The sequence below is a fragment of the Streptomyces sp. NPDC058664 genome (genome assembly GCF_042716635.1).
Classification (GTDB): Bacteria; Actinomycetota; Actinomycetes; order Streptomycetales; family Streptomycetaceae; genus Streptomyces.
This window is the reverse complement of record NZ_JBHXRW010000008.1, coordinates 132,084-185,433: the sequence shown is the minus strand read 5'-3', so window position 1 is coordinate 185,433 and position 53,350 is coordinate 132,084. Positions and strand designations below refer to the sequence as shown.

Annotated in this window: 50 protein-coding genes; 26 read left to right on the top strand and 24 right to left on the bottom strand. The window is 72.6% G+C overall.

Going from position 1 to position 53,350, the window contains the following annotated elements; genetic code table 11:
• Positions 1-316: 316 nt before the first annotated feature.
• Positions 317-508: a hypothetical protein gene (locus ACFWUY_RS09725; RefSeq protein ID WP_384104463.1), complete on the bottom strand. Its 192-nt coding sequence runs from the start codon at positions 506-508 to the stop codon at positions 317-319.
• A 248-nt stretch (positions 509-756) separates the two neighbouring features.
• On the opposite strand from ACFWUY_RS09725, the gene ACFWUY_RS09720 reads away from it, so the two are divergent.
• Complete coding sequence (locus ACFWUY_RS09720) at positions 757-1,188, top strand: VOC family protein (protein ID WP_384104460.1); 432 nt, start codon at positions 757-759, stop codon at positions 1,186-1,188.
• On the opposite strand, the gene ACFWUY_RS09715 is transcribed toward ACFWUY_RS09720, so the two are convergent.
• Together ACFWUY_RS09715 and ACFWUY_RS09710 are read right to left on the bottom strand one after the other, a co-directional pair.
• On the bottom strand, positions 1,107-1,874 hold the full coding sequence (locus ACFWUY_RS09715) for a helix-turn-helix domain-containing protein (protein ID WP_384104457.1): 768 nt from the start codon (positions 1,872-1,874) through the stop codon (positions 1,107-1,109). The genes ACFWUY_RS09720 and ACFWUY_RS09715 overlap by 82 nt on opposite strands.
• Positions 1,875-1,901: 27 nt before the next feature.
• Positions 1,902-3,026, bottom strand: coding sequence for a YihY/virulence factor BrkB family protein (locus tag ACFWUY_RS09710; RefSeq protein ID WP_384104454.1), 1,125 nt, complete (start codon positions 3,024-3,026; stop codon positions 1,902-1,904).
• Positions 3,027-3,043: 17 nt separating this feature from the next.
• Here ACFWUY_RS09710 and ACFWUY_RS09705 point away from each other — a divergent pair, with 17 nt between their 5' ends.
• From ACFWUY_RS09705 to ACFWUY_RS09640, 14 genes are all read left to right on the top strand, one after another.
• Positions 3,044-4,702 carry an acyl-CoA dehydrogenase family protein gene (locus tag ACFWUY_RS09705; protein ID WP_384104450.1) on the top strand — a complete coding sequence of 553 codons (1,659 nt, stop codon included), beginning with the start codon at positions 3,044-3,046 and terminating at the stop codon, positions 4,700-4,702.
• 430 nt (positions 4,703-5,132) lie between these two features.
• Positions 5,133-6,425: a GAF domain-containing protein gene (locus ACFWUY_RS09700; protein ID WP_384104447.1), complete on the top strand. Its 1,293-nt coding sequence runs from the start codon at positions 5,133-5,135 to the stop codon at positions 6,423-6,425.
• 90 nt (positions 6,426-6,515) lie between these two features.
• Positions 6,516-7,085: a GNAT family N-acetyltransferase gene (locus ACFWUY_RS09695; protein ID WP_384104444.1), complete on the top strand. Its 570-nt coding sequence runs from the start codon at positions 6,516-6,518 to the stop codon at positions 7,083-7,085.
• Between the two features lie 152 nt (positions 7,086-7,237).
• A complete protein-coding gene (locus ACFWUY_RS09690; RefSeq protein WP_317453974.1) occupies positions 7,238-7,321 on the top strand; it encodes a putative leader peptide in 84 nt (27 codons plus the stop codon).
• A 136-nt stretch (positions 7,322-7,457) separates the two neighbouring features.
• Positions 7,458-9,155 carry a nitrite/sulfite reductase gene (locus ACFWUY_RS09685; RefSeq protein WP_384104442.1) on the top strand — a complete coding sequence of 566 codons (1,698 nt, stop codon included), beginning with the start codon at positions 7,458-7,460 and terminating at the stop codon, positions 9,153-9,155.
• On the top strand, positions 9,152-9,331 hold the full coding sequence (locus ACFWUY_RS09680) for a hypothetical protein (RefSeq protein WP_384104439.1): 180 nt from the start codon (positions 9,152-9,154) through the stop codon (positions 9,329-9,331). Before ACFWUY_RS09685 ends, ACFWUY_RS09680 begins: the two co-directional genes overlap by 4 nt.
• Positions 9,328-10,035 (top strand): phosphoadenylyl-sulfate reductase, encoded by a 708-nt coding sequence (locus tag ACFWUY_RS09675; protein WP_384104436.1) that lies wholly within the window; start codon positions 9,328-9,330, stop codon positions 10,033-10,035. The genes ACFWUY_RS09680 and ACFWUY_RS09675 overlap by 4 nt, the downstream gene beginning before the upstream one ends.
• Complete coding sequence (gene cysC, locus ACFWUY_RS09670) at positions 10,032-10,598, top strand: adenylyl-sulfate kinase (protein WP_384104433.1); 567 nt, start codon at positions 10,032-10,034, stop codon at positions 10,596-10,598. The genes ACFWUY_RS09675 and cysC overlap by 4 nt, the downstream gene beginning before the upstream one ends.
• The gene (gene cysD, locus ACFWUY_RS09665; RefSeq protein ID WP_351220209.1) at positions 10,595-11,530 is read left to right on the top strand and encodes a sulfate adenylyltransferase subunit CysD; all 936 of its coding nucleotides are present in this window, start codon (positions 10,595-10,597) and stop codon (positions 11,528-11,530) included. The genes cysC and cysD overlap by 4 nt, the downstream gene beginning before the upstream one ends.
• Positions 11,530-12,873, top strand: coding sequence for a sulfate adenylyltransferase subunit 1 (locus ACFWUY_RS09660; protein WP_384104430.1), 1,344 nt, complete (start codon positions 11,530-11,532; stop codon positions 12,871-12,873). Before cysD ends, ACFWUY_RS09660 begins: the two co-directional genes overlap by 1 nt.
• Positions 12,874-13,076: 203 nt before the next feature.
• Positions 13,077-14,186: an aliphatic sulfonate ABC transporter substrate-binding protein gene (locus ACFWUY_RS09655; protein WP_384104427.1), complete on the top strand. Its 1,110-nt coding sequence runs from the start codon at positions 13,077-13,079 to the stop codon at positions 14,184-14,186.
• Between the two features lie 33 nt (positions 14,187-14,219).
• Positions 14,220-15,014 carry an ABC transporter ATP-binding protein gene (locus ACFWUY_RS09650; RefSeq protein ID WP_384104424.1) on the top strand — a complete coding sequence of 265 codons (795 nt, stop codon included), beginning with the start codon at positions 14,220-14,222 and terminating at the stop codon, positions 15,012-15,014.
• Entirely contained in the window at positions 15,001-15,903 is a 903-nt protein-coding gene (locus ACFWUY_RS09645; protein WP_384104421.1) for an ABC transporter permease, read from the top strand. The genes ACFWUY_RS09650 and ACFWUY_RS09645 overlap by 14 nt, the downstream gene beginning before the upstream one ends.
• 8 nt (positions 15,904-15,911) lie before the next feature.
• Entirely contained in the window at positions 15,912-16,655 is a 744-nt protein-coding gene (locus ACFWUY_RS09640; protein WP_384104417.1) for a sirohydrochlorin chelatase, read from the top strand.
• Here the strand turns inward: ACFWUY_RS09640 and ACFWUY_RS09635 are convergent.
• From ACFWUY_RS09635 to ACFWUY_RS09615, 5 genes are all read right to left on the bottom strand, one after another.
• Positions 16,604-17,278 carry a DsbA family protein gene (locus ACFWUY_RS09635; RefSeq protein ID WP_384104414.1) on the bottom strand — a complete coding sequence of 225 codons (675 nt, stop codon included), beginning with the start codon at positions 17,276-17,278 and terminating at the stop codon, positions 16,604-16,606. The genes ACFWUY_RS09640 and ACFWUY_RS09635 overlap by 52 nt on opposite strands.
• A gap of 74 nt (positions 17,279-17,352) precedes the next feature.
• A complete protein-coding gene (locus ACFWUY_RS09630; protein ID WP_384104411.1) occupies positions 17,353-17,907 on the bottom strand; it encodes a DUF1697 domain-containing protein in 555 nt (184 codons plus the stop codon).
• Positions 17,908-18,057: 150 nt separating this feature from the next.
• The gene (locus ACFWUY_RS09625; RefSeq protein WP_384104408.1) at positions 18,058-19,350 is read right to left on the bottom strand and encodes an ABC transporter substrate-binding protein; all 1,293 of its coding nucleotides are present in this window, start codon (positions 19,348-19,350) and stop codon (positions 18,058-18,060) included.
• Positions 19,347-20,189, bottom strand: coding sequence for a carbohydrate ABC transporter permease (locus ACFWUY_RS09620; protein WP_384104405.1), 843 nt, complete (start codon positions 20,187-20,189; stop codon positions 19,347-19,349). Before ACFWUY_RS09620 ends, ACFWUY_RS09625 begins: the two co-directional genes overlap by 4 nt.
• Positions 20,186-21,130, bottom strand: coding sequence for a carbohydrate ABC transporter permease (locus tag ACFWUY_RS09615; protein ID WP_384104400.1), 945 nt, complete (start codon positions 21,128-21,130; stop codon positions 20,186-20,188). The genes ACFWUY_RS09620 and ACFWUY_RS09615 overlap by 4 nt, the downstream gene beginning before the upstream one ends.
• Positions 21,131-21,274: 144 nt before the next feature.
• Here ACFWUY_RS09615 and ACFWUY_RS09610 point away from each other — a divergent pair, with 144 nt between their 5' ends.
• Positions 21,275-22,132: a phosphotransferase gene (locus tag ACFWUY_RS09610; RefSeq protein WP_384104397.1), complete on the top strand. Its 858-nt coding sequence runs from the start codon at positions 21,275-21,277 to the stop codon at positions 22,130-22,132.
• 54 nt (positions 22,133-22,186) lie between these two features.
• On the top strand, positions 22,187-23,011 hold the full coding sequence (locus ACFWUY_RS09605; RefSeq protein ID WP_384104394.1) for an alpha/beta fold hydrolase: 825 nt from the start codon (positions 22,187-22,189) through the stop codon (positions 23,009-23,011).
• Here the strand turns inward: ACFWUY_RS09605 and ACFWUY_RS09600 are convergent.
• From ACFWUY_RS09600 to ACFWUY_RS09585, 4 genes are all read right to left on the bottom strand, one after another.
• On the bottom strand, positions 23,008-23,745 hold the full coding sequence (locus tag ACFWUY_RS09600) for a 3'-5' exonuclease (RefSeq protein WP_384104391.1): 738 nt from the start codon (positions 23,743-23,745) through the stop codon (positions 23,008-23,010). The two genes, ACFWUY_RS09605 and ACFWUY_RS09600, sit on opposite strands and share 4 nt — an antisense overlap.
• A gap of 99 nt (positions 23,746-23,844) precedes the next feature.
• The gene (locus ACFWUY_RS09595; RefSeq protein WP_384104387.1) at positions 23,845-25,128 is read right to left on the bottom strand and encodes an SAV2148 family HEPN domain-containing protein; all 1,284 of its coding nucleotides are present in this window, start codon (positions 25,126-25,128) and stop codon (positions 23,845-23,847) included.
• A 110-nt stretch (positions 25,129-25,238) separates the two neighbouring features.
• The gene (locus tag ACFWUY_RS09590; protein WP_384104384.1) at positions 25,239-26,582 is read right to left on the bottom strand and encodes a copper amine oxidase; all 1,344 of its coding nucleotides are present in this window, start codon (positions 26,580-26,582) and stop codon (positions 25,239-25,241) included.
• A 56-nt stretch (positions 26,583-26,638) separates the two neighbouring features.
• Complete coding sequence (locus ACFWUY_RS09585; protein ID WP_384104381.1) at positions 26,639-27,523, bottom strand: Tat pathway signal sequence domain protein; 885 nt, start codon at positions 27,521-27,523, stop codon at positions 26,639-26,641.
• 139 nt (positions 27,524-27,662) lie between these two features.
• Here ACFWUY_RS09585 and glgX point away from each other — a divergent pair, with 139 nt between their 5' ends.
• Positions 27,663-29,783, top strand: coding sequence for a glycogen debranching protein GlgX (gene glgX / locus ACFWUY_RS09580; protein ID WP_384104378.1), 2,121 nt, complete (start codon positions 27,663-27,665; stop codon positions 29,781-29,783).
• Here glgX and ACFWUY_RS09575 read toward each other — a convergent pair.
• On the bottom strand, positions 29,752-30,978 hold the full coding sequence (locus ACFWUY_RS09575; protein WP_384104490.1) for an MFS transporter: 1,227 nt from the start codon (positions 30,976-30,978) through the stop codon (positions 29,752-29,754). The two genes, glgX and ACFWUY_RS09575, sit on opposite strands and share 32 nt — an antisense overlap.
• 90 nt (positions 30,979-31,068) lie before the next feature.
• Between ACFWUY_RS09575 and treY the strand changes: the two genes are divergently transcribed.
• Positions 31,069-33,408: a malto-oligosyltrehalose synthase gene (treY, locus tag ACFWUY_RS09570; RefSeq protein ID WP_384104376.1), complete on the top strand. Its 2,340-nt coding sequence runs from the start codon at positions 31,069-31,071 to the stop codon at positions 33,406-33,408.
• Between the two features lie 82 nt (positions 33,409-33,490).
• Here the strand turns inward: treY and ACFWUY_RS09565 are convergent, their stop codons facing one another.
• From ACFWUY_RS09565 to ACFWUY_RS09555, 3 genes are all read right to left on the bottom strand, one after another.
• Entirely contained in the window at positions 33,491-33,979 is a 489-nt protein-coding gene (locus ACFWUY_RS09565) for a hypothetical protein (RefSeq protein ID WP_384104373.1), read from the bottom strand.
• Between the two features lie 105 nt (positions 33,980-34,084).
• Entirely contained in the window at positions 34,085-35,275 is a 1,191-nt protein-coding gene (locus ACFWUY_RS09560) for a cytochrome P450 (RefSeq protein ID WP_384104371.1), read from the bottom strand.
• 335 nt (positions 35,276-35,610) lie between these two features.
• Positions 35,611-36,159, bottom strand: coding sequence for an FHA domain-containing protein (locus ACFWUY_RS09555; protein ID WP_384104368.1), 549 nt, complete (start codon positions 36,157-36,159; stop codon positions 35,611-35,613).
• A 161-nt stretch (positions 36,160-36,320) separates the two neighbouring features.
• Between ACFWUY_RS09555 and ACFWUY_RS09550 the strand changes: the two genes are divergently transcribed.
• Both ACFWUY_RS09550 and treZ read left to right on the top strand, forming a co-directional pair.
• Positions 36,321-37,337: a GNAT family N-acetyltransferase gene (locus ACFWUY_RS09550; RefSeq protein ID WP_384104365.1), complete on the top strand. Its 1,017-nt coding sequence runs from the start codon at positions 36,321-36,323 to the stop codon at positions 37,335-37,337.
• A 77-nt stretch (positions 37,338-37,414) separates the two neighbouring features.
• Positions 37,415-39,166: a malto-oligosyltrehalose trehalohydrolase gene (treZ, locus tag ACFWUY_RS09545; protein ID WP_384104362.1), complete on the top strand. Its 1,752-nt coding sequence runs from the start codon at positions 37,415-37,417 to the stop codon at positions 39,164-39,166.
• A 126-nt stretch (positions 39,167-39,292) separates the two neighbouring features.
• On the opposite strand, the gene ACFWUY_RS09540 is transcribed toward treZ, so the two are convergent.
• The 3 genes from ACFWUY_RS09540 to ACFWUY_RS09530 are packed head-to-tail and all read right to left on the bottom strand — an operon-like array spanning position 39,293 to position 41,721.
• Positions 39,293-40,252 carry a hypothetical protein gene (locus tag ACFWUY_RS09540; protein ID WP_384104359.1) on the bottom strand — a complete coding sequence of 320 codons (960 nt, stop codon included), beginning with the start codon at positions 40,250-40,252 and terminating at the stop codon, positions 39,293-39,295.
• 49 nt (positions 40,253-40,301) lie between these two features.
• Positions 40,302-41,183, bottom strand: a complete 882-nt coding sequence (locus ACFWUY_RS09535; RefSeq protein ID WP_384104357.1) for a LysR family transcriptional regulator — start codon at positions 41,181-41,183, stop codon at positions 40,302-40,304.
• 13 nt (positions 41,184-41,196) lie between these two features.
• Positions 41,197-41,721 carry a tetratricopeptide repeat protein gene (locus ACFWUY_RS09530; RefSeq protein ID WP_384104354.1) on the bottom strand — a complete coding sequence of 175 codons (525 nt, stop codon included), beginning with the start codon at positions 41,719-41,721 and terminating at the stop codon, positions 41,197-41,199.
• Positions 41,722-41,826: 105 nt separating this feature from the next.
• Between ACFWUY_RS09530 and ACFWUY_RS09525 the strand changes: the two genes are divergently transcribed.
• Positions 41,827-42,567, top strand: coding sequence for a hypothetical protein (locus ACFWUY_RS09525; RefSeq protein ID WP_384104351.1), 741 nt, complete (start codon positions 41,827-41,829; stop codon positions 42,565-42,567).
• 7 nt (positions 42,568-42,574) lie between these two features.
• Here the strand turns inward: ACFWUY_RS09525 and ACFWUY_RS09520 are convergent, their stop codons facing one another.
• Positions 42,575-43,099: a YcxB family protein gene (locus ACFWUY_RS09520; protein ID WP_384104347.1), complete on the bottom strand. Its 525-nt coding sequence runs from the start codon at positions 43,097-43,099 to the stop codon at positions 42,575-42,577.
• Positions 43,100-43,191: 92 nt separating this feature from the next.
• On the opposite strand from ACFWUY_RS09520, the gene ACFWUY_RS09515 reads away from it, so the two are divergent.
• The gene (locus ACFWUY_RS09515) at positions 43,192-44,187 is read left to right on the top strand and encodes an endonuclease/exonuclease/phosphatase family protein (RefSeq protein ID WP_384104344.1); all 996 of its coding nucleotides are present in this window, start codon (positions 43,192-43,194) and stop codon (positions 44,185-44,187) included.
• Positions 44,188-44,247: 60 nt separating this feature from the next.
• On the opposite strand, the gene ACFWUY_RS09510 is transcribed toward ACFWUY_RS09515, so the two are convergent.
• On the bottom strand, positions 44,248-46,554 hold the full coding sequence (locus ACFWUY_RS09510; protein ID WP_384104341.1) for a phospholipase D-like domain-containing protein: 2,307 nt from the start codon (positions 46,552-46,554) through the stop codon (positions 44,248-44,250).
• A gap of 72 nt (positions 46,555-46,626) precedes the next feature.
• Positions 46,627-47,262 carry a nucleoside/nucleotide kinase family protein gene (locus ACFWUY_RS09505; protein ID WP_384104487.1) on the bottom strand — a complete coding sequence of 212 codons (636 nt, stop codon included), beginning with the start codon at positions 47,260-47,262 and terminating at the stop codon, positions 46,627-46,629.
• Positions 47,263-47,428: 166 nt separating this feature from the next.
• On the opposite strand from ACFWUY_RS09505, the gene ACFWUY_RS09500 reads away from it, so the two are divergent.
• Positions 47,429-47,851: a VOC family protein gene (locus tag ACFWUY_RS09500; protein WP_384104339.1), complete on the top strand. Its 423-nt coding sequence runs from the start codon at positions 47,429-47,431 to the stop codon at positions 47,849-47,851.
• Between the two features lie 21 nt (positions 47,852-47,872).
• Here the strand turns inward: ACFWUY_RS09500 and ACFWUY_RS09495 are convergent, their stop codons facing one another.
• Together ACFWUY_RS09495 and eno are read right to left on the bottom strand one after the other, a co-directional pair.
• Positions 47,873-48,715, bottom strand: a complete 843-nt coding sequence (locus ACFWUY_RS09495) for an aldo/keto reductase (RefSeq protein ID WP_384104336.1) — start codon at positions 48,713-48,715, stop codon at positions 47,873-47,875.
• Positions 48,716-48,811: 96 nt separating this feature from the next.
• A complete protein-coding gene (gene eno / locus ACFWUY_RS09490) occupies positions 48,812-50,128 on the bottom strand; it encodes a phosphopyruvate hydratase (RefSeq protein WP_384104333.1) in 1,317 nt (438 codons plus the stop codon).
• A gap of 176 nt (positions 50,129-50,304) precedes the next feature.
• On the opposite strand from eno, the gene ACFWUY_RS09485 reads away from it, so the two are divergent.
• Together ACFWUY_RS09485 and fusA are read left to right on the top strand one after the other, a co-directional pair.
• On the top strand, positions 50,305-50,727 hold the full coding sequence (locus tag ACFWUY_RS09485) for a MarR family winged helix-turn-helix transcriptional regulator (RefSeq protein WP_384104331.1): 423 nt from the start codon (positions 50,305-50,307) through the stop codon (positions 50,725-50,727).
• A 322-nt stretch (positions 50,728-51,049) separates the two neighbouring features.
• The gene (gene fusA / locus ACFWUY_RS09480; RefSeq protein ID WP_384104328.1) at positions 51,050-53,059 is read left to right on the top strand and encodes an elongation factor G; all 2,010 of its coding nucleotides are present in this window, start codon (positions 51,050-51,052) and stop codon (positions 53,057-53,059) included.
• The last annotated feature ends 291 nt before the right edge of the window (positions 53,060-53,350 follow it).

The following is a 53,350-nucleotide window of genomic DNA, read 5'->3' as shown; positions in this document are numbered from 1 at the left end:
ACGAGCCGCGCCGGTGACGACGGCGGCCCGGCCCTCCAGTACATGCTCGCGCATGGCGTCTCCCTTCAGTGGTCCGCTGCCTCTCGCCCCCCGACACCGTGGACCGATTCCGTGTGTGACGGGTCCCCGTACGCGGTCACCGGACCGGCCTGCATCCAGATCGCCGGAGGTGCTCGGAACCCTCGTGCCCGGCGCCGGAAGCGGTCCCCCGGCGGAGGGGCCGTCAGCGCGAAATCGCGCCGGACACGCCGGGCCGAGGCACAGACGGCGCGTCACCATGCCGTTCCGACGGAGTCCCTGCTTCATTCGGCGGTCATCAGGCGGAGGAGGCCATGCCGGACAGGCTCGCGGCGCACAGGGCGGCCCAGACGAACGCGAAGCCGGCCACCTTCCAGCGCTTGTCACGGTCCTTGAGGAGTGTGCCGAACAACAGAGCGTCCGACGTGTCCGCCGCGATGCGGCAGCCGGTGACCGCCTTCCGCTCGCGGGCACCGCCGGCGAGGAGCATGACGGTGCCGATCGCGGCGTCGCGTGCCCCGATGGCCCGGATCAGCGGTCGCGTCGGTGGTGGGACGCGCGCCAGAGGCGTCAGTCGGGCCGCACGGCCGTGTCGGCGCCGCCGGGTAACCGCGCGAGATCCTGGATGGTCTCACCGGTCCCTTGCCGTCGCCGTCGAAGACGGTCCGGCGCGGCGGGGCGGGACTCGCGTCCGATTCGTACAAGACCGGCCGGCGGCGGCGCGCCTACCGTGCCGTCATGGACACAGCACCCGACATGACACCCCGGATCGACCTCATCGGCGTCGTCGTCTCCGACATGGCCGCCTCGCTCGCCTTCTACCGACGTCTCGGCCTGGACATCCCCGAGGGCGCCGAGACGGCCCCGCACGTGGAGGTGGCGCTGCCCGGCGGGCTGCGGATCGCCTGGGACACCGAGGACGTCGTGCGTTCCTTCGACCCCGGCTGGAAGCGGCCCGAGGGCGGCAACCGGATCGAGCTCGCCTTCCGGTGCGCCACGCCCGGGGCGGTGGACGCCGCGTACGAGGAGCTGACGGCCGTCGGCCATCAGGGGCATCTGAAGCCCTGGGACGCCTTCTGGGGCCAGCGTTACGCGGTGGTCCTGGACCCGGACGGTTCCGGCGTGTCGCTGTTCGCCGACGCCGCCGCGGACGCCACGGACGCCACGTAGGCCCCCAGGGTCGTGCCGGCCAGAGCCCGGGTCTCGCGGGCGAGGTGGGCCTGGTCGGCGCAGCCCGCGCGCAGGGCGGCCTCGGCGTACGGCACGCCGGCCAGGACCAGGGCGAGGGCGCGCTGGAGCCGGAGGACGCGGGCGAGGGTCTTGGGGCCGTAGCCGAAGGCGTCGAGGGACCGCCGGTGCAGCTGCCGGGCGCCGAGCCCGACGGCCTCGGCCGTCTCGGCGACCGCCCGGCCCGCGGCGAGCCGCGCGGCGACGGCCCTGAGCAGCGGATCGGGCGGGGGCGCGTCGGCGGCCCTGCGGCGTACGAGCGCGTCGAGGGCGGCGGCCGGGTCGGGGGTCTCGGTGATCCGCTCGGCGAGGCGGCGCGCCCCGGCCTCGCCCCACAGCGCGCCGAGGGGCACGCGCCGGTCGCGGAGTTCGTGGGCCGGTACGCCGAAGAAGGCGGGGGCGTCACCGGGCGCGAAGCGGATTCCGGCGTACCGCGCGGCGGTCTCCCCCGGTACGTACGCGCGTGTGTCGGGTCCGGCGACGAGGAGGAGTCCGTCGGCCCAGATCAGGTCCATGCAGCCGTCGGGCAGGACCGGGCGCGGATCCTCCGTGACGTGGCCGGCGGCGGGGCCGGCGGTCCTGGTCCACAGGACGGCTCCGTCGAGCAGGGCGGGGCGCTCCTCGTACACAGCTCGAACATAGTCCCGTCGTACGGCTCAGTCCTTCTCCCAGCCCGAGTGGAGGCGGGCCTTGACGTCGTCCGGGGGCAGGAACCTGGACCAGCGTTCGGGGAACTCGGAGGGCATGTCGGGGTCGTCCTCGTCGACGTCCTCCGCCTCCGCGCGCACGCGGGCGACGAGTTCCGCCGCCTGGACGGCGCGGGCCCGCTCGTTGGCCTCACGGGCGGCGGCCGTGGCGACGGAGGGCCAGACCCGGTCGATGGCGGCGTTCACGGCGGCGCCGACGAGGACGGCGAAGGCCGAGATGCCGATCCAGAGGAGGACGGCGATGGGGGCGGCGAGGGAGCCGTAGATCGTCGGGCCCTCGACCTGGCTGGTGAGGTAGATGCGCAGCAGGAAGCTGCCGAGGACCCACATGCCGAGCGCGACGAGGGCACCGGGGATGTCCTCGATCCACGGCGATCTGACGGGCACGGACACGTGGTAGAGGGTGGTGAGGAAGGCGATGGAGAGCAGGATGACGGCCGGCCAGTAGAGGACGGCGACGACCTCCGTGCCGAAGGGGACGAGTTCGACGACCCGGTCGGGGCCGACGACCGCGAGCGGCAGCACGACGGCTCCGATGACCAGGGCCACGAGGTAGAGCAGGAAGGCGAGGAGCCGGGTCTTCACGATGCCGCGGTGGCCGTCGAGCCCGTACATGACGGTGATGGTGTCGATGAAGACGTTCACCGCGCGCGAGCCGGACCAGAGGGCGATGGCGAAGCCGAGGGAGATCAGGTCGGCCCGTTTGCCCTGGGTCACGTCGTCCAGGATCGGTTTGGCGATGTCGTCGACGCCCCGGTCGGAGAGGACCGTCCCGGCGGCGCGGAGGATGTTCTCCTGGATGCTCGCCACGGTGTCCGTGTTGGTCCAGTCGTCGGCGTAGCCGAGGAGGGCGATCAGGCCGAGGAGCAGCGGCGGCAGGGACAGCAGGGTGAAGAACGCGGCCTCGGCGGCGAGGCCGAGGATCCGGTACTCGATGCACGAGTTGACGGTGTCCTTGAGGAGCAGCCAGACCATCTTCCGCTTCGAGACGTTGCGGTAGAGGACGCGCGCGCGGTGGAGCCTGCTCCAGGGCCGCCGCTCGGGCCGTTCGGGTGTTTCGCTTGCTGCCTGCACCTGCTTACCGTATCGGCATGACAGCGACCACCCACACCGTGACCAACCAGGCTCCGCCCCTGGTCGGGCATGACGTCTTCGACAGCGATCGGGTGCTGGCCGAGGCGGTCGAGCGGCACCTCGCGCCGGAGCTCCTCGACGAGGCCCGCGGTGACCTCGGCGTCCTCGGCAAGGCGGCCGGTTCGGGGCAGATGGCGAAGTGGGGCGAGCGGGCGAACGCGAACCCGCCGCGCCTGCTCACCCACGACCGGTACGGCCACCGGATCGACGAGGTCGAGTTCGATCCGGCCTGGCACCGGCTCCTCGGCAAGTCGGTGGGGGCGGGGCTCACCGACGCGTGGGGCCGTCCGGGTGGACATGTGCGGCGGGCCGCCGGGTTCCTGGTGGTGTCCCAGGTGGAGGCGGGGCACGGCTGTCCGCTGTCGATGACGCACGCCGCGGTGCCCGCGCTGCGCGCCGAGCCGGAGATCGCGGAGGTCTGGGAGCCCGCGGCCACCTCCCATGTGTACGAGTGGGGGCTCCGCCCGGTCGCGGAGAAGGCCGGGGTGCTGCTCGGGATGGGCATGACGGAGAAGCAGGGCGGCAGCGACGTCCGGACGAACACGACGGAGGCGCGCCCGCTGGCGGCCGACGGGGAGTACGTCCTGACGGGGCACAAGTGGTTCTGCTCGGCGCCGATGTCGGACGCCTTCCTGGTCCTGGCGCAGGCCCCGGCGGGGCTGACCTGTTTCCTGGTGCCGCGGGTGCTCGCGGACGGCTCGCGGAACGCCTTCGCGCTCCAGCGCCTCAAGGACAAGCTGGGCAACCGTTCGAACGCCTCCGCCGAGGTGGAGTTCGACGGGACCACCTGGGCGCGCCGGGTCGGCGAGGAGGGGCGCGGGCTTCGCACGATCATGGGCATGGTGGCGGCGACCCGGCTCGACTGCGTGCTCGGCTCGGCGGCGCTGATGCGGCAGGCGGTGGCGCAGGCCGTGCACCACTGCGCGCACCGCAGGGCCTTCGGCGGACCGCTGATCGACAAGCCGCTGATGCGGAACGTGCTGGCCGATCTCGCCCTGGAGTCGGAGGCGGCGACGGTGCTGGGCATGCGGCTCGCGGCGGCCTACGACGCCGGCGATGCCGACGGCGGCAGCGATGCCGAGCGGGAGCGGGCCCTGCTCCGTATCGCCGTGCCGGCGGCGAAGTACTGGGTGACGAAGCGGTGTACGCCGATGGTGGCGGAGGCGCTGGAGTGCCTGGGCGGCAACGGGTACGTGGAGGAGTCGGGGATGCCCCGGCTGCTGCGGGAGTCGCCGCTCAACTCGGTCTGGGAGGGTTCGGGGAACGTCCAGGCCCTGGACGTGGTCCGGGTGCTGCGGACCGAGCCCGCCGCCCTCGACGCGCTGCTGCGGGAGGTCGGGGCGGCGCGGGGCGCGGACCACCGGCTCGACCGGGCGATCCGGGGGCTCCTGGTGGAGCTGGCGGACATGGACGGGATCGAGGCGCGGGCGCGGCGGCTCACGGAGCGGCTCGCGCTGGTCCTCCAGGGGGCGCTGCTGGTGCGGTGGGCCCCGCCGGAGGTCGCGGACGCGTTCTGCGCGGCACGCCTCGGCGGGGACGGCGGCTCGGCCTTCGGGACGCTGCCGCACACCCTGGACCTGCGGGCGGTGGTGGAACGGGCGCGGGTGGAGGTCTGAGGGGCGCCGGGGCCCGACGGGCCGTGTGCCGGTACGGCGGGGGGCTGTGCCGGTGCCGGCGAGGGGCTGTGCCGTACGGCGGGAGGCTGTGCCGGTACGGCGGGAGGCTGTGCCGGTACGGCAGGACGCGGTGCCGTACGGCAGGACGCGGTGCCGGTTCGGCGGGACGTCGTGTCGCGCTTACCAGGGGTGGACCTCGGGGGTCGGCACGCGTGGAGAAGCGGGGGTGGTGCTGCGCCGACACGGCACCACCCACCGCTCGCACCACCTTCGCCCAGGAGCCCTGCCGCCGACCAGAGTTGCAAAGAGTTGCAGGATTACCCGAACCGGGCCTCGCCGGACGGTCACGAACGGCACGATGGGTACCGACACTCCGGACATCTGCCCCGTGCAGAACCGATACAGCACCCCGGGTGTCTGGGAGAGACCGATGAACAACACGCAGCTCGACATGAAGCGCCTCGCCGCCATGGACGCCGTCCAGGCCACCCGGCTGCTCCATCGGGTGCGCGAGGCGACCCTGGCGGGCCGTACGCCGCCGATCGCGCCCCGCCCGGTGATCGACGCCTCCTGGCAGCGGATGGCCCGGCTCGGGCTCGACCCCGACCAGGGCACGAGCAGCGTGCTGCTCCAGCGGGACGAACTGGAGGAGCGGCGCAGGTCCACGCTGCTCTCCGAGGTCATGCAGACGCTGAGCGGCGGACTCGCCGGGATCGCCGACACCTCGCTCCAGATCATGGTGGTCACCGACGAGCACGGCCGGGTGCTGTGGCGGCAGGGGAACCCGGCGGTGATGCGGCAGGCGAACGGCATCTGCCTGGAGGAGGGCGCGGCCTGGACCGAGCACACCACCGGCACCAACGCGGTCGGCACGGCCCTCGCCATGGGCCGGGCGGTGCAGGTGCACTCCGCCGAGCACTACGTGCACACCCTCCACAACTGGACCTGCGCCGCCGCGCCCGTGCACGACCCGCGCGACCGCCGGCTGCTCGGCATCCTGGACGTGAGCGGCCCGGCGTCCACCTTCCATCCGGCGATGCTGGCCCTGGTCGACTCGGTGGCCCAGCTCGCCGAGGCCGAGATGCGGGAGCGGCACCGGAGGTCGGTCGAGCGGCTGCGGGCGGTGGCCGCGCCGATCCTGTGCCGGGTGGGCGGCCGGGCCGTCGCGGTGGACGCCCACGGCTGGACGGCGGCGGTGACCGGGCTCGCGCCGGTGGACCGGATCCCGCTGCCGAAGTCGTTCCGGTCCGGCCGGCTGTGGCTGCCCTCGCTCGGCGTGTGCGCGGTGGAGCCGCTGCCGGGGGGCTGGCTGCTGCGGGTGGAGGAGGAGACGCGCGAGGCGGGCCCGGGCGCGGAGGCGGCGAGCCGGGTGGTCCTCGACCTGAGCAGGCCGCGCCGCTGGACGGTGTCCGTCTCGGGGGCGGCGGGCAGCTGGCAGCAGGAGCTGAGCCCCCGGCACGCGGAGCTCCTCTACGTCCTCGCGGTGCGCCGGGACGGGCGGACGGCGGCGGAGCTGGCGGACGACGTGTTCGGGGACCGCACGCGCACGGTGACCGTACGGGCGGAGATGTCCCGGATACGCAGGAACCTGGCCGGGGTCCTGGCGCACCGCCCGTACCGCTTCCGGGAGGAGGTCGCGGTGGAGGTCCTGCGGCCGGAGCGCGCGGCGGACCTGCTGCCGCATTCCCTGGCCCCGGCGGTCCGGGCGGCGGCACGTACGTGAGCGGGCCTCCGCGTGACCGCATGCCGGACTGCTTGTCCGCCAGGACCGAACAAGGTGGGAATCAGCCGCTCCGCATGATGCGATGACCTTATGAGCATCACTCTCACCACCTGGTCCCTCGAGCAGACCTCGCCGTCCGATCTGCGTCCCGCCACCCCGCCGGAGGGCGACGACGTGGCCGTCCGGCGCGCCGAGGTGCCCTCGGCGGAGTTCAGCCGCTTCCTCTACACCGCGGTCGGCGGCGACATCCGCTGGAACGACCGGCTGTCGCTGACGTACAAGCAGTGGCAGGAAATCGTCGAGAAGCCGGGCGCCGAGATCTGGGTGGCGTACGACAGGGGGACGCCGGCCGGGTACGTGGAGCTGGACCCGCAGGAGGACGGCGTGGTGGAGATCGTCTACTTCGGCCTGATCCCGGCCTTCCGGGGGCGCCGGATAGGCGGCCACCTCCTCTCGTACGGGGTGGCCCGGGCCTGGGACCTGGCGGAGCGCTGGCCGGAGCGGGAGACGACGAGGCGCGTCTGGCTGCACACCTGCTCCCTCGACGGCCCGCACGCGATGGCCAACTACGAGCGGCGCGGCTTCCGGCTGTTCGACACGAAGGTGGAGGAGATCGAGGAGAGCGAGACCCCCGGTCCGTGGCCCGGTGCCCACGCCTGAGCCGGTCCGCTCCCGGCATTGACGACGAAAGGGGCCCTGGTCAGGGCCCCTTTCGCGTGACCCGCACCACACCGTCTCGCAAAGCGAGACGACTACGTCCGCATTCTGGACGATGCTGGACTGGGTCCAAAGTCCCGTGACACGCTTCCGTCATGTCTGGAACTGGAATTGCCTTGGTGAGTCGGCGGCACGTCGACCTAGGCCGCATGTCCAGCGCCATGTGTCCGGCGCGCTGAGAGAACCAGCACCGCCGCGATCACTTTTCAGCCCGACTCTGCCCCGCCCTGCTGCGCACTGACGCGCCACCCTCTGACCTGAGCGTGAGTGTGCAGGTCAGAGCCGCCCTCTCGCAGTCCCGAAGGACAAGACGCCATGGCCGCCACCCCGGAAAACCCCACTCCCGCCGCCGCCCGCCGCAAGGCCGGGCGCCACCGTGGCGAGGGTCAGTGGGCCGTGGGGCACTTCACCCCCCTGAACGGCAATGAGCAGTTCAAGAAGGACGACGACGGTCTCAATGTACGGACACGTATTGAGACGGTCTACTCGAAGCGCGGATTCGACTCCATCGACCCCAACGACCTGCGCGGACGCATGCGCTGGTGGGGCCTCTACACCCAGCGCAAGCAGGGACTCGACGGCACGAAGACGGGCGTCCTGGAGCCGGAGGAGCTGGACGACGAGTACTTCATGCTCCGCGTCCGCATCGACGGCGGCCGGCTGACCACCGAACAGCTGCGGGTCATCGGCGAGATCTCCGAGGAGTTCGCCCGGGGCACGGCCGACATCACCGACCGGCAGAACGTCCAGTACCACTGGATCCGCATCGAGGACGTCCCCGAGATCTGGAACCGCCTGGAGGCGGTCGGCCTGTCCACCACGGAGGCCTGCGGCGACACTCCGCGTGTCATCCTCGGCTCCCCCGTGGCCGGCATCGCCGCCGACGAGATCATCGACGGCACGCCCGCCATCGACGAGATCTACCGGCGGATCGTCGGCAACAAGGACTTCTCCAACCTGCCCCGCAAGTTCAAGTCCGCGGTCTCCGGTTCGCCGCAGCTCGACGTGGCGCACGAGATCAACGACATCGCCTTCGTCGGCGTGCGCCACCCGGAGCACGGCCCCGGCTTCGACGTCTGGGTCGGCGGCGGTCTCTCCACCAACCCCAAGCTCGGCGTCCGCCTCGGCACCTGGGTCTCCCTCGACGAGGTCCCGGACGTCTACGAGGGCGTCATCTCGATCTTCCGCGACTACGGCTACCGCCGGCTGCGCAACCGCGCCCGGCTGAAGTTCCTCGTCGCCGACTGGGGCCCGGAGAAGTTCCGCCAGGTCCTGGAGGACGAGTACCTGAAGCGGAAGCTCACCGACGGCCCCGCCCCCGAGCAGCCCGCCGGCCAGTGGCGCGACCACATGGGCGTGCACCGGCAGAAGGACGGCCTCTTCTACATCGGCTTCGCCCCGCGCGTGGGCCGGGTCGACGGCGCCACCCTGACCAAGATCGCGGGCCTGGCCGAGCAGCACGGTTCCGGCCGGCTGCGGACCACCGCGGACCAGAAGATGATCCTGCTCGACGTCGAGGAGTCGCAGGTCGACTCGGCGGTCGCCGCCCTGGAGGCGCTCGACCTGCGGGTGAACCCGACCCCGTTCCGGCGCGGCACGATGGCCTGCACCGGCATCGAGTTCTGCAAGCTCGCGATCGTCGAGACCAAGGCACGGGGCGCCTCGCTCATCGACGAACTGGAGCGCCGCATCCCGGAGTTCGACGAACCGCTGACGATCAACATCAACGGCTGCCCGAACGCCTGCGCCCGTATCCAGGTCGCGGACATCGGTCTCAAGGGGCAGCTGGTCCTGGACGACGACGGCAACCGCGTCGAGGGCTACCAGGTGCACCTGGGCGGCGCCCTCGGTCTCGAGGCCGGCTTCGGCCGCAAGGTCCGCGGCCTCAAGGTCACCGCGGCCGAGCTCCCCGACTACGTCGAGCGGGTCCTCAAGCGCTTCCAGGCGGAGCGCGAGACCGGTGAGCGCTTCGCCACCTGGGCGTCGCGCGCGTCGGAGGAGGCGCTGTCATGAGCGAGCGCGCCGCACCGTTCCACTGCCCCTACTGCGGTGACGAGGACCTGCGTCCGAACGAGCAGGGTCACGGCGCCTGGGAATGCGCAGCGTGCAGCCGAGCCTTCCAGTTGAAGTTCCTGGGGCTGCTCGCCCCGGGCACTTCGAGCAAGTCCTCTGGAGGGGAAGACATATGACGGTCACTCAGGACACCACCGCGGCCGACCTCAAGGCACTCGCCGAGCAGGCCGGCCGCGATCTGGAGGACGCCTCCCCGCTGGAGATCCTCCGGTGGGCGGTCGACACCTTCGGTGACGCCTTCTGCGTCACCTCCTCCATGGAGGACGCGGTCGTCGCCCACCTCGCCTCCCGGGTCCGGCCCGGCGTGGACGTCGTCTTCCTCGACACGGGCTACCACTTCGAGGAGACCATCGGCACCCGCGACGCCGTGGACGCCGTCATGGACGTCAACGTCATCACGCTGACCCCGCGGCGGACCGTGGCCGAGCAGGACGCCGAGCACGGGCCGAAGCTGCACGACCGCGACCCCGACCTGTGCTGCGCGCTGCGGAAGGTCAAGCCCCTCGAAGAGGGCCTGACCCGGTACAGCGCGTGGGCGACGGGCCTGCGCCGCGACGAGTCCCCGACCCGGGCGAACACCCCGGTCGTCGGCTGGGACGAGAAGCGGCGGAAGGTCAAGGTCTCCCCCATCGCCCGCTGGACGCAGGACGACGTCGACGCGTACGTCACGGAGCACGGTGTCCTCACCAACCCGCTCCTCATGGACGGGTACGCCTCCGTCGGTTGCGCCCCCTGCACCCGCCGCGTCCTGGAGGGCGAGGACGCCCGCGCCGGACGCTGGGCGGGCCGCGCCAAGACCGAATGCGGGCTGCACGGATGACGGACACTCAGAACATTCAGGAGAAGCACGTGACGGGCGCCACCATCTGGCTCACCGGCCTGCCGAGCGCCGGCAAGACCACCATCGCGTACGAGCTGGCCGGCCGGCTCCGCGCCGAGGGCCACCGCGTCGAGGTCCTCGACGGCGACGAGATCCGCGAGTTCCTCTCGGCGGGCCTCGGCTTCAGCCGCGAGGACCGGCACACGAACGTGCAGCGGATCGGCTTCGTCTCGGAGCTGCTCGCCTCCAACGGCGTGACGGTCCTCGTCCCCGTCATCGCCCCGTACGAGGACAGCCGCGAGGCGGTGCGCAAGCGCCACGCCTCGGAGGGCACCCCGTACGTCGAGGTGCATGTCGCCACTCCGGTGGACGTGTGCTCCGTACGCGACGTGAAGGGTCTCTACGCCAAGCAGGCCGCGGGCGAGATCAGCGGACTCACCGGCGTCGACGATCCGTACGACGAGCCGCGCAACCCCGATCTGCGGATCGAGTCCCACACCCAGACCGTGCAGGAGTCGGCAGCGACGCTCCACGCGCTGCTCACCGAGAGGGGTCTCGCATGACCACCGTGGCTCATGTTCACGACAGTACGGACAGCCCGTTCGCGCTGTCGCACCTCGACTCCCTGGAGTCCGAGGCCGTCCACATCTTCCGTGAGGTGGCGGGTGAGTTCGAGCGGCCGGTGATCCTCTTCTCCGGCGGCAAGGACTCCATCGTCATGCTGCACCTGGCGCTGAAGGCCTTCGCCCCCGCGCCGGTCCCCTTCACGCTGCTGCACGTCGACACCGGGCACAACTTCCCCGAGGTCCTGGAGTACCGCGACCGCGTCGTCGCCCAGCACGGGCTGCGGCTGCACGTCGCCTCCGTACAGGAGTACATCGACGCCGGCAAGCTCCGCGAGCGCCCCGACGGCACCCGCAACCCGCTGCAGACCGTCCCGCTGACGGAGGCGATCCAGCAGCACCGCTTCGACGCCGTCTTCGGCGGCGGCCGCCGCGACGAGGAGAAGGCCCGCGCCAAGGAGCGGGTGTTCTCGCTGCGCGACGAGTTCTCGCAGTGGGACCCGCGCCGTCAGCGCCCCGAGCTGTGGCAGCTCTACAACGGCCGGCACGCGCCCGGCGAGCACGTCCGTGTCTTCCCGCTGTCCAACTGGACCGAGCTGGACGTCTGGCAGTACATCCAGCGCGAGAAGATCGAGCTTCCCGACATCTACTTCGCCCATGAGCGCGAGGTGTTCGCCCGCAGCGGCATGTGGCTGACGGCGGGCGAGTGGGGCGGCCCGAAGGAGTCCGAGACGGTCGAGACGCGGCTGATCCGCTACCGCACCGTCGGCGACATGTCCTGCACCGGCGCCGTCGACTCCGACGCGACCACGCTGGACGCCGTCATCGCCGAGATCGCCGCCTCCCGGCTCACCGAGCGGGGCGCGACCCGCGCCGACGACAAGATGTCCGAGGCCGCGATGGAAGACCGCAAGCGCGAAGGGTACTTCTAATGAGCACGTCCACCGAGCAGCTGACCGAGCAGCTGGCGGCCACCACCCTGCTGCGCTTCGCCACCGCCGGCTCCGTCGACGACGGCAAGTCCACCCTGGTGGGCCGGCTCCTCCACGACTCCAAGTCGGTCCTCGCCGACCAGCTGGAGGCCGTGGAGCACGCCTCGCGCTCCCGCGGCCAGGAGGCGCCCGACCTGGCGCTCCTCACCGACGGTCTGCGGGCCGAGCGCGAGCAGGGCATCACCATCGACGTGGCCTACCGCTACTTCGCGACGCCCCGCCGCCGGTTCATCCTCGCCGACACCCCCGGGCACGTGCAGTACACCCGGAACATGGTGACCGGCGCCTCCACCGCCGAGCTGGCCGTGGTCCTGGTCGACGCCCGCAACGGCGTGGTCGAGCAGACCCGCCGGCACGCCGCCGTCGCCGCGCTGCTCCGCGTCCCGCACGTGGTCCTGGCCGTGAACAAGATGGACCTGGTCGACTACAAGGAGCCCGTCTTCGCCGCGATCGCCGCGGAGTTCACGACGTACGCCTCCGAGCTCGGCGTCCCGGAGATCACCGCGATCCCGATCTCGGCGCTCGCCGGGGACAACGTCGTGGAGCCGTCCGCGAACATGGACTGGTACGGCGGCCCGACGGTCCTGGAGCACCTGGAGACCGTCCCGGTCAGCCACGACCTGACGGCCTGCCACGCGCGCTTCCCCGTGCAGTACGTGATCCGCCCGCAGACCGCCGAGCACCCCGACTACCGGGGCTACGCCGGTCAGATCGCGGCCGGCGCGTTCCGGGTCGGCGAGGAGATCACCGTCCTGCCGTCGGGGAGGACCTCCACGATCACCGGGATCGACGCCCTTGGCGAGTCCGTGGACATCGCCTGGGCGCCGCAGTCGGTCACGATCCGGCTCGCCGACGACATCGACATCTCGCGCGGCGACCTGCTCGCCCCGAGCGGTGACGCCCCGGCGACCACGCAGGACATCGAGGCGACGGTCTGCCACGTGGCGGACCAGCCGCTCGCCGTCGGCCAGCGGGTGCTGCTGAAGCACACGACCCGCACGGTCAAGGCGATCGTCAAGGAGATCCCCTCGCGGCTGACCCTGGACGACCTCTCGCAGCACCCGGACCCGGGCCAGTTGGTCGCCAACGACATCGGCCGGGTCGTGGTGCGCACGGCCGAGCCGCTCGCGCTCGACGCGTACGCGGACTCGCGCCGTACCGGTTCGTTCCTGCTGATCGACCCGGCGGACGGCACCACGCTCGCGGCGGGCATGGCGGGCGAGTCGTTCGCCACCACGAAGGCCGTCGCGGTCGTCGAGGACGAGGAAGGGTGGGACTTCTGATGGTCCAGAACGTGTACGCCACCTTCGCGAAAGAGGGCGGCCGGGTGGGCTCCGGTGCCCTCGGCGCGGGCCGCGGAGGTGTCGCGCGATGTGCGTGCTGACCTCGACGCGCCGCATGCGCGGCGCGACCCCGCTCCACCCGCTCCACCCCGAACGACATAGACGCAGACTTCGAAAACGCTGAATCGAGGGGAAAACCTCCCGTGCCTGCCACCACCCGTACCACCCTGCGCCGCGGCCTCGCCGCCGCCGCCGCTCTGCCGCTGCTGATCGGCGCACTCGCCTCCTGCGGCTACGGCTCCGAGAGCAAGAACGACGAGAAGAAGGTGGCCGCCGAGGGCGAGAAGCTCTCCGCCGACACCGTACGGCTCGGGTACTTCCCCAACCTCACCCACGCCACCGCGCTCGTGGGTGACCAGGAGGGAATCCTCCAGAAGGAGCTGGGCGGCACCACGCTGGTGCCCACCACCTTCAACGCCGGCCCTTCGGAGATCGAGGCGCTCAACGCGGGCTCGATCGACATCGGCTTCATCGGCCCCTCGCCGTCCATCAACGGCTACGTCAAGACCAAGGGCACGAACCTGCGGATCGTCGGCGGCGCCGCGTCCGGCGGTGTGAAGCTCGTCGTGAACCCGGCGAAGATCAAGACCCTGGACGACCTCAAGGGCAAGAAGATCGCCACCCCGCAGCACGGCAACACGCAGGACGTGGCCTTCCTCCACTGGATCTCCGAGAAGGGCTGGAAGGTCGACGCCGAGAGCGGCAAGGGCGACGTCTCGGTGGTCCGCACGGACAACAAGGTCACCCCGAACGCCTACGCCTCCGGCGCCATCGACGGTGCCTGGGTGCCCGAGCCGACCGCGTCGAAGCTGGTCAGCGACGGGGCGAAGGTGCTGCTCGACGAGTCCGACCTGTGGCCGGACAAGAAGTTCGTGATCACGAACATCATCGTGTCGCAGAAGTTCCTCAAGGAGCACCCGGACGTCGTCGAGGCCTTCCTGCGCGGCACGGTGAAGACCAACGAGTGGATCAACGCCAACCCGGACAAGGCGAAGGCCTCGGCCAACGCCAAGCTGAAGAAGCTCTCGGGCAAGGCGTTGGGCGCGAAGGTGATCGACGCCGCGTGGCCGTCCATCCAGTTCACCGACGACCCGCTGGCCGCCACGCTCCAGGCGCAGGCCGACCACGCGGTGAACGCCGGTCTCCTGGAGAAGCCCGAGCTGTCCGGCATCTACGACCTGAAGCCGCTCAACAAGGTCCTGAAGGCCGCGGGCAAGCCCGAGGTCTCCGACGCCGGCCTCGGCGCGAAGTAACAGTCCGCAGCTGATTCCCAGGAGGTGACGACCATGGCCACGACCGCGACGCTCGCCAAGGCCGAGGACCGTGCGGCGGTGACCCATGCCGCCCGTATCCAGCATGTCTCCAAGTCCTTCGGCGGACCCGCCGGCGGGCAGCTCGTCCTCGACGACATCACGCTCGATGTCGCCCCGGGCGAGTTCGTCACCCTCCTGGGCGCCTCGGGCTGCGGCAAGTCCACGCTGCTCAACCTGGTCGCCGGGCTCGACCGGCCGTCCGCGGGGTCCATCGAGACCCCCGGCGGCCGGCCGTCCCTGATGTTCCAGGAGCACGCCCTCTTCCCGTGGCTCACCGCGGGCAAGAACATCGAACTCGCCCTGCGGCTGCGCGGGGTGCCCAAGGCCGACCGGCGGACCGAGGCCGAACGGCTGCTCGACCTGGTCCGGCTCGGCGGCTCGTACGGCAAGCGGGTCCACGAGCTGTCCGGCGGGATGCGCCAGCGGGTCGCGCTGGCCCGCGCGCTCGCCCAGGACAGCGACCTCCTCCTGATGGACGAGCCGTTCGCGGCGCTCGACGCCATCACCCGGGACGTGCTGCACGACGAGCTGACCCGGATCTGGCGGGAGACGAAGCTGTCGGTGCTCTTCGTCACCCACAACGTGCGCGAGGCCGTACGCCTTGCCGAGCGTGTCGTCCTCCTCTCGTCGCGGCCGGGCCGGATCGCGCACGAGTGGACCATCGACATCCCTCAGCCGCGCCGCATCGAGGACTCCGACGTCGCGGAGCTCTCCCTTGAGATCACCGAGCACCTGCGTGGGGAGATCCGCCGTCATGGCCAGCACTGAAACGACCCCTCAGACGTCGAAGGCCCGGAAGGCCGACGACCTGGCCGGCCTGGAGGCCGGTCTGGACGCCCTGGACAGCGTGCAGATCCGCCGGACCCCGGTCAGTGAGGTCCTGCTCAAGAAGGCGCTGCCGCCGGTCGTCGCCGTCGTGCTCGTCCTGGTGGTGTGGCAGCTGCTCGTCACGCTGAAGGTCACCGACGAGTACAAGCTGCCGGCGCCGTCCGCCGTGTGGGACAGCCTGACCACGATGTGGCTGGAGGGCACGCTCCTCGAAGTCCTCTGGACCAGCGTGTCCCGGGCCCTGTTCGGCTTCCTGCTCGCCCTCGCCATCGGCACCCCGCTCGGCCTCCTGGTCTCGCGGGTGAAGTTCGTGCGCGCGGCGATCGGCCCGATCCTCGCCGGTCTCCAGTCGCTGCCCTCGGTGGCCTGGGTGGCGCCCGCCGTCCTGTGGCTCGGCCTCAACGACAGCATGATGTACGCGGTGATCCTGCTCGGCGCGGTCCCGTCGATCGCGAACGGCCTCGTCGCCGGCGTCGACCAGATCCCGCCGCTCTTCCTGCGGGCCGGGCAGACGCTCGGCGCGACCGGCCTCAAGGGCGCCTGGCACATCGTGATGCCGGCCGCGCTGCCGGGCTATCTCGCGGGCCTCAAGCAGGGCTGGGCGTTCTCGTGGCGTTCGCTGATGGCCGCGGAGATCATCGCCTCCTCCCCGGACCTGGGTCTCGGCCTCGGCCAGCTCCTGGAGAACGGCCGCAACAACATCGACATGGCGGGCATCTTCCTGGCGATCATCCTGATCCTGGTCGTCGGCATCGCCATCGACCTGCTGATCTTCAGCCCGCTGGAGCGCACGGTGCTGCGCCGCCGCGGTCTGCTCGCGAAGGGCTGAGCCACCCCATGAACAGGCCGTCCCTCCTCGTCATCGCCCACGGCAGCCGCGACCCGCGGCACGCGGCGACCGTCCAGGCGCTGGTACGCCGGGCCGGTGCGCAGCGGCCGGGGCTGCGCGTGGAGACGGCGTTCCTGGACTTCAACCTGCCGTCGGTGACGGGGGTCCTCGACCGGCTCGCCTCCGACGGGATACGGGACGTGGTGGCGCTGCCGCTGCTGCTCACCCGGGCCTTCCACGCGAAGGCCGACGTCCCCGCCGTACTGCGGCAGGCACCCCCGTCCCTCCGCGTCCGGCAGGCGGAGGTCCTCGGACCCTCGCCGCTGCTGATCGCGGCGGTGGAACGGCGGCTTCACGAGGCCGGGCTCACGCCCGCCGACAAGAGCACGACCGGGGTCGTCCTGGCCTCGGCGGGCTCCACCGACCCGGAGGCGATCGCGGCGATCGCAGAAACGGCGCGGGAGCTGCGGCGCACCGGTTGGTGCTCCGTGCGGCCCGCGTTCGCCTCCGCATCTCTCCCCCGTACGGAGGACGCGGTGCGGGCCCTGCGCGCCGACGGTGTGCGCCGGGTGGCGGTCGCCCCGTACGTGATCGCCCCGGGCCGGCTGCCGGACCGGATCGCGGCGGGCGCGGCCGGGGCGGACGTCCTGGCGGACGTCCTCGGGCCCTCCCCCGAACTGGCCGCGCTGCTCGTGGAGCGCTACGACGGCGCGCTCCGTGCCGCGGAGCGGGTGGCCGCGGTGGCCGGTTGACCGAAGTCGAGGCCGCCGGTGCGGGTCCGCTTGAGTTCGAAGAAGTCGGGGTGGGCGGCCAGGACGCGGAAGCCGTCGAAGAGTTCGGCCGCCTTCTCGCCGCGCGGGATCGCGCGCAGGACCGGGCCGAACCAGACGGTGCCGTCGACGTGGATCGTCGGGGTGCCGACGTACGCCTCGGATTCCGGCTCCTTGCCGGCGTCGTGGTGGCGGCGGACGTCCTCGTCGTACGCAGGGTCGTGGGCGGCCTTCGCGAGGGCCGCGGGGAGGCCGAGTTCGGCGAGGGACTCCTCGACGACGGCGTCGAAGTCCTTCCGCTTCTCCTCGTGGATACGGGTTCCGTACGCGGTGTAGAGCGGGCGCAGGATCTCCTCGCCGTGCTGTGTGGCGGCGGCCACCGCGACCCGGACGGGCCCGATCGAGGCGTCGACGAGCTCCCGGTACCAGTCGGGCAGGGTGTTGCCCTCGTTGTGGAGGTACAGGCTCATGGCCTTGAAGCGGAGGTCGATGTCCCGGTGCCGCTCGACCTCCAGGATCCAGCGGGAGGTGATCCAGGCGAAGGGGCAGACGGGGTCGAAGAAGAAGTCGACGGTGGGACGGGACGCGGTCTCGGTGGTCGTCATGCGACTGAATCTAGCCAGCGAGTGGCCTGCCCCTCTGGTCCAATCGACGCCCCTCCGACCGGGCCACTTCGCCGTCATCCCTCCCGTGTCATCTCCACCAGCCTGACCACGGTGTTCCAGTTGCGGGCGGTGACCACCAGGCCCTTGACGACGGAAGGCCGGGTGAGGACGTCGGCCAGCCTGGACCGGCCCAGGCCCTCGGGGACGTAGAGGTAGAGGACCCGGTCGCCGAGGGCGAAGTCCTCCGGACGGTACGCCTCCCGGTCGACGGCCGCGAAGCGTTCGGGGTCGGCGGGCCCGGAGAAGTAGAAGGCGTGGAGCTGCTTGCCCTCCAGCTCGGCGGCGGGGAAGGGGCAGGCCGCCGCGACGGCCGCGAGGTAGGCGCCGTCGCGGACGAGGCAGTCGACGCGGAAGCCGAAGCGGCTCTCGATCGCGTCCTCGATCCGGCGGGTGAGCGCGTCCTCGCCGTCGGTGGAGTCGGTGGTGAAGACGGCGTTCCCGCTCTGCAGATACGTGCGGGCGTTCCGGTGCCCGAGCCCTTCGAGGACGGACCGGAGTTCCGGCATGGGCACCTTCCGGTGGCCACTCACGTTGATGCCGCGGAGCAGCAGCGCGTATGTCTGCGTCATGGCTTCACCCTAGGGGGCCACCGCGCCTCGTGGGGGGCGGCGCGGTGGCTGGTTCGAACACTGTCCGATCAAGGGGGTCGGGAGAAGACCCTTCACCTATCTGTGACTTATTCAACAAGGTTTCGTAATGACGAACCTCTCGCGAACGGATTATTTCCGCTGATAGCGGGCGAGCACCCGGTTGCCGTCCGCCACGAGCCGTCTGCTCAGCTCGGCCGCGTCGATGGCGCCGCTGTAGTACTCCTGGAAGGCGGGGGTCGCCACCTTGTCCTTCCACTCCGGGTAGCCCCGCACCGACTGCGCGGGGGCGGGCCGCAGGTGCACGGCCAGCGCGGCCCCGGTGGCCCAGCCGTCCTCGGCGGTGTGCAGGGAGGGATGGGCGAGGGCCGCCGTGCCGGTGGGTAGCATCCAGTCGCCGCGCGCGAGCCGCACCATGTTCTCCGGCCGGAGGAAGAAGTCGAGGAACTCCGCCGCCTCCTTCTTGTACGGACTGTCCTCGGCGATCGACAGGGTCTGCGGGGAGACGCCCTGGGCGGGTCCCGCACTGCCCGCGGGGGCGGGCAGCACGGTCCACTCGAAGCCCTCGGGGGCCTGCTGGGCGATCTGCTGCCGGTAGGAGAAGCCCAGCGGGACCATGGCGTACTTGCCGGCGAAGAAGCCGGGGAGGGTGTCGGAGCCACCGCTGCCGAGGGTGGTGCGCGGGGCGGGGCGGTCGGTGACGACCTGGTCGTGGACGGTGCCGGGGACGACGGCGTCGGCCTCGGTGAAGCGGACGGCGACCCGGCCGTCGGCCTCCCGGTGGAAGAGCCGGCCACCGGCGGAGAGGCCGAGGTTGAGGCTGACGGAGACCGGCTCCTTGAGCGGCCAGGCGACGGCGTACCCGCCGGGGCCCATGTGCCGGGTGAGGTCCTGGGCGATCTGCCGGAACTCGGTCCAGCTCCAGGGGTTCGAAGGGGTGGGGACGCGGACTCCGGAGGATTCCAGGATCTTCCGGTTGGCGATGATCACGCGCGGTTCCTGGAGGAACGGCACTCCGTAGATCCCCTCGCCGAAGGTGGTGGTCTCCCAGCTGCGGGCGGGGATGCCGGCGCGGAGCCGCTCGGGCAGCAGGGTGCGCAGATCGGCGAGGTGGCCGCCGTAGGCGAAGTCGGCCAGGTCGTCGGAGGCGTCGTGGATGATGTCGGGGGCCTCGCCGCCCTCGAAGGAGGTGAGGAGCTGGTCGTGGACGGAGTCCCAGCTGCCCTGGACGTAGTCGATCTGGACGCCGGGGTGCGCCGCGTTCCACTCCTCCACCAGCTGCCGGTTGGCGTCGACGGACTCCTTCTGCCAGGCGAGGGACTGGAATCGGAGCCGTACGACTCCGTCGTCGGGGTCCGCCTCCCCCGCCGTGCAGCCGGCGAGGAGCAGGACGAGCGCGGCGGCCGCGGTCAGGATCCTTCTCATGACTTCACCGCCCCGGCCAGCATCCCGCCGGTGATCCGTCGCTGGAGGACGGCGAAGACGACGAGGGACGGCAGCGTGGCGAGGAAGGCCGCCGCGGCCAGCGGGCCGAGGTCGGCGACGCCCTCGGCGCCGAGGAAGTGGGTGAGGACGACCGGCAGGGTCTGCTTCTCCGGGGTCTTCAGGAGCACGAGCGCGAAGAAGAACTCGTTCCACGCGGTGACGAAGGCGAAGAGGGCGGTGGCGACGATGCCGGGGACGAGCAGCGGGGCGGTGACGGAGACGAGGGTGCGCAGCCGCCCGGCGCCGTCGACGGCGGCGGCCTCCTCCAACTCGGCGGGGACGGCCCGGACGTATCCCATCAGCATCCAGAGGGCGAAGGGCAGCGACCAGACCACGTAGACCATGACCAGGCCGAGGACGCTGTTGATCAGGTGCAGGTTCTTGAGGATGAGGAACAGCGGGATGATCACCAGGACGAACGGGAAGGCCTGGCTGATCACCACCCAGCCGGTGGCGGCCGAGGCGAGCCGGCCCCGGTGGCGGGCCGTCACATAGGCGAGCGGGGTGGCGACGGCCACCGCGATCACGGCCGCGGAGACCGCGGCGACCAGGCTGTTCGCGGCGGCCCTGAGCAGCGGCTGTTCGTCGAAGGCCTGCCGGAAGTTGGCGAGCGTGGGGTCCTTCGGGATCCAGGTGGGGTGGAGCGAGGCCAGTTCGGGGGCGGGCTTGAAGGCGGTGGAGACCAGCCAGAGGAAGGGGAAGGCGAGGAAGACCAGGTACGCGAGGAGGGCGAGGTACTGGCCGATCCGCGCGGGTCTGCTCGTCCGGAGTGCGCTCACCGGTCCTGGTCCCCTTTCAGCCGGCGTACGAGGGAGAGGGCGATGAGCACGGAGACGGCGGCGACCATCACGCAGCCCATCGCGGCGGCGTAGCCGAACTGGCCGTAGCGGAAGGCCTCTTCGTAGGCGAAGAGCATGGGGAGCCGGGTGCGGCCGCCCGGTCCGCCGTTGGTCAGCACGTAGACCAGGGCGAAGGAGTTGAAGTTCCAGATGAGGTTGAGCGCGGTGATGGCGAGGGCGACCGGTCTGAGGGCGGGCCAGGTGACGGCGCGGAAGCGGCGCCAGGCTCCGGCGCCGTCGAGGGCGGCGGCCTCGTGGAGCTCCTTCGGCGCGTTCTGGAGTCCGGCGAGCAGGGCGACGGTGGTCTGCGGCATGCCGGCCCAGACGCCGACGACGATGACGGCGGGGAGCGCGGTGGCGAGTCCGGAGAGCCAGTCGTGGCCCTCGCCGAGACCGAGGCCGCGGAGGGTCTCGTTGAGGATGCCGGCGTCGGGGTTGTAGACGAGCCGCCACATGATGCCGACGACGACCTCCGGCATCGCCCAGGGGACGATGGCGAGGGCCCGCGCCAGCCAGCGGAAGCGGAGGTTCTGGTTGAGCAGGAGGGCGAGGCCGAGGGCGAGCAGGAACTGGGGGACGGTCACCCCGACGGCCCAGAGCACGCCGATGCGGAACGAGTCCCAGAAGAGGGTGTCGTGCAGCAGGTCCTGGAAGTTGAGGGTGCCGACCCAGCGGGTGGCCTGGGTGCGGCCGGACTGGGCGTCCGTGAAGGCGAGCGCGATCCCGTAGAGGAGCGGGCCGACGCTGAGGACCAGGATGGGCAGCAGGGCCGGGAGCACGAGGAACCAGGCCCCGAAGTCGGGGCCGCGCGGGCGTGTCCCGTGGGCGGCGCGCGGTGTGCGCGTCCCGTCGGGCCGTTTCGTCGCGGTCACCGAGCTCACGATCCTGCCCCCGTCCACACGTCGACGCCGCCGTCCGGAATCCCGCCATGGTGCTGACAGGCCGTCGGCCCGTCAAGGCGACGGGCGCGGTGAGCTGGGCGGATGGGAGACTTTGGCGCAAAAGCGTGCTGGAGGGAGAGGGCGATGGACGAGGTACGGGCGCGGGAGGTCCTGGATGCGGCGGGGCTGCCGGTCGCGGAGGCGCGGCTCCTCGCCCTGGGGGAGAACGCGGTCTTCGCCGTGGGCGATCTCGTGGTGAAGGTCGGCCGGGACGCGGAGCTGTTCGCGCGGGCCGAGCGGGAGCTCGCGCTGGCGTCCTGGCTCGACGCGGCGGACGTTCCGGCGGTCCGGGCCGCCGAGGAGAAGCCGCGTCTGGTCGAGGGGCACCCGGTGACCTTCTGGCACCGGCTGCCCGAGGCGGTCCGGCCGGCGGAGCCCCGTGACCTCGCGCCGCTGCTGCGGGCCGTCCACGCCCTGCCGGAGCCGGAGGGGTTCGCTCTCCCCCGCCGTGAGCTGCTCGGCGGTGTCGAGCGGTGGCTGCGGCTCGCGGGGGACGCGATCGACCCGGCGGACGCGGCCTTCCTGCGGGAGCGGCGCGATTCCTTCGCTCCGGCGGCCGCCGCCCTGACCCCGCGCCTGGCGCCGGGGCCGATCCACGGTGACGCCCTCCCCCGGAACGTCCACGTCGGCCCGGCAGGACCGGTCCTGGTGGACCTGGAGACCTTCTCCTCGGACCTGCGCGAGCACGATCTGGTGGTGCTCGCGCTCTCCCGGGACCGGTACGGCCTCGATCCGGCCGCGTACGAGGCGTTCGCGGAGGCGTACGGCTGGGACGTCCGGGAGTGGGAGGGGTGCGCGGTGCTGCGCGGGGCGCGGGAGACGGCGAGCTGCGCGTGGGTGGCGCAGCACGCGCCGGCCAACCCGAAGGCACTGGCCGAATTCGAGCGGCGGGTCGCCTCGCTGCGGGACGGTGACCCCGAGGTGCGCTGGTACCCGTTCTGACTGACTGACATCATGATCCCCGGTCAACCGGCCTGGAGCGAACGGGGTGTGGGGATGCGCGTGGAACTGCCCGAGGTGGCGCTCGACGTCGAGGTGAGCGGTGAGGGGCCGGTCGTGCTGCTCGTGCACGGCTTTCCCGACAGCCACCTTCTGTGGCGGCACCAGGTCCCGGCCCTCACGGCGGCGGGCTTCCGGTGCGTCGCCCCCACGCTGCGGGGCTTCGGCGGATCGGACCGCCCCGAGGGCGGCCCGGAGGCGTACCACCCGGCGAAGCACGTCGGCGACCTGCTCGAGCTGCTCGCCCGGCTGGAGATCGACCGCTTCCACGTGGTCGGCCACGACTGGGGCTCGGGTGTGGCGCAGGGCATCGCGCAGGTCGTCCCGGACCGGGTGGCGAGCGCGACGCTCATGTCGGTGGGGAACATCGCGGCGATCCTGGACGCCGGCTGGGAGCAGCGGCAACGCCTGTGGCACCTGTCGATGTTCCAGCACGAGGGACTCGCCGAGGAGTGGCTCTCCCGCGACGACTTCGCGAACCTCCGCGACATGCTGGCGGACCACCCCGACGCGGACGCCGTCCTGGGACCGTTGCGCGCCCCGGGCGCGCTGACCGCCGCGCTGAACATCTACCGGGCGGGGCTGCCGATCGAGGTCCAGTTGGCGCCGCCGACGGCGCTCCCCCCGCTGTCCGTGCCGGTCATGGGCGTCTGGTCGGCCGGTGACCGCTTCCTCATGGAGCGCCAGATGACGGAGACCGGCGAGCACGTCACCGGCCCGTGGCGCTACGAGCGGGTCGAGGACGCGGGCCACTGGTTCCCGCTCGACCAGCCCGAGAAGGTGAGCGAACTGCTGCTCTCCTTCCTCAAGGAGAACTCCTAGGCCTCCTGGCCGACGGGCGTGGCCACCGGGCCGCGCAGCGGCCAGACGGAGTCGACGACCGCCTCCGTGTCGCCCTTGCGGCGCAGGAATGCCTGGAAGTTCTCGGCCCAGGCGCGGTACCAGCCGATCTGGCGCTCGTGGAGTTCGGCCGGGTTCATCGCGGCGACCTGGGGGTGCCGCTCGGCTATCGCGACGGCGACCCGGACGGCGGCGAGCGCGTCGGCGGCGGCCTGGTGGGCGGTTTCGAGCACGACGCCGTACTCCCCGCAGACCGCTTCGAGGTTCCGCTTGCCGCGCCGGTAGCGGTCGACGGCCCGGTCGATGGTGTACGGGTCGACGACGGGTCCGATGCCGGCGCCGCCGCGCCGCTCGCCCAGCGAGGGCAGTCCGTGGCGGCTCAGCTCCGCGGAGAGGAGCGTCAGGTCGAAGGAGGCGTTGTACGCCACGACCGGGACGCCGTCCTCCCAGTACGCGGTGAGGGTCTGCGCGATCTCGTCGGCGACCTCGCGCACGGGCCTGCCTTCGGCGGCCGCGCGTTCGTTGCTGATGCCGTGGATCGCGGAGGCCTGTTCCGGGATGCGGATGCCCGGGTCGGCGAGCCAGTCACGCCGACGCGTGACGTGCCCCCCGCCGTCGACCTCGACGATCGAGGCCGTCACGATACGGGCCTCCAGCGGTTCCGTGCCGGTCGTCTCCAGGTCGAAGCCGACCAGCGTCTCGCTGTGCCAAGCCATCGGGTCCTCCTTACGTGATCTCCCCCGTGGTGCTGACCACACTCGCACGCGCCACTGACAACGCCCTCGGGTCCCCCCGGCCAGGACGCGTCCCGCAGGTCAGGAGACGGGCCGGGAGTCGAGCCAGACCGACTCGAATTCTTCCCGATACGTCTCGAAAAGTCCGTGATCGCCGTCACGGATCCCCTGACCGTGGCGCACCACGTTCCGCCCGCCGCCGCGCAGCACCAGGACGGGGGCCTCCATGCCGCGGGCCCGGCGGAGGTAGGACTGGACGACGCCGACCCCGTCCGGTCCGTCGCCGTCCACCAGATAGGCGGTGAAGCGGGGCGTCTCGTCGAAGACGTGGATCTGGAAGGCGCCCGGGTCGCGGAGCTTGGAGCGGACCCGGCGCATGTGCAGGATGTTCATCTCGACGGAGCGGCTGAGCTCGCCCTTCTTGAGGCCGAGTTCGCGCTCACGGCGCTTGACCGCGCTGCTCGCGGGGTTGAGGAACAGGAGCCGGGTCCGGCAGCCGGACTCGGCGAGCCGGACCATGCGGCGGCCGGAGAAGTTCTGCACGAGCAGATTGAGACCTATGCCGGTGGCGTCGAGGCGGCGGGCCCCGCCGAAGAGGTCCTCGGCGGGCAGCTGCCGCTGGAGCCGCACCCGGTCGGGGTGGACGGAGACCACGTCCGCGTACCGGTCCCCGACGAGGTCCTCGACCGCGTCCACGGGCAGCCGGTCGGCGGACGGCACTCCGGCACCGCTGCCGAGGATCTCCAGGATGCGGGCGGAGGCCCGCTCGGACTGGGCGAGCACGGTCAGCGAGAGGGCCCGGTTGCGGGAGACCACGTTCCGCGTGACCTCCAGCTCGTCGAGGGCGAGCTCGACCTCGCGCCGGTCGTCGAAGTAGGGCTCGAAGCACGGCCAGTGCTGCACCATGAGCTCCCGCAGCTGCGGGAGGGTGAGGAAGCTCAGCACGTTGTCGTCGGCCGGGTCGAGGAGGTAGCCCTTGCGCCGCGACACCTCGCGCACGGCGACCGCCCGCTGCACCCACTCCTGGCCGGCCGGGCCGGCCGCGGCCACCACCCACTCCTCGCCGTGCACCGGTTCGTACACGGGCCGCAGGACGGCGGCGACCACGGCGCGGAGCCGCTGTTCGACGAGGTTCAGCCAGATGTAGGCCCGCCCGGCGCGCTGGGCGCGGGTGCGGACCTCGCTCCAGGCCTCGGCGCCCCAGTCGATCTCCGCCCCGATCTCCACCGGCCGGGTGACGGTGACCGTGCCGGGCGGCACGGCGCCCGGCGGCGCGACCTCGCCGGGCGGCGCCTCCGCGGGGCCGGCCGGGCCCCCCTCGCGACCCGCATCACCTGGGGGCAGCTCCAGACCTCCCGAGCTCACCCGCGCACCGCCTTCTGCTCCTGGACGCCCGTGTCGACCGGTCCGACAACGATCAAGGAAGGGTACTCCGCGAGCGGGAGGCGGTGCAGCAGGATCGTCAGGCTGCTTCCTCAACTCCCCAGATCGGGCTGACCGTTCTGGGAGGCGAGATCGGCCGGAGTGAGCGGATTCATAGCGGTTACGTCCCTGGGGGCGAGCTGGAAGCCCTGCCAGTGGACCGGCATCGGCTGCTGGTCCTCGTCCCGGGCGATGTGGTGGAACCCGATGTTGACCCACACCGACGGCTTGGTCAGGGTCTCGCCGTTGACCCATTTGTCCACGCTGTCACCGGCGCCCGGCGCACAGTTGCCGATGTTGTTGCTCGCGAACTGCTCGCAGGCGCGCGCCTGCGTGAAGTACACGTCGTGCTTGGTGAAGCCGCGGCCGGCGTGGGTGTCGGTGTGGCCGGGCACGATCTCGTACGAGCGGGCGTGGCCGTCGGCGTTCTTGCCGGTGCCGCTGACCACCCGCCACCAGCGCATGTTCCTGGCGTCCCCGGCGAGCTCCTTGGTGACGACGGTGCGCTTGGTCTTCACGGTCGGTCCGCCACCGCCGGTGGGCGCGGTGACGGTGGAGTCGAACTGCTCGATCCGGTCCTTGGTGGAGCCGTCGAGACCGAAGTCGAGCTTCCAGAAGACGTTGTGGGCGTGGCTGGTGGCGTAGGCGCGGGCGCCCTTGCCGATGGGCCAGCCGCGGCCGTCGGTGGCGTTGTAGTCGACGGGCGAGAGGCTGCCGGTGGCTCCGACGTTGGCACCGATGGTGCCGTCGGCGGAGAAGCGCCACTCGGAGATGTACTCGTACCAGCCGACCTTGTTGACGGTGTAGACGAGCAGGTCCTTGGACTGGGTCTGCCAGACCTTGGGGCCGGTGTCTGCGGCCATGCGGTACGCGTGGCCACGCGCCCGCGTGGTGGTGCACAGACCCTTGACCTGGCCGACCTCGGGCACCTTCACGGTGGTGAGGGTGCCGCCGGGGCACTCGGCCGGGTTGAGGTTCTGCAGACCCCAGCCGAAGCCCGCGCCGGTGAGGTCGTCGTACTCGGCGGCGCCGTCGTCGTACGGCACGTGGATCTGGGCGAGCCGGGCGCTGTTGAGGACCTTGATGGGGGCCGCGGCGCCGGGCGGCTGGTAGGTCACCTTGTCGAGCGTGAGCCCGGCGTCGGTGTCGTAGCGCCAGCACATGCGCCAGGTGGCGCCGCCCTCGAGCTTCTGTGTGATGCGGTACGCGGTGGAACAGTCGACCGGGGCCGGGGGCGCCGGGGCCGCGGGGCGCGGCGTGGCCGGGGCCGCGGTGGCGCCGGTCACGGGGCCGGCGGCGGCCGTGGCGGTGCCGAGCAGGGCGGCCGCGGTCAGGACGGCGCCACGCCTGCGCGTGCGCCGCTCTCGTCGGGTGAACAGGCTGCGCTGGATGGGCATGGGAAGACACTCCCTCGTACGGAGATCGGGCGGGCGGGGACCGGTGGCGGCGGCGGTCAGCCGACCCGGGTGACGGTCCTCGCGGAGAGGTCGACGATCAGGTTCCGGGTGTCGATCCAGGCCCCGTTGAGGACCTTGGTGACGAGCCGGACGCACCGGTGCTCGCCGCAGCGGGCGAGCCCCGCGGGGACGTCCTTCTCGCGGTAGGTGCGGTAGAGGTCGCCGTTGAACCACAGTTGCGCGGTGGAGGTGAGCTCCTTGCCCGTGGCGTCCCGGTAGTCCTCCTTGACGCCCTTGCCGAGCGGGCTCGCGAGGATGAGCTCCAGGGCCTCGCGCAGTTCCTCGGGGTGGGCGGAGGGCTGGACGCCGCGCTGTGCGCCCGACTTCTCGACCTTCCCCGTGTCGAGGTTGACGGTGCGGGTGATGAGCTCGTTCTTCGCGTAGTCGTAGAAGCGGACCTCGGCGCGGCGTGTCGCGTCGCCCGGCACCGGGTCCGCGAGGTCGGTGCCCAGGTGCTGCGGTCCCCGGCCGCCCTCGACGTCCTGCTGGGCGGTGGCGCCGGGCGGGGTCAGCGCCAGGTCCTCGGCCCGTGCGAGTTCGTCGTCGGTGAGCGGGTCGCCGCCGATGCCCTTCTCCCCCTCGGCCGCGGCGGGTGCCACGGTCGCCGGCGGGGGCGCGGTGCCCGTGCCCTGTGCTCCCTCGCCTCCCGATGTGCCCCCCGACGTGCCGGCGGCCGTGCCCCGCTGTCCGTCGGCGCCGGCTGCTCCGGCGCTCCCGGCCGTCGCGGCGGCCTCCGCCCCGACGGCGCCGCGGCCGCCCGGCGTGTCGTCGGCTCCCGCCTGGCCCGGCAGGCTGATCGCGACCGCGACGGCGGTTCCCGTCACCGCCATGGCCGCTCCGGCCACCACCTTCCCCAGGTGGCGGCGCGCTATTTCGTACACACTTCCCCCTCTTTCCCCCTCTTGGTCTGCGGTCACCCGGTAGGACGGGGCTAAGTCCTAGGAGGTTGCCCCTCTTTCGGGCAGGATCTGGCCGAAGAGCATCTCCACAAACCCGGACAGAAGAGGAATAGTCGTATCCATGCAGGTCTGGCCGGGACAGGCGTACCCACTGGGCGCCACCTATGACGGAGCGGGAACCAACTTCGCGGTCTTCTCGGAGGCCGCCCACAGAATCGAGCTGTGTCTGCTCCATGACGACGGCTCGGAGACGGCGGTGGAACTGCGCGAGACCGACGCCTTCGTACGGCACGCCTATCTGCCGGGCGTGATGCCCGGCCAGCGGTACGGGTTCCGGGTGCACGGTCCGTACGCCCCGGAGCGCGGGCTCCGCTGCAACGCGGCGAAGCTGCTCCTCGACCCCTACGCGCGCGCGGTGTCCGGGCAGATCCAGTGGGGCGAGGCGGTGTACGGCTACCCCTTCGGGCGGCCCGACGCGCGCAACGACCTCGACTCGGGTCCGCACACCATGACCTCCGTCGTGGTCAACCCGTACTTCGACTGGGGCGACGACCGGCGGCCGCGCACCGAGTACCACCACACGGTGATCTACGAGGCCCATGTGAAGGGCCTGACGATGCTCCACCCGGACCTTCCGGAGGAGCTGCGCGGGACGTACGCGGGGCTCGCGCACCCGTCGGTGATCGGGCACCTGAAGGAGCTGGGGGTGACAGCGCTCGAACTGATGCCCGTGCACCAGTTCGTGAACGACCACCGGCTCGTGGACGCGGGGCTCTCCAACTACTGGGGCTACAACACGATCGGCTTCTTCGCCCCGCACAACGCCTACGCGTCCTGGGGCGACCGGGGCCAGCAGGTCCTGGAGTTCAAGTCGGCGGTCCGGGCCCTGCACCAGGCGGGCATCGAGGTCATCCTCGACGTGGTCTACAACCACACCGCCGAGGGCAACCACCTGGGGCCGACGCTCTCCTTCCGGGGCCTCGACAACCCCTCGTACTACCGGCTCGACGACGACCCCCGCTACTACTACGACACCACCGGCACCGGCAACTCGCTGCTGATGCGCTCCCCGCACGTACTCCAGATGATCATGGACAGCCTGCGGTACTGGGTGACCGAGATGCACGTGGACGGCTTCCGCTTCGACCTGGCGGCCACCCTGGCCCGCCAGTTCCACGAGGTGGACCGGCTGTCCTCGTTCTTCGACCTGGTGCAGCAGGACCCGGTGGTGAGCCAGGTGAAGCTGATCGCCGAACCCTGGGACGTCGGCGAGGGCGGCTACCAGGTGGGCAACTTCCCGCCGCTGTGGACGGAGTGGAACGGCAAGTACCGGGACTGCGTGCGGGACCTGTGGCGGGGCGAGCCGCGGACCCTCGCCGAGTTCGCCTCCCGGCTGACCGGCTCGTCCGACCTCTACCAGGACGACGGCCGGCGGCCGCTCGCCTCGGTCAACTTCGTCACCTGCCACGACGGCTTCACGCTGCGGGACCTCGTCTCGTACAACGACAAGCACAACGAGGCGAACGGCGAGGGCAACCGGGACGGCGAGAGCCACAACCGCTCCTGGAACTGCGGCGCCGAGGGCGACACCGAGGACGTGGGGATCGCCGAGCTGCGCGCCCGCCAGACGCGCAACTTCCTCGCCACCCTCATGCTGTCGCAGGGCGTGCCGATGCTCAGCCACGGTGACGAGTTCGGGCGGACGCAGGGCGGCAACAACAACGCCTACTGCCAGGACAACGAGGTGTCCTGGGTGCGCTGGCCGAAGGCGGACAGCGAGGCCGAGACCACGCTGCTCCGGTTCACCCGGGCGATGGTGCGGCTGCGCCGGAACCATCCGGTCTTCCGGCGCCGCCGGTTCTTCCACGGACGCCCTGTGGAGGGCACCCACGACGAGCTGACGGACATCGCGTGGTTCACGCCCGAGGGCGAGGAGATGAAGGCGCGCGACTGGCAGGCGGCGCACGCCCAGGCGCTCACCGTCTTCCTCAACGGCAACGCCATCTCGGAGCCGGGCACCCAGGGCGAGCGGATCGCCGACGACTCCTTCCTGCTGATGTTCAACGCCTCGGCGAAGGAGCTGGAGTTCTCGGTGCCGGACAGCCACGGGGCCTGCTGGCGCACGGTGGTGGACACCGCCGATCCGGAGGGCATGCCGCCGCACGAGGGCCCGGTGCTCGCGGGCGGCGAGCGGGTGACGCTCGCACCGCTCAGCCTGACCGTTCTGAGACGGCCGGCCTGAGCTCCCGTACCGGAGTCGTCACCCTGACCGTCCAGGAAAGCAGCGCGCAGGCCACGGCCGCCCCCACCGCCACCGCGAAGGCGGCGGGGGCGCCGTGGCTTTCGGCGAGCCGTCCCGAGACGGCGAGGGCGAGGGCCTGGCCACCGACGATCCCGCTGGTCAGGAAAGCCATGGACTCGGCGAGACGGGCGGCGGGGACGGTCCGCTCGGTGAGGCCGAAGACGGTGATCAGGTGCGGGGCGTACGCGGCGCCGAGGACGATGACGACCGCGTACAGCGCACCGAGGGAGCCGACGAACAGCAGCGGTACGGAGAGGACGACGAGCCCGGCGGTCGCGGCGCGCCAGCGGGTCGTGAGCCCGATCCGCGCGGGCACGGCCGCCATCGAGAGACCGACGGCGGCGCTGATCACGCCCATCGCCGCGTAGACGAGCCCGGCCTGGGCGGGCGCGCCGAGCTTCTCGGTGAGCGCGGTGATGCCGGCCTGCGAGGCGCCGAACATGGCGCCCTGGAGGACCATCGTGCCGCGCAGGGCGTACGCCGATCCCGGCAGCCGCGTCCGTTCGGCGGCACCCGATCGGGTGGTCGTGGCGGGCTCGGGGGCGGTGGCCCGTGCCGTCGGGTGGAGGGCGAAGGCCGTCCCGCAGACGGCGAGCAGCAGGGCCGCGAGGAGGAGGGCGGCGGCCGGGTGGGCGAGAGCCGCGGCGAGGCCGACGAGCGCCGGGCCGAGGACGAAGGACACCTCGTCGAGGGTGCCCTCGAAGGACAGGACGGCGCCGACGGTCCGGTCGTCGGCGCCGGAGCGGCGGGCGAGGGCCACCGAGCGGGTCCTGGCGAGCGGCCCGACCTGGGGGACGGTGACGCCGGCGAGCGCGCCGAGGACCATCAGCGGGCCGGTGGGCACGCCGTCGAGCGCGGCGAGGACCAGGGCGGTGACGGCGACCGCGTTGGCGAGGGAGGCCGCCAGGACGACCCCGCGCTGGCCGTGCCGGTCGCCGAGCCGGCCGATGACGGGCCCCGCGACGGTCTGGCCCGCGGCGAGCACGCCGCCCGCGAGGCCGGCCGTGGCGAGGGAGCCGCTCGTCTCGGCGACCAGGAGCAGGCTGCCGAGCTGGCACATGGCGGTGGGCAGCCGGCCGAGGAAGGAGACGACCGGCAGGGCGGTGCCGAGCAGCGACAGGGTGTCGCGATACATCCGGAGCATCACGCGAAGCTAACGCGATGCACACGAACGGGTGCATGGGGCGATGACACAGAAGCCCTCCGGCCGGGTACGTACGTTCGCATGACCTCCTCCTCCGTGTCGCTTCCCACCTCGACCTACCGGCTCCAGCTCCAGCCGGAGTTCCCGTTCGCCGCCGCCGAGCGGGCCGTGCCCCACCTCGCGGGCCTCGGGGTCTCCCACCTGCACCTCTCCCCGGTCCTGGAGGCGGTGCCCGGCTCGGCCCACGGGTACGACGTCACCGACCACCGGTCCGTACGGGCCGAGCTCGGCGGCGAGGAGGGGCTGCGGGCCCTCGCCGCGACCGCGCGGGCGCACGGGCTCGGGATCGTCGTCGACCTGGTGCCCAACCACATGGCGGCCTCGCCCCGGCACAACCACGCACTGCGCGCCGTGCTCCGCGACGGCCCCGACTCGCCGTACGCCCGCTGGTTCGACATCGACTGGCGGGCGGGGGGCGGACGGCTGCTGCTTCCGGTGCTGCCCGCGCGGCTCCCCGAAGTGCGGGGCCGGCTGCGGGTCTCCGGCGGGGTGCTGCGCCTGGACGACCAGGAGTTCCCGCTGCGCCCCGGCACGGAGGGCCTGCCGCTCGACGAGCTGCTCGACGCCCAGTGGTACCGGCTCGGCTGGTGGCGGCTGGCCCGCACCGAGCTGAACTACCGCCGGTTCTTCACCATCTCGGAGCTGATCGGGGTGCGGGTGGAGGAGCCCGAGGTGTTCGCGGCCACCCACGGGAAGATCGTCGAGCTGGTCAGGGACGGGGTCGTCGAGGGGCTGCGCATCGACCATCCGGACGGGCTCGCCGACCCGCAGGGCTACCTGGAGGACCTGGCGGCGGCGACCGGCGGCCGCTGCTGGACGGTGGTCGAGAAGATCCTCACGGGGGCGGAGACGCTGCCCACGGCCTGGCCGGTCGCCGGCACCACCGGCTACGACGCCCTGCGTCACCTCGACGGCGTGTTCACCGACCCGCTGGGCGCGGCCGAACTGGCCGATCTGTACCGCGAGTTCGTCGGAAAGTCCGGGGACAGGGGCGGCCAGTGGGAGGCGACCGAGCGGCGGGCCGCGTACGAGGTGGTGGGCCACGACCTGGCCGCCGAGACGGCCGCGCTCACCCGGATCGCGGAGCGGATCTGCGCGGACGACCCGGAGCTGCGGGACCACGCCCCCTGGGCGCTGCGCACCGCGGTCCGTGAACTCCTCGTGCGGGTCCCGGTCTACCGCGCCTACCGGACCGGCGACGAGGAGGTGCTGACGCCGGAGGCGGCGCGCGGCGCGAAGGCCGCGTTCGCGGTGCCGGAGGAGGCGGCGGCGGTCGACGTCGTCCGGGGTCTGGCGCTCGGCACGCTCGGGGACGGGCCCGAGCACCGGGCCTTCCGGGCCCGGTTCGCGCAGACGTCCTCGGCCCTGCGGGCCAAGTCGGTGGAGGACACGGCCTTCTACCGGTACACCCCGCTGCTCTCGGCGAACGAGGTGGGCGGCGACGCGGGACGCCCCGCCGTGTCGGTGGAGGAGTTCCACGCGTACTGCCTGCGGATCGCCCGGGACTGGCCGGGCACCGGCACCGTGCTGTCCACGCACGACACCAAGCGCAGCGCCGACGTCCGGGCCGCCGTCGCGGTCCTCGCGCAGTGCCCGCGGGTGTGGGCGGAGCTGCTCGGGGAGGTGGCGGGGGTGCCCGCGCCCGACGCGCACGTGGCGTGGACGGCCTGGCAGACCGCCTTCGGCTTCGGCGGCCCGGACGCGGAGCGGCTCACGCCCGCGATCCTCAAGTCCGTACGGGAGGCGGGGCTGCGGACCAGCTGGACCGAACCCGACGCGGAGTACGAGCGCGCCGTGACGGAGTTCGCGGCGGCCGGGCCCGGCCGCATCCCGCTCCGGGCGGCCTCGGAGGCGGCCTTCGCCCTGGAGCCGCACATCCGGGCGCACGCGCTCGGCGTGCTCCTCGCGCAGCTGACGATGCCGGGGGTGCCGGAGCTGTACCAGAACACGGAGCGGGAGTACCGGGCGCTCGTGGACCCGGACAACCGGGCTCCGTTCGCGGTCGGGGCGGACGACGACCGTACGGCCCTGGTGCGGGCGGCGCTCCGGCTGCGCCGCGAACGCCCGGAGGTCTTCGGCGCCATGGGCACGTACACCCCGCTGACGGCCGAGGGCCCGGCCGCCGCCCACTGTCTGGCGTTCGCCCGCTCCGGCGAGGTGGTCACGGCGGTGACGCGGCTCTCCCTGCGTCTCTGGGAGGCGGGCGGCTGGCAGGACACGGAGCTGGTGCTGCCGGAGGGCCGCTGGGCCGATGTCCTCGACGGAGTACGGGAGTTCACCGGCGGTCCGGCGACGGAGCTGAAGCTCGCGGAGCTCTTCGCGGAGCGGCCGGTGGCGCTCCTCGCACGGCTGGGCGACTGAGCGGCTGAGCGGCTGAGCGGCTGAGCGGCTGAGCGGCTGAGCGCTCCCGGGGTGCCCCGGGAGCGCTCGGGCGAGCAGGTGATCAGAAGCGGGAGGCGCGCGTGACCTCGCACTTGGTGTACTCGGAGCCGTCGCCGGTGCCGATGTACGGGGTGGTCAGTTCGGCCTTCGCGGACGCGCCCGCCGCGACCGCGATGCCGGCCTTCATGGCGGTCGCCGGGAGGACGCTGCTGCCCGCGCCCGTGAACTTCATCGTGACGTTGTAGTCGTAGTCCATCGCACCGTCGTTCTTGACGGTGATCCGGGCGACGAGGTTCTTGGTCGCGGGGTCGTACTTGCACTCGTCGATGGTCACGTCGCGGGCGGCCTTGTCGGCGCTGCTGGAGCCGCCGGGCAGGGAGCCGCCGGACGTGCCGCCCGAGGTGCTGTCGTTGTCGTTGTGGTTGCTGGAACCGGAGCTGCCGCTGCTGCTGCTGTTGTCGCAGCCACCGCCGCCCGAGCCGCGGGCGCCGGTCAGGGCGACGACCGCGACGGCGGCGACGGCGACGGCGCGGACATGACGCATCTTCATGTTTGAATCCCCGTTGAAAGTGGTATGAAAAAGGGCTCCTTGACGAGCGCACGTCACCCTAGCAGCGGTCGGGGGGCCGCTCGCCACTCCCGCCGGGACCCCGCGTCAGCCGCCGGGGCGGACGATCAGGCTGCGCGGCGCCCGGGTGACCAGGCCCGTCGCCGTGGGCCGGAAACCGTCGGCGAGCCGGAGCCGGGGCATCGCCGCGAACAGGGCCCGCAGGGCGTACTCGGCTTCGAGCCGGGCGAGGACGACGGCCGGGCAGAAGCCCGTGCCGTACGTGAGCTGGCCCGGGTCGTCGCGGAACGGGTCGAAACGGTCGGGCTCGCGGAAGCGCTCCGGGTCACGGCCCGCCGAGCCGATGAGCAGGGCGACGGACGCGCCGGCCGGGACGACTCCGCCGCTGACCGGGACCTCGGCGCCGGTGCGGCGCACGGCGATCTGCACCGGCGGGTCCCGCCGCAGCGACTCGGTCCAGGCGCGGTCCACGAGCCCGGCGGGGGCGTCACGGAGGGCGGCGACCTGGTCCGGGTCGGCGAGGACGTTGCCGAGGAAGGACGCGAGCGCCTTCTCCCGTACGGCGATCTGCCCGCCGCACTCGCCGGCGAGCGCCCCGGCCGCCCGGCCGCGCACGAGCCGCATCATGTCGCGGTACGGCACGCCGACGGCGGCGGCGACGGTTCCGGCGGGCAGCCAGTGGCAGAAGTCCGCGACCAGGTCGACCTGCGGCCGCTCGGCGAGCCGGCGGGCCAGGACGTGCGCGGTGCGTTCGGTGACCGACCGCAGGGCCTCGACGTCGACGTCGACGTGGGCCCGCGCGCACGGCGGGTCACCGGGCCGGTGCCCGTGGGTGAAACGGCTGTCGGTGAGCGCGGTGGCCACGTCCGCGTACCGGGAGAGCACCCAGGCCCGCAGCAGCGGGTCGTAGGTGAGCGGGAACTCCTCGCGGAGCCTTCGGTGGATGCCGTGCGGGTCGCGCGAGGCGCCGGGGTCGAGGGGGCTCGGGGCGACGGTCCTCGACCCGGGCGGGAAGGCTCCCGCCGATCCGGTCGCCGGCCCGTCGGGTCCGGCGACCGGATCGGCCGCGGTCCGCACGCGCCCCGGCGGCCGCACGGGCCCGACCCGGCCGGGGACCACGGCGGACCTTCCGGAGCGGGGCCCGAACGCACCCGACGTACCGGCGGTCGGCCCCGAGGGCACCGCGGGGGCCATGGGCGGCAGGCGTGTCCAGGGGTCCTCGGACCCGGGCGACTCCGGCCGACCGTTCCCTCTGCCCTGCTTCGGCTCGTCGCTCATCGCGCCCCCTGTCGATCGGCGGTGGGTGCCGCGGCCGGAGATCGTGGCGCGCGTCTCCCCAGCCCATCACCGCGCGCGCCGCACCGCCCGCCGCGTACCGCCGAACGGGTGAAGGCCGCCGCACGCGCCGGGCCCCGGACGCTTGACGCCGGGCCGGGTGAACGCCCGCGCGCCCCGGACGCCTTGCGCGTCTCCGGAAGCCCCGCGCGCCCCCGGACGTCCGCGGGCCTCCGGACGTCCGGCGCATGCCCGCACCTCCCGTGCGCTCCGGCGTCAGGAGGCGGTCAGCCGCGGACCCGGGCGACCACCGTCACGCACGTCCCGGAACCGGGCGCTCAGCCGTGGGACAGCCGGAACGACATCTGGCCGAAGCCGACGACGTCGCCCGCGCGCACCACCACCGCGCCCGTGACCCGCCGCCCGTTGACGGTCGTGCCGTTCGTCGAACCGAGGTCGCGCAACACCCACATCCCGCTCTGCAGCGAGAGTTCGGCGTGCAGCCGGGAGGCGGTCTCGTGACTGAGCCGGAGTCCGTTGACCGGGTCGCGGCCTATCCGCAGCGGGTGCGGACCGGGCAGCGGCAGCAGCAGCTTCGGCAGCCGCTCCGCGTGCCAGGCACGTCCGAGCCGCGCCGTGAACGCGGACATCCGTTCGACCGCGCCCACCACCCGCCGGGTCCAGGTCCCCTCGGTCCTCAGGTCGGCGGTGAGCAGGTCGAGCTCGTCCGGCCGGCGGGCCTGGAGCGCGCGCTCCATCCGGAAGAGGAACGTGTCGTGCGAGAGGCGGCCCTGAGCGGCGCCCTCACGGAGCAGCCCCAGCGCGCGGTCCCGCTCGGCGTCGGTCAGCCGAGGTGAGTTCGCCGGAAGCTCGAAAGGGGTCGTCACACCCGTGATTGTCGGTCCGTCGGGCCCGAAGTGTCCAGAAGGGCCCCGCCCGGGGTGCCTCCCGGGGCCTGCGGGCCCGGCCCGGGAACTCCGTTTCGGTCCCACAAGATCGCTGCTACGGTCTGCGGACTCCGCACCGGATCCCCAGGGGGAAACACGACGTGACCGCGTCCTCTTCGACCACGCCCGCCCACGAGAGCCGCTCCTCCACCCCGCACGACCTCGTCATACGTCCGCTCGCCGGACCCGAGGAACTCGATCTGTTCCTCCGCCTCACCTACTCCCTCGACCACGAGCTCGCCGACGACCTCGCCACCGGCCGCCGGGTCCCGGAGTGGATGTGGGTGGCGCTCGACGGCGAACGGCTCGTCGGCCGGCTCGCCTGGTGGACGAACAAGGACGGCGGCGAACCGCAGGCGCTCGACTTCTTCGACCTCTCCCCCGAGCTGCCCGCCGAGGCGCGCGAGGAGATCGGCCTGCGGCTCCTGGAGACCGCGACGGCCGCGGTGATCCCGGCCGGTGGCCGGCGCCCCGAGTTCGGGCGGTTCATGCCGGCGGACTGGCGCGAGGTGCCGGAGGTCCGGTCCCTCCTGGAGTCCGTCTTCGCGGTCCTGACGCGCACCGGGGCCCGTCCGCTGGTCGAGCGGCTCCGCCTGGAGTGGCGTCCCGGCACCCCCGTACCGGAGCCGACGGGCCGTCTGGAGTTCCGCCCGGTGCGGGACCGGGAGGACCTGGTCACGCTGATGACGCCGGTGATGGAGGGCACCCTCGACGCGCACGGCCGGGCCGAACTGGCCTCCGGCCTCACGGCGCGGGAAGCGGCGGAGCAGCACTTCGACGAGGAGTTCGCGCACTACGCGTCCCCGCGCGAGTGGTGGCGGGTGGCGCAGCTGCCGGAGAGCGGTGAGCCGGTCGGCTTCGTCGTCCCCGCGCGCAACAACTACAACCACGTCATCGCGTACATCGGTGTGCTGCCCGCCCAGCGCGGGCACGGATACATCGACGACATCCTGGCTGAGGGGACCCGGATCCTGGCCGCCACCGACGTGCCCCGCATCCGGGCCGCGACGGACCTGGGGAACGTACCGATGGCGGCGTCCTTCGCCCGTACGGGCTACGACACGTTCGAGCGCGCGATCAACTACGTGTGGGACGCGCCGGGCGCGGCGGACTCCTGACTGCCAGGATGGTCGCGGTGGTCGTTCGCTGATTCGCTGGTCCGCCGAGTGGTCGGTCCGTCGACGAGGGGATTTCCGTGCTCTTCGAGGTGTGGGCGCCGAACGCCCGTGACCGGGTGACGCTGGAGCTGAACGGCTCCGGCCACCCCCTGGACCGGGACGCCGAGCGCGAGGGCTGGTGGACGGGGGTCGTGCCCGCCGAGGACGGCGACCGGTACGGCTTCGCCCTGGACGGCGGACCCGTCCTGCCCGACCCGCGCTCCCGCCGGCTGCCCGAAGGGCCCGACGGGCTCAGCGCGGTCGTCGACCACTCCGGGTACGCCTGGCGGCACGACTCCCCCCGGCTGCGGCTGCGCGGCGCGGTCCTGTACGAGCTGCACGTCGGCACGTTCACCCCGGAGGGGACCCTGGACGCCGCCGCCGCGCGCCTCGGGGAACTGGCGGGCCTCGGCATCACCCATGTGGAGCTGATGCCGCTGTGCCCGTTCCCCGGGGTGCGGGGCTGGGGGTACGACGGGGTGGCGCCGTGGGCGGTGCACGAGCCGTACGGCGGTCCCGAGGCGCTGAAGCGGTTCGTGGACACGGCTCACGGGCTCGGCATGGGCGTGGTCCTCGACGTGGTGCACAACCACCTGGGTCCTTCGGGGAACTACCTTCCCGCCTTCGGCCCTTACTTCACGGACACCCACCACACCCCGTGGGGCGCGGCGGTGAACCTGGACGCGCCGGGCTCGGACGAGGTCCGGGCGTACTTCCAGGGCAGCGCGCTCGCCTGGCTGCGGGACTACCGGATCGACGGGCTGCGGCTCGACGCCGTGCACGCGCTCGCCGACACCCGGGCGCTGACCTTCCTGGAGGAGCTGTCGGCGGCCGTCGACGAGCTGGCCAGGGAGCAGGGCCGCACGCACTTCCTGATCGCCGAGTCCGATCTCGCCGACCCGCGCACGACCACCCCGCGCGCCCTCGGCGGGACGGGCCTCCACGCCCAGTGGAACGACGACTTCCACCACTCCCTGCACACCGCCCTGACCGGTGAGTCGCAGGGCTACTACGCGGACTTCGCGCGCGCCCCGATGGCGGCGCTCGCGAAGACCCTCACGCACGTCTTCTTCCACGACGGCACGTACTCCGCCTTCCGGGGCCGGCACCACGGGCGCCCCGTGGACCGGGAGCGCACCCCCGCCCACCGCTTCCTCGGCTACGCCCAGACCCACGACCAGATCGGCAACCGGGCCCTGGGAGACCGGCTCTCGGCCTCCCTCTCCCCGGGCCTGCTCGCCTGCGCGGCGACCCTCGTCCTCACCGGCCCCTCCGTACCGATGCTGTTCATGGGCGAGGAGTGGGGGGCGACCACGCCCTGGCAGTACTTCACCGACCACACCGACCCGGAGCTCGCGGAGGCCGTACGGCGGGGCAGGCGGCGGGAGTTCGCGGAGCACGGCTGGGACGAGAACGAGGTGCCCGACCCGCAGGACCCCGCCACCCGGGACCGCTCGGTCCTCGACCGGGCCGAGCGCGAGCGGGACCCGCACAAGCGCCTCCTCGCCTGGCACCGCGAGCTCATCGCGCTGCGCCGCACCCTGCCGGACCTGACGGACCCGGACCTGGCCGGTGTGAAGGTCGCCTTCGACGAGGAGGCGCGCTGGCTGGTCTTCCGGCGCGGGGTGCTGCGGGTGGCCGTCAACCTGGGCAAGGAGCCGGCGGTGATCCCGCTCGGCTCCAACGGCCGCGACCGGGTCCTCGCGGCCTGGGAGCCGGTCGAGAGCCCGGCGGCGGACGGGGCCCTGCGGCTCCCCGGCGAGTCGGCGGTCGTCCTCACGGACGGCTGATCCCGGCGGCCCCGGTGAGCGGCGCGCCCCGCGCGTGCGGCGCGCTCTTCCGTACGACGGCGTCGACGTACGGCGGCGTCCTCGGCGAGCGGTGTCCTGTCCGGGGCCGCCTCCCGCCGCGGCCGCTCAGCGGCGGTCGGGGCCCTGGGCGATGAGCCGTTCCAGGAGTTCCTGGAAGTCGTCGCCGACGACGATCCGCAGTTCCCCCCGCTCCTCGTCGTGCTCGCTGAGCTGGGTGAGCGTGCCGCCGCGCCACCAGAAGACGTACGGACTGATGGCGCCGGGCACGTCCTCGTACCCGGAGGCGGCGAAGGAGGCCATCGCGCCGAGGGCCGGGATGATCGAGGTGTCGCGGATGGGGTGGAAGGCGAGCTGGTGCCGGAAGGGCATGGCGACCAGGGCGCCGTGCTCGCCGAGCGGCAGGCCGGTGACGCGCTGGGCCACCCCGTCCAGGTCGAGGACGCGGCTCGCGGTGTAGAAGGAGTCACCGAGGATGATCTCGAAGCACATGCCGTCGGCGTCCCGGACGGTCTCGTGCTCCTCGACGGGCAGCCCGCGCAGGTTGCGCAGGGCCCGGTCGCGGAGCTTCGCGTGGTCCCCGAGCCGTTCGAGCGCCTCGTCGGTGAGCATCATGACGCTCTCCGGCAGGTCGAGGGCGAGGATCTCGTAGAGGCCGGGGGCGACGGTCCGCGCGTAGCCGAAGGCGGTCGCGTCGATGCCGTCGCCGCTGACGACCCGGGGGTAGAGCTGGGAGCGGATCTGCTCGGGCGGCAGGGTGTCGAGCGCGGAGGGGCCGTCCATGGCGCGGACGACCAGGCCGATGTGCCGTTGGATCGTGTCGGGCCAGACGCGGGGGCCGCGCCGGTCCTGGTGGCAGACGGCGGCGAGGTTGCCGAGGCCGAAGCGGCGTCCCTTGTCGTCGATGACGTGGTCGGCGTAGACGGAGACCTCCAGGCCGAGTTCGGCGAAGGTCTCACGGACCTGTTTGCGGAAGAGCGCGGCCTCGCGCTGGGAGAAGTACGCGAACTCGGGGTCCCTCGGTGCGTCGTCGCCGTCCCGCCTGGGTCCTCGTCGCAGCCACCCCACGCCTGTCCGCCTTCCGTCGCCGTTGCGCCCAGGGTAGCGACTGCGGATGTCAGCTCCCCAGCCGTCGGGTGAACTCGGCCACCGGCCCGGCCGGTTCGGCGGGCGCGCCGACCGGGAGGAGGAGTTCGGTGCGGTGGACGAGCCGGGGCGCGGTCAGGGGGACGGCGGTGGCGCCGGGGACGCCGGCCGCGACCGGCAGGGGCAGCAGGGCGAGGCCGTGTCCTGCGGCGGCCAGGGCGACGAGGGTACGGGTGTCGGTGCCCTCATAGCGCAGGGCGGTGCGGAAGCCGCGTCCGGCGGGTCCGCCGTGGACGGCCCGCAGCCGGTCGAGGGGGACGCCGGCGGCGGGCGCGTCGAGCCAGCGGGCGTCGGCGAGGTCGTCGAGGCGGAGTCCGGAGCGCCCGGCGAGCGGATGCGCGGAGGGCAGGAGGACGGCGAGGGGCTGCTCGGCGACGCCGGTCGCGGTGAGCGGGCCGGTGTCGGGCAGCGGCAGCGGGTCGCTGGGGGCGGCGATCCCGTCGACGAGCCCGGCGTCGGCCTCGCCGGTGGCGACGGCGGCGGGCACCTGTTCGCGCGGCAGGCCGCGCAGGGTGACGCCGGTGGCGGGGAGCGCGGCGAGGGTACGGGGATGGAGGGCGAGCGGAGAGGCGGCGACGCTCAGGGTGGCGCGGGGTGCGGCGGCGAACCGGCCGAGGTCGGCGCGGGCCGCGTCGAGGCGGAGCAGCAGCGCCCCGGCGTGCTCGACGAGCCGCTCCCCGGCCGGGGTGGGGGCGACGGGCCTGCGGGTGAGCAGCGGCAGGCGGAGGTCGGCCTCCAGGGCGGCGACGTGCTGGGAGACGGCGGACTGGGTGTAGCCGAGGGCGCGCGCGGCCTCGGAGAAGGAGGCGAGCCGGACGACGGTGACGTACGTGCGGAGGAGGTGCGGGTCCATCCGGGCCGCCGGCTCAGGACCCGTCGGGGGCGGTGAGCAGGGCGCGCGCGTAGTGGGCGAGGGAACGGTTGTAGCGGGGCAGCAGGGGGGCGAGGGCGCCGAGGGCGAGGGACGCGGCCTCGCGGTCGCGTCCGGTGTCGGCGAGGGCGAGGGCGAGGAAGGCGTCGACGGCTCCGGCGAGCGCGGTCTCGTCGGCGTCGAGCCGGTCGGCGGGGATGCCGCGCTCGGCGGTGAGGAGTTCGACGCTGCGGTCGGGCCGGCCGAGGTTGCGCAGGCTACTGGCGAGCTGGATGACGGCCCGGCGGCGGCGGAGTCCGGTGAGGCCCCGGTCGAGGGCCCGCCGGTAGTACCGGACGGCCTCTTCCGGCTGTCCGGTGGAGTCGTGGGCGGCGCCCTGTTCGAAGAGGGCGGCGGGGTCGTCGGTGCCCCGCTCGGCGGCGAGTTCGGCGACGCGGGCGCGGAAGTCGGCGGGCTCGTGGGCGTCGAGGCTCTCCCAGAGCGCGGTGACGCGGCGCTCCCAGTCCTGATCGTTCGTCATGCGGTCACCCTATCCACCACGTCATCAGCGTCATAAGCGTTCGTGATGGACGGTGCGGGAATCATCGTTGGACGTGAACCGGGGCCGCCGCTGAGGATGGTGGCCATGCACACGACCCCCCTTCCCCGCTCCGCCGCCCGGGCCCCCCGGCTCGCCCTCGTCGGGGACCGCTCCCCGCACGTCCGCTCGCACGTGCGGATCCCGGTCCTGCTCGACGCGCTCGCCGAGCGGGACGGCCTCGTCCTCGACGCGTACTGGATCCCCACCGGGGACGCGGAGACGCCGGGCGCGGTGCGGGGCTTCGACGCGGTGTGGGTGCTGCCGGGCAGCCCGTACGCGAGCGAGGCGGGGGCGCTCGCCGCGATCCGCACGGCCCGCGAGGACGGTGTCCCGTTCCTCGGCACCTGCGGCGGCTTCCAGCACGTCCTCCTGGAGTACGCGCGGAACGTCTGCGGCCTGACCGGCGCCGCGCACGCCGAGAACGACCCGGCGGCCGCCCCGGGCGACCTGCTGATCGCACCGCTCGCCTGTTCGCTGGTGGGCCACGAGGGGGTCGTACGGGTCACTCCAGGCTCGCTCGCCGAGCGGGCCCTCGGCGCGGAGCGGACCACCGAGCGGTACCACTGCGCGTACGGCCCCGACAGCCGCCACCTGGACACCCTGCGGGCGCACGGCCTGCGGTTCACGGGCGCGGACGAGGAGGGCGGGGTCCGCGTCGCGGAGCTCGCCTCGCACCCCTTCTTCCTGGCGACCCTCTTCCAGCCGGAGCTGGCGGGCGACGGCACGCGCCCGCATCCCCTGGTCCGCGCGCTGGCGGAGGCGGCGGAGCGACACGCCCTGTCCTGACGGAGGGTCACACGCCGGGCAGGTGCCGCCCCACGAGCTCCCGCAGCCGCTCCACGTCCTCCGGGGAGCCGAGCCCGCGCTTGGGCAGCACCTCGGCGAGGAGGATGTTCGGGTCACGGCTGAGCAGCACGAAGTGGTCACGGGTCTCGCGGTAACCGCGGAAGACCGACCAGCGCTGGAGGAGCCGCACGTGCGCGGTCTCTGTCTCGATCCCGCCCTCGCCGACGGAGGCGCGGTACTCGCCCTGCCACTCGACGGTACGCAGGGCGTGGTTGGCCTGGAGGTGGGGCGTCGCCCAGAACAGGGCGGCGACGAGGAGGAAGAGCCCCGTCGAGACGGTGAAGCCCGTCTGCGCGATCGCCGCGAGCACGGCGAACCCCCCGAAGAGCAGGACGACGGCCCAGCGGAGGATGTGGAGCCGCCGCAGCCGCTCCCTGACGAGGACGGCGGTGAGGAGGTCGGCGCGGGTCGGCCGGTGGAGCAGGGTCACCGCGTCCTGGTGTCCGTCCTGGGGTTCGTCATGCATGGCCATGACAGTGAATCGTACTGATGGCCGACTTCACGGGCCCGACGGGGCACGTGGCACCATGCGCACTCCGACACCCACCTTCAAAAGGATCATCAGTGCGCGCATCACTCAGAGCGCTGCTCGCCGCGTTCTTCTCCCTCGGGCTGCTGCTCGCGGGCGGCGCCGGGCCCGTCCAGGCCGACGTCGTCGACAAGGACACCGCGCCCAAGCCGCGCTTCATCTCGTACAACATCTGCGGCGCCTCCTCCACCTGCGAGGACCGGCCGTCCAGCGCCGAGAAGACGGAGTGGCTGGACGCCGTCGTCCACGCCATCGACTACTGGGACACCGACCTGGTCATGCTCCAGGAGGTCTGTTACGGGCAGTGGACGCTGCTCCGCGACCGCCTGGCGAACCGCACCGGGACCACCTACGACAGCGTCTGGGGCGCGGCCCTCCCGACCGCCGACGGCTGCTCCCGGTGGGACCCCACCCCCGACAAAATCATCGACTCCGACGAGCGCTTCGGCCTCGTGATCCTGTCGAAGGGCACCGGCTCCATCGACATGACCACCCGGAGCGTCACCTTCCTCCCCGAGGCGACCGCCGGCGAGGACCGCATCCTCCTCTGTGTGAAGACCCAGGTGACGGGGCGTCCCGTCCGTGCCTGCAACACGCACATCGACTGGCGCGACGCCAACACCACCGAGCAGATCGACAAGGTCGCCGCGCTCACCCGTGACTATGCCAACGCGGGCGACCCCGTGGTCCTCGCGGGCGACTTCAACCAGCGCCCCGAGCACCCGGACATGAACGTCCTCTACAACCACGGGACCGACGAGAAGGGCGCGCCGTCGACCGGCGTGTTCCAGGAGGTCGACGAGAACGACAAGGAGCGGTTCGGCACGCGCTGCGACCAGACCGAGGACCGGTGCCGCACCGGTGAGAACACCGCCACGACGACCTGCTCGACGCACACCACCGAGAACGCGAAGATCGACTACGTCTTCCTGAGCTACCACTTCTTCACGACGGTGCGCGGCGACGCGGTGGGCTGCTCGGGCATCGCCGACCACCATCTGCTGCGCGGCGCCGCCGCCTGGGAGAACTAGCTCTTTCCTGAGGCAGGACGGTCCCGGGTGCCCCGGCCTGACGGCCGGGGCACCCGCGCGTCAGGACGACGGAACAGTGACCGACGAGGCGGAGTACTCGCCGTACCAGCCGCGGTACGGCGCCTTGAACCCGCCGCCCGCCTCCGTGGCGAAGATGTGCACGGCCATCATGGGTGCTTCTCCTGCCGGGACGGCGTACTTGTACACCGAGGCCAGGTCGTCGCGCCCGTCGCCGTCGAAGTCACCGGACGTCGGCTGCATGTTCTCGGCGGCGCCCCAGTTGAGCTCCTTCCACCCCTGGAAGGGAGCACTGAAGCCGCCGTTGGCCTGCGAGAGGAAGGTGTGCACGCCGACCGAGCCGTCCACGTAGTCGTACAGGGCGCCGATGTCGTCGCCACCGACGCCGTCGAAGTTGCCGCTGACGATCGTCGTACGGTCACCGGAACCCCAGACGCCGGCCTCCACCCTCCAGGAGCCGAAGGAGGCGTTGAAGGTGCCGTCCGCCTTCGCGGTGAAGGTGTGCAGGCCGAGATCGCCGTCGGCGTACGTGTACAGGACGGCGATGTCGTCGCGCTGGTCACCGGTGTCGAACGCGCCGCTCACGATCTTCATCTGACTCGTCTTGCCCCAGCCGGGGAGCGCGTCGAAGGCGCGCACCGGTCCCGCGAACGTGCCGTCGGCCCGGCCGAGGAACGTGTAGAACGACCAGTCCTCACCCGTGCCCGCGCGGGTGTAGAGCGCGGCGACGTCGTCCCGGCCGTCGCCGTTGTAGTCACCACTGGTGAGACGCATGCTGGCGTAATAACCCCAGTCGGAGTTGGCCTTCCAGGACTTCACGCCCGGGAAGTACCGGCCGTCGGGCTTGCCGGCGAACGTCTCGAAGGAGAACGTCTTCTTGCCCTGGGCGTCGAGGCCGTCGTCGTTGAGGGTGACGACGTCGAGCACGCCGTCGCCGTTGAAGTCGCCCTTGACGGACTTGCGGGAGAGCGTGGCCGGGCTCTTGAAGTCGGAGTGCTTGGGGTTGCGGAACGTCTTGAACTCGGTCGTCCCGAACGTGAAGGGGGTGACCTGCTTGTCGCTGTACGTGTAGAGGAACGGGATGTCCGTCAGGTTGTTCGCCGTCAGGTCGTTCTGCGCGCGCAGCCACTCCCAGTTGGCCTTGAACTGGCCGTAGATCCCGGCGTCGGTGATACGCAGCGACGACTCGTCGGCGGCGCCGACGGCCGGGTCGCTGAAGTTGTCGGAACCGGTGTGCACGACACGGTGGTCACCGTCGGCGTCGGCCCAGGACAGGAGCACGTACTTGGAGTGGAGCCCGCCCGACGCCCCGTTGAGCTGGTTCGCCGTGACCGTCCACAGCTGGACGTCCCGGTTCGGGTGGGCCGCGTCCGGCTCCAGGGCCACGGCCTTCGCCGGGGTGCCGGCCGTCACGATCCGGAAGGCGCACCGCTTGCCGTTGGCGCCGACCTGGTCGACCTTGGCGAGGAGCGCCTTGTCGACCTCGGCGCGGCCGCCCCACGAGGCCATCGCGATGTGGACCTCCGGGCCGGTGGCGCAGTCGAGCGCCGCGATGCTCCTGGCGACCGGGTCGTTGAGCACCCCACTGTCGCTCCTGGCCTTCCGTGGGTAGCGCCACGCCGCGACCGTGCCCGCGTGACCGCTGAAGTCGCCGGTCCCGGCGGTGTCGATCTCCGGCCAGAGACTGTTGGCTCCGCCCGCGAGCTCCTTCGCGCGCATGGTGTTCCAGGTGTGCTCGTACCCCTGGTAGATCTGCGCCTCGTTCGCGCTGATGACCATGTTGTCCGCGAGCCCGGGAGTGGTGGACCCCAGGTTGTGCGAAGACTGGACCGCGACGTTCGTCGTGCCGTCGCTCAATGCGCTGAACAGCCAGAACTTGTCGTGGTTGATGTCAACGGTCTGCATGCAGCCCTTGACGCAGAGGACCACGCGCGGCTTGCCGTCAGGGGCGTTGCCGAGCGCCTGCGCCAGGCGGGCGGCCTGCGGGACGACCTCCTCGACCGGGGTCTCCGTGCACGTGGTCCTGAATTCGTCCCAGGGGCAGCGCTCGCTGAGGACCCGCACATCGGTGCCTCTCTGCTTGGCACTGATGAGCGCGTCGACGACCTGTGCGTCTTCCATCTCGTACAGGGACACCCGGATGCTGGACGTCGGCGTGGCCTTGCCGATCAGGTCCAGGAGTCGGTTCTCGATGGCCCGGTCATGGCCCGCGGTGCCTCGCGGAGTCGGCTTGTTGAACACCACCTCCAGCGATGGCGCGGTCTCCGCGGAAGCCGAGGGAGCCGTTATCCCCACGACAGCGGCCGTCACGGCGCTCAGCGCCAGCGCGGCCAGTCTCTTGATTCTCAAAGATTCCCCAAAAGTCCGGATAATGCCTGCGACCCGCCGGAGCCCGGCGGGCGGGATCATCCTGCCCGACGCCTATGACATCGCCACCACGAGGTGGGCGCGGTCGCGGCCCCGGGCCACGAGACGGGCGTTCTCCTCGTCCGATTCCCTGACCCAGCGTTCGGCGTGGGCCCTGTCCTTGCCGAAGCGGACGTGCCGGGCGACGAGCCGGGGGACGCGGCGGTGGGCGTCCAGGTCCAGGTACCAGGCCTCGTCGAGGAGGGGGAGGACCGTCGCCCAGGGGCCCTCGTCGTGGAGGAGGTAGTTGCCCTCGGTGATGACGAGCGGGACCTCGGGCGCGACGGCGATCGTCCCGGCGACCGGCTCCTCCAGGGCCCGGTCGAAGGCTGGCGCGTAGACGGTGGTGCCGGGTTCGGGGGCGCGCAGCCGGGCGAGGAGCGCGGTGTACCCGGCGGCGTCGAAGGTGTCGGGCGCGCCCTTCCTGCCGGCCCGGCCGAGGCGTTCCAGTTCGGCCTGGGCCAGGTGGAAGCCGTCCATGGGGACGAGGACCGCCAGCCCGTCGAGGCGGGCGACGAGCCGTGCCGCGAGCGTCGACTTCCCGGCGCCGGGGGCGCCCGCGAGACCCAGGATCCGCCGGGTCCCGGGCACGGCGAGGGCACGCGCGCGGGCCGCGAGCCGGTCGAACCCCTCTGCGTCCATGCGGGGCATTGTCGCACCGGGCACGGAGGCGGGCGCCTCTCCGACCCTCTACCCGTCCCCTCCCCCACCCCTTCCCCGACCCTCGGTCCGACCCTCGATGTGACGAGGGTCGCGCCCGGGTCGGCGCGGGTGGACGCGGGTAGATTCCTCCCGTTCCGGGTATTACTTTGGGGTAATGCCGTCCATCGCACTCGTCACCCTCGTCGTCCGTGACTACGACGAGGCCATCGCCTTCTACACCGACGCCCTCGGGTTCGACCTGGTCGAGGACACCGACCGGGGCGACGGAAGCCGCTGGGTCGTCGTCCGCCCGCGCGGCGCCGCAGGGGTCGGCGGTCTCGGCAACGCCGGTCTGCTCCTGGCCCGCGCCAAGAACGAGGCGGAGGAGGCCTCCATCGGCAACCAGAGCGGCGGTCGGGTCGGGTTCTTCCTCCACACCGAGGACTTCGCGCGCGACCATGCCCGGATGACGGAGGCCGGTGTGAAGTTCATGGAGGACCCGCGCCACGAGCCGTACGGCTCGGTCGCCGTCTTCGAGGACCTGTACGGCAACCGCTGGGACCTCCTCCAGCCGGCGGACGGCGCTCTCCCGGCGTAGCAGCGTGAAGCCCAGCCCCTCTTACGCCTGTCCGGACAGGCGGTCGAGGCGGTCGCGCTGAGCCGGCTCCAGGTGGAGGTGTGCCGCGGCGACGTTCTCCTCCAGGTGTCCCTGCCGGGCGGTGCCGGGGATGGGGAGGACGACCGGTGAGCGGTCGAGGAGCCACGCGAGGGACACCTGCGCGGGGGTGGCGTCGAGTTCGGCCGCGACGGCGGCGAGCTCGGCCGCCGCGCCCGTCGACGCCCCTCCGGCGACGGGCCGCCACGGCAGGAACGCGATTCCCGCGGCCTCGCAGGCCGCGAGCACGGGCTCGTGTTCGCGGTCGAACAGGCTGTACCGGTTCTGCACACTGGCGACGTCGATGATCTCCCTCGCCCGGTCGAGCTCGGCGACGGTGACCTCGGACAGCCCGATCCGTCCGACCTTCCCCTCGGCCTGGAGCTCCCGCAAGGTCCCGAGCTGGTCCGCGAGGGGCGTCCGCGGATCGATGCGGTGCAGCTGGAGCAGCTCGATCCGCTCGACGCGGAGCCGGCGGAGTGCGTGCTCGACCTGATCGCGCAGGGCGTCGGGCCGTGCGTCGTGCCTCCACCCGTCCGGGGTGGAGGCACGTGCGATGCCGACCTTGGTGGCGATGAGCAGCCCGTCGGCGTAGGGGTGCAGGGCTTCGGCGAGGAGCTCTTCGTTGGCTCCCCAGCCGTACATGTGGGCGGTGTCGATCAGGGTGACGCCGAGCTCGACGGCTCGCCGGGCCACCTGGAGGGAGGCCTCGCGGGCGGGGCCCGGTTCGGTCGGCAGCCGCATGGCTCCGAATCCGAGCCTCCGCACGCTCAGCTCCCCGCCGATGCGAAACGTGGTCGCCGTCATCTCGCGTCTCCGCCCCTCGATCGGGGAACCGGGCCGGTTCCTCGCGGTCGGCAGGGACTTTACCCCTGCCCGCCGTTCACGACCTCTGCCCGCCGTTCACGCCCGACGCAGCGCGGAGCGGCCCGCGTACCGCGCCGAGGCACCCAACTCCTCTTCGATCCGGATCAGTTGGTTGTACTTCGCCGTGCGGTCGGAACGGGAGAGCGAGCCGGTCTTGATCTGACCGCAGCCGGTCGCCACCGCCAGGTCCGCGATGGTGGTGTCCTCCGTCTCGCCCGAGCGGTGCGACATGACGGCCGTCCAGCCCGCCCGGTGGGCCGTGTCCACCGCGGCCAGCGCCTCGGTCAGGGTCCCGATCTGGTTGACCTTGATCAGGACCGAGTTGCCGACGCCGGTGCGGATGCCCTCGCGCAGCAGCGTCTCGTCGGTGCAGAACACGTCGTCGCCGGTGAGCTGGCAGCGGTCGCCGACGCGGGCGGTCAGCTCGCGCCAGCCGTCCAGGTCGTTCTCCGCCATCGGGTCCTCGATGGAGACGATCGGGTAGGCGTCGATGAGCTCGGCCAGGTAGTCGGCGTTCTCCGAGGGGGTACGGCGTACCCCCTCGCCCCTGTAGTCGTACACCCCGTCGTGGAAGAACTCCGACGACGCCGGGTCCATGACCAGGCCGATGTCCGCGCCGGGGCGGTAGCCGGTGCGCTCGACGGCGGCCATCACGAAGTCGAGCGCCTCCTCTGCGGTACGCAGCGCGGGGGCGAAGCCGCCCTCGTCGCCGACGCCCGTGGAGTGCCCGGCGGCCAGCAGGTCGCGGCGCAGGGTGTGGAAGACCTCGCTGCCCATGCGGACGGCTTCGGCGAAGGTGTCCGCGCCCACGGGCGCGATCATGAACTCCTGGAAGTCCAGCGGATTGTCGGCGTGGGCGCCGCCGTTGACGATGTTCATCATCGGCAGCGGCAGGAGGTGGGCCCCGGCGCCGCCGAGGTAGCGGTAGAGGGGCCGGCGGTGGGCCGCGGCGGCGGCCTTGGCGGCGGCGAGGGAGACGCCGAGGACCGCGTTGGCGCCGAGCCGGGACTTCGTGGCGGTGCCGTCGAGGGCGATCAGCGCGGCGTCGAGCCCCGCCTGGTCCGCCGCGTCCCGGCCGCGTACGGACGCCGCGATCTCCCCGTTGACGTGGGCCACCGCGCGGTCGACGCCCTTGCCGTGCCAGCGCGCGGAGTCTCCGTCGCGCAACTCCACGGCCTCCCGGGCACCGGTGGAGGCGCCGGAGGGGACGGCCGCGCGCCCCAGGGAGCCGTCCGCCAGGACGACGTCGACCTCGACCGTGGGGTTGCCCCGGCTGTCGATGATCCGGCGGGCGGTGACGGTCTCGATGGTGGCGTCGGCGTTCTCGGCGGGTTCGCGTACCTGTGCGGACATGGGAGGTCCTTCCCGTTGTCGTATGTCGCGGCCCCGGCTGCGACAGCGCTGGCGCTGAGCCCGACAGCGCCAAACCCTACAGCAAAACTGTTCAGCAGTGCTGTGCAGAATTGCTGTACAGCATCGCTGCGGAGGACACGTGCGGAGCCTTGCCGACCAGCGGGCTAAAATCCCCTATGCCCACCCCGGAAGCCGCCGCCATCGCCGCCGAACTGCGCACCGCGATGGGCAAGCTCACCCGACGCGTCACCCACGAGGACCGCATCCCGCTGGGCCAGGTCGCCGTGCTCGGCGCACTCGACCGCCACGGCGCCATGACCACCAGCGACCTCGCCACCGATCAGCGCGTGCGCCCCCAGTCCATGGCCCGGGCGGTGGGACTGCTCATGGAGCAGGACCTGATCACGCGCCGGGCGCACCCCACGGACGGGCGCAAGTCGCTGGTCGAGCTGACGGACGCCGGCCGGGCCGCGCTCGAAGCGGAGCGCGGGCGCAGGGTCGGCTGGCTCGCGCAGGCCATCGAGGCCGAACTCACCGACGAGGAGCGGGCCCTGCTGGCGCGGAGCGCCGTCCTGCTCGAGCGGCTCGCCGCACGCTAGCGGTCCCTGCCCGGTGTGACCGGAGGGCGAAAACCGCTGTCGCGGGGCGCGTTCGGCTCCCTACACTCACGTCTCGGCGCACCGGTCGGTGCGCCGCCGAGCAGTCCGTCCACCTGTCCGAGGGGAGAAGACCGTGCGCAGCAGCCGTGCCGCCGTCGCCGTGTCCTCCTCCCGTGCCCGGTACGACGTGATCCTCGCCTCCTCCGCCGAGCGGTGGCGGCTGCGCGCCCGCCATCGCCGCCCGTGACGACGTCTCCCACCTGACCGTCGTCCGGGAATCGCGCTGCCCTGTTCTTCACGCAGCAGCGAAAGGCACGAGACCGTGCGTACCACTCTCGACATCCGTAACCTCGGCATCCTGGCCCACGTCGACGCCGGCAAGACCACCGTCACCGAGCGGTTCCTGTACCTGACCGGCGCCACCCACAAGCGCGGCGAGGTCCACGACGGCACGACCGTCACCGACTTCGACCCGCAGGAGCGGGACCGGGGCATCACGATCTTCGCCGCCGCCGTCAGCTGTGACTGGGCCGGACACCGGATCAATCTGATCGACACTCCCGGGCACGTCGACTTCTCCGACGAGGTGGAGCGCTCGCTGCGCGTCCTCGACGGCGCCGTCGCCGTCTTCGACGCCGTCGCGGGCGTCGAGCCGCAGAGCGAGTCGGTGTGGCGGCAGGCCGACCGGCACGGCGTCCCGCGCCTCGCGTTCGTCAACAAGCTGGACCGGGCGGGCGCGGAGCTCGACGGCGCCGTGGAGTCGATCCGGACCCGCCTCGGCACCGTCCCGCTCCCCGTCCAGCTCCCGATCGGGCGCGAGGACGGCTTCACGGGCGTCGTGGACCTGGTCGGGATGCGGGCGTACGTGTGGGCCGACGGCGCCGACACGTACACCGAGCAGCCGGTCCCCGACGATCTCCGCGACGAGGCCCGGCGCCGCAGGCGACGCCTGGAGGAGACGGTGGCGGAGCTGCATCCGGGAGCCCTCGAGGAGTTCTGCGCGAGCGACGCGCTGTCGCCCGGCACCCTGACGGGCGCGCTCCGCGACCTCACCCTCACCGGCGAGGCCGTGGTCGTGCTGTGCGGCTCTGCGTACCGCAACCGCGGCATCGAGCCGCTGCTCGACGCCGTCGTCGCGTACCTGCCGGCGCCACCGGACATGCCTCCGGTGCGCGGGGAGGTCCCGGCGGACCCGTCGGCGCCGTTCACCGCGCTCGCGTTCAAGGTGAGCGCGACCGCCACCGGCCGTATGACCTACGTCCGCGTCTACGCGGGCACGATCGCGAAGGGGGACACCGTGCTCGACGCCGTCACGGGCCGCACCGAGCGGATCGCCCGCGTCCTGCGGGTCCAGGCCGACCGGGCGACCGAGGTCGACGCGGCGCGCGCCGGTGACATCGTCGCCGTCGTCGGGCCGAAGACCGTCCGCGCCGGGGCGACGCTGTGCGATCCGTCCGCGCCGGTCGTCCTCGAACCGCCGACGACCGCCGACCCGGTGGTCTCGGTGGCGGTGGAGGCCCGCCGCGGCACGGACACCGGCCGTCTGGCGACGGCCCTCGCCCGCATGACCGAGGAGGACCCGTCGCTGGTCGTGCGGTCCGACCCGGAGACGGGCCAGACCGTGCTGTCCGGGCTCGGCGAACTGCACCTGGAGGTCGCGGTGGAGAAGCTGCGGCGCGACCGGGGCCTCGAGGTCACGGTCGGCCGTCCGCAGGTCGCGTACCGGGAGACGGTGACGAAGGGCGTCACCGGTCTGCTGTACCGCCATGTCAAACAGGACGGCGGCGCGGGCCAGTTCGCCCACGTCGTCATCGACGTCGAACCGACGGGAACGGAGGAGGAGTTCGCCTTCTCCTCGCGGGTCACGGGTGGTCGCGTACCGCAGGAGTACGTCCGCGCGGTCGAGGCCGGCTGCCGGGACGCCCTCGTCGAGGGCCCCCTCGGCGGCCATCCGGTGACGGGTGTCCGGGTCACGCTCACGGACGGCGCCACGCATCCGAAGGACTCGTCGGAGATGGCGTTCCGTACGGCGGGCCGCTTCGCGCTCCGCGAGGCGCTCCGCGCGAGCGTGCCGGCGCTCCTGGAGCCGGTGGCGGAGGTGACGGTCACCGTCCCGGCGGAGTCCGTCGGCACGGTGCTCGGCGACCTCGCGGCCCGCCGGGGCAGGGTCACGGAATCGACGACCCGCTCCGGTACGGCGGTGGTGGCGGCGACGGTGCCGCTGGCCGAACTCTTCGGCTACGCGTCCCGCCTGCGCGGCCGCACCCAGGGCCGGGGCACGTTCACGACCCGTCCGGCGGGGTACGCCCCGGCGCCGGAGGCCACGCCGTAGGTCACGCGTGGACCGAGCCGTAGGTCACCGCGCGGGTCAGGACGCCGTCTCTGCGGCGTCCTGACCCGCAGCCGGGCCGCACGGGAGCAGCCGACGGGCGGGGGGACCGACGTGCCCTCGTCCGAGGGCGGATTCCAGTGATCGTCGCACCACGTGGCCCCTGGAATCCACTGGGAGGGCGTCGGTGCGCAGAGGGGTCCAGCGGCGCGGAGGCCGCAGCACCACCCCCCGGGACGAAGGTGGATCCTGGAGAGGTGTGACGGAGACGACGATAGTCGAACAAAAAAACGC

Coding starts and splice junctions, on each gene's coding strand:
- ACFWUY_RS09610 (WP_384104397.1), top strand. CDS start 21,275: ATGGACGAGGTACGGGCGCGGGAGGTCCTGGATGCGGCGGGGCTGCCG.
- ACFWUY_RS09645 (WP_384104421.1), top strand. CDS start 15,001: ATGGCCAGCACTGAAACGACCCCTCAGACGTCGAAGGCCCGGAAGGCC.
- ACFWUY_RS09660 (WP_384104430.1), top strand. CDS start 11,530: ATGAGCACGTCCACCGAGCAGCTGACCGAGCAGCTGGCGGCCACCACC.
- ACFWUY_RS09705 (WP_384104450.1), top strand. CDS start 3,044: ATGACAGCGACCACCCACACCGTGACCAACCAGGCTCCGCCCCTGGTC.
- cysC (WP_384104433.1), top strand. CDS start 10,032: ATGACGGACACTCAGAACATTCAGGAGAAGCACGTGACGGGCGCCACC.
- ACFWUY_RS09575 (WP_384104490.1), bottom strand. CDS start 30,978: ATGTATCGCGACACCCTGTCGCTGCTCGGCACCGCCCTGCCGGTCGTC.
- ACFWUY_RS09565 (WP_384104373.1), bottom strand. CDS start 33,979: ATGAAGATGCGTCATGTCCGCGCCGTCGCCGTCGCCGCCGTCGCGGTC.
- ACFWUY_RS09725 (WP_384104463.1), bottom strand. CDS start 508: ATGCTCCTCGCCGGCGGTGCCCGCGAGCGGAAGGCGGTCACCGGCTGC.
- ACFWUY_RS09690 (WP_317453974.1), top strand. CDS start 7,238: ATGTCTGGAACTGGAATTGCCTTGGTGAGTCGGCGGCACGTCGACCTA.
- ACFWUY_RS09500 (WP_384104339.1), top strand. CDS start 47,429: ATGCCGTCCATCGCACTCGTCACCCTCGTCGTCCGTGACTACGACGAG.
- ACFWUY_RS09680 (WP_384104439.1), top strand. CDS start 9,152: ATGAGCGAGCGCGCCGCACCGTTCCACTGCCCCTACTGCGGTGACGAG.
- ACFWUY_RS09535 (WP_384104357.1), bottom strand. CDS start 41,183: ATGGACCCGCACCTCCTCCGCACGTACGTCACCGTCGTCCGGCTCGCC.
- ACFWUY_RS09720 (WP_384104460.1), top strand. CDS start 757: ATGGACACAGCACCCGACATGACACCCCGGATCGACCTCATCGGCGTC.
- ACFWUY_RS09530 (WP_384104354.1), bottom strand. CDS start 41,721: ATGACGAACGATCAGGACTGGGAGCGCCGCGTCACCGCGCTCTGGGAG.
- ACFWUY_RS09685 (WP_384104442.1), top strand. CDS start 7,458: ATGGCCGCCACCCCGGAAAACCCCACTCCCGCCGCCGCCCGCCGCAAG.
- ACFWUY_RS09505 (WP_384104487.1), bottom strand. CDS start 47,262: ATGCCCCGCATGGACGCAGAGGGGTTCGACCGGCTCGCGGCCCGCGCG.
- ACFWUY_RS09485 (WP_384104331.1), top strand. CDS start 50,305: ATGCCCACCCCGGAAGCCGCCGCCATCGCCGCCGAACTGCGCACCGCG.
- ACFWUY_RS09675 (WP_384104436.1), top strand. CDS start 9,328: ATGACGGTCACTCAGGACACCACCGCGGCCGACCTCAAGGCACTCGCC.
- ACFWUY_RS09695 (WP_384104444.1), top strand. CDS start 6,516: ATGAGCATCACTCTCACCACCTGGTCCCTCGAGCAGACCTCGCCGTCC.
- ACFWUY_RS09605 (WP_384104394.1), top strand. CDS start 22,187: ATGCGCGTGGAACTGCCCGAGGTGGCGCTCGACGTCGAGGTGAGCGGT.
- cysD (WP_351220209.1), top strand. CDS start 10,595: ATGACCACCGTGGCTCATGTTCACGACAGTACGGACAGCCCGTTCGCG.
- treY (WP_384104376.1), top strand. CDS start 31,069: ATGACCTCCTCCTCCGTGTCGCTTCCCACCTCGACCTACCGGCTCCAG.
- ACFWUY_RS09625 (WP_384104408.1), bottom strand. CDS start 19,350: ATGAGAAGGATCCTGACCGCGGCCGCCGCGCTCGTCCTGCTCCTCGCC.
- ACFWUY_RS09525 (WP_384104351.1), top strand. CDS start 41,827: ATGCACACGACCCCCCTTCCCCGCTCCGCCGCCCGGGCCCCCCGGCTC.
- ACFWUY_RS09650 (WP_384104424.1), top strand. CDS start 14,220: ATGGCCACGACCGCGACGCTCGCCAAGGCCGAGGACCGTGCGGCGGTG.
- ACFWUY_RS09600 (WP_384104391.1), bottom strand. CDS start 23,745: ATGGCTTGGCACAGCGAGACGCTGGTCGGCTTCGACCTGGAGACGACC.
- ACFWUY_RS09635 (WP_384104414.1), bottom strand. CDS start 17,278: ATGACGACCACCGAGACCGCGTCCCGTCCCACCGTCGACTTCTTCTTC.
- ACFWUY_RS09495 (WP_384104336.1), bottom strand. CDS start 48,715: ATGACGGCGACCACGTTTCGCATCGGCGGGGAGCTGAGCGTGCGGAGG.
- ACFWUY_RS09630 (WP_384104411.1), bottom strand. CDS start 17,907: ATGACGCAGACATACGCGCTGCTGCTCCGCGGCATCAACGTGAGTGGC.
- ACFWUY_RS09520 (WP_384104347.1), bottom strand. CDS start 43,099: ATGGCCATGCATGACGAACCCCAGGACGGACACCAGGACGCGGTGACC.
- ACFWUY_RS09700 (WP_384104447.1), top strand. CDS start 5,133: ATGAACAACACGCAGCTCGACATGAAGCGCCTCGCCGCCATGGACGCC.
- eno (WP_384104333.1), bottom strand. CDS start 50,128: ATGTCCGCACAGGTACGCGAACCCGCCGAGAACGCCGACGCCACCATC.
- ACFWUY_RS09590 (WP_384104384.1), bottom strand. CDS start 26,582: ATGCCCATCCAGCGCAGCCTGTTCACCCGACGAGAGCGGCGCACGCGC.
- glgX (WP_384104378.1), top strand. CDS start 27,663: ATGCAGGTCTGGCCGGGACAGGCGTACCCACTGGGCGCCACCTATGAC.
- ACFWUY_RS09560 (WP_384104371.1), bottom strand. CDS start 35,275: ATGAGCGACGAGCCGAAGCAGGGCAGAGGGAACGGTCGGCCGGAGTCG.
- ACFWUY_RS09640 (WP_384104417.1), top strand. CDS start 15,912: ATGAACAGGCCGTCCCTCCTCGTCATCGCCCACGGCAGCCGCGACCCG.